Origin of the sequence: Kitasatospora sp. NPDC057738 (genome assembly GCF_042798815.1) — a bacterium.
GTDB classification, from domain to species: domain Bacteria; phylum Actinomycetota; class Actinomycetes; order Streptomycetales; family Streptomycetaceae; genus Kitasatospora; species Kitasatospora lactacystinica.
In genome coordinates this window covers 1-55417 of the sequence record NZ_JBHVJT010000025.1, presented here as the reverse complement: position 1 = coordinate 55417, position 55417 = coordinate 1, and the positions used below count along the sequence as shown (strand labels likewise).

Annotated in this window: 49 protein-coding genes and 1 riboswitch; of the genes, 27 read left to right on the top strand and 22 right to left on the bottom strand. The window is 72.4% G+C overall.

The features are described from left to right. Positions 1 to 111 precede the first annotated feature (111 nt). On the bottom strand, positions 112 to 384 hold the full coding sequence (locus ACFVGO_RS16270) for a DUF6343 family protein (protein ID WP_359901593.1): 273 nt from the start codon (positions 382 to 384) through the stop codon (positions 112 to 114). A gap of 75 nt (positions 385 to 459) precedes the next feature. Here ACFVGO_RS16270 and ACFVGO_RS16265 point away from each other — a divergent pair, with 75 nt between their 5' ends. Beyond that, on the top strand, positions 460 to 711 hold the full coding sequence (locus tag ACFVGO_RS16265) for an I78 family peptidase inhibitor (RefSeq protein WP_359901590.1): 252 nt from the start codon (positions 460 to 462) through the stop codon (positions 709 to 711). 135 nt (positions 712 to 846) lie between these two features. On the opposite strand, the gene ACFVGO_RS16260 is transcribed toward ACFVGO_RS16265, so the two are convergent. Further along, positions 847 to 1509, bottom strand: a complete 663-nt coding sequence (locus tag ACFVGO_RS16260) for a phosphatase PAP2 family protein (RefSeq protein WP_359901587.1) — start codon at positions 1507 to 1509, stop codon at positions 847 to 849. 378 nt (positions 1510 to 1887) lie between these two features. Beyond that, positions 1888 to 2655: a 3-oxoacyl-ACP reductase FabG gene (gene fabG / locus ACFVGO_RS16255; protein WP_359901584.1), complete on the bottom strand. Its 768-nt coding sequence runs from the start codon at positions 2653 to 2655 to the stop codon at positions 1888 to 1890. Between the two features lie 469 nt (positions 2656 to 3124). Here fabG and ACFVGO_RS16250 point away from each other — a divergent pair, with 469 nt between their 5' ends. Then, positions 3125 to 3925, top strand: coding sequence for a MarR family winged helix-turn-helix transcriptional regulator (locus tag ACFVGO_RS16250; RefSeq protein WP_380348804.1), 801 nt, complete (start codon positions 3125 to 3127; stop codon positions 3923 to 3925). Positions 3926 to 4106: 181 nt separating this feature from the next. On the opposite strand, the gene ACFVGO_RS16245 is transcribed toward ACFVGO_RS16250, so the two are convergent. Continuing rightward, on the bottom strand, positions 4107 to 4973 hold the full coding sequence (locus tag ACFVGO_RS16245) for an aldo/keto reductase (RefSeq protein WP_359901578.1): 867 nt from the start codon (positions 4971 to 4973) through the stop codon (positions 4107 to 4109). A 557-nt stretch (positions 4974 to 5530) separates the two neighbouring features. On the opposite strand from ACFVGO_RS16245, the gene ACFVGO_RS16240 reads away from it, so the two are divergent. The 11 genes from ACFVGO_RS16240 to ACFVGO_RS16190 all read left to right on the top strand — a co-directional run bounded on the left by ACFVGO_RS16240 (position 5531) and on the right by ACFVGO_RS16190 (position 16644). Continuing rightward, a complete protein-coding gene (locus ACFVGO_RS16240; protein WP_380632294.1) occupies positions 5531 to 7306 on the top strand; it encodes an ABC transporter transmembrane domain-containing protein in 1776 nt (591 codons plus the stop codon). Between the two features lie 43 nt (positions 7307 to 7349). Beyond that, positions 7350 to 9122, top strand: a complete 1773-nt coding sequence (locus ACFVGO_RS16235) for an ABC transporter ATP-binding protein (RefSeq protein WP_359901573.1) — start codon at positions 7350 to 7352, stop codon at positions 9120 to 9122. Between the two features lie 160 nt (positions 9123 to 9282). Then, positions 9283 to 9528, top strand: a complete 246-nt coding sequence (locus ACFVGO_RS16230) for a LapA family protein (RefSeq protein ID WP_359911650.1) — start codon at positions 9283 to 9285, stop codon at positions 9526 to 9528. A gap of 47 nt (positions 9529 to 9575) precedes the next feature. Continuing rightward, positions 9576 to 10304: an amino acid ABC transporter ATP-binding protein gene (locus tag ACFVGO_RS16225; RefSeq protein ID WP_359911719.1), complete on the top strand. Its 729-nt coding sequence runs from the start codon at positions 9576 to 9578 to the stop codon at positions 10302 to 10304. Between the two features lie 99 nt (positions 10305 to 10403). Continuing rightward, positions 10404 to 11285, top strand: coding sequence for a glutamate ABC transporter substrate-binding protein (locus ACFVGO_RS16220; RefSeq protein ID WP_359911653.1), 882 nt, complete (start codon positions 10404 to 10406; stop codon positions 11283 to 11285). Between the two features lie 12 nt (positions 11286 to 11297). Then, positions 11298 to 11942 carry an amino acid ABC transporter permease gene (locus ACFVGO_RS16215; RefSeq protein ID WP_359911656.1) on the top strand — a complete coding sequence of 215 codons (645 nt, stop codon included), beginning with the start codon at positions 11298 to 11300 and terminating at the stop codon, positions 11940 to 11942. Beyond that, positions 11939 to 12808, top strand: a complete 870-nt coding sequence (locus tag ACFVGO_RS16210) for an amino acid ABC transporter permease (protein WP_359911659.1) — start codon at positions 11939 to 11941, stop codon at positions 12806 to 12808. The genes ACFVGO_RS16215 and ACFVGO_RS16210 overlap by 4 nt, the downstream gene beginning before the upstream one ends. Before the next feature lie 174 nt (positions 12809 to 12982). After that, a complete protein-coding gene (locus tag ACFVGO_RS16205; protein ID WP_359911662.1) occupies positions 12983 to 13888 on the top strand; it encodes a LysR family transcriptional regulator in 906 nt (301 codons plus the stop codon). 158 nt (positions 13889 to 14046) lie between these two features. Beyond that, positions 14047 to 14628, top strand: coding sequence for a cysteine dioxygenase family protein (locus ACFVGO_RS16200; RefSeq protein WP_359911665.1), 582 nt, complete (start codon positions 14047 to 14049; stop codon positions 14626 to 14628). Between the two features lie 58 nt (positions 14629 to 14686). Beyond that, positions 14687 to 15814 carry a putative sulfate exporter family transporter gene (locus ACFVGO_RS16195; RefSeq protein WP_359911722.1) on the top strand — a complete coding sequence of 376 codons (1128 nt, stop codon included), beginning with the start codon at positions 14687 to 14689 and terminating at the stop codon, positions 15812 to 15814. Positions 15815 to 15930: 116 nt separating this feature from the next. Further along, complete coding sequence (locus tag ACFVGO_RS16190) at positions 15931 to 16644, top strand: spermidine synthase (RefSeq protein ID WP_359911668.1); 714 nt, start codon at positions 15931 to 15933, stop codon at positions 16642 to 16644. A 289-nt stretch (positions 16645 to 16933) separates the two neighbouring features. On the opposite strand, the gene ACFVGO_RS16185 is transcribed toward ACFVGO_RS16190, so the two are convergent. The 3 genes from ACFVGO_RS16185 to ACFVGO_RS16175 all read right to left on the bottom strand — a co-directional run bounded on the left by ACFVGO_RS16185 (position 16934) and on the right by ACFVGO_RS16175 (position 20452). After that, complete coding sequence (locus tag ACFVGO_RS16185) at positions 16934 to 18862, bottom strand: hypothetical protein (protein ID WP_380632289.1); 1929 nt, start codon at positions 18860 to 18862, stop codon at positions 16934 to 16936. 139 nt (positions 18863 to 19001) lie between these two features. Next, positions 19002 to 19844, bottom strand: coding sequence for a TetR/AcrR family transcriptional regulator (locus ACFVGO_RS16180; protein WP_380632287.1), 843 nt, complete (start codon positions 19842 to 19844; stop codon positions 19002 to 19004). A gap of 98 nt (positions 19845 to 19942) precedes the next feature. Next, entirely contained in the window at positions 19943 to 20452 is a 510-nt protein-coding gene (locus ACFVGO_RS16175) for an NUDIX domain-containing protein (RefSeq protein WP_359911677.1), read from the bottom strand. A gap of 111 nt (positions 20453 to 20563) precedes the next feature. Here ACFVGO_RS16175 and ACFVGO_RS16170 point away from each other — a divergent pair, with 111 nt between their 5' ends. Then, positions 20564 to 21787 (top strand): serine hydrolase domain-containing protein, encoded by a 1224-nt coding sequence (locus ACFVGO_RS16170; RefSeq protein WP_380632285.1) that lies wholly within the window; start codon positions 20564 to 20566, stop codon positions 21785 to 21787. A gap of 2 nt (positions 21788 to 21789) precedes the next feature. Here the strand turns inward: ACFVGO_RS16170 and ACFVGO_RS16165 are convergent, their stop codons facing one another. The 3 genes from ACFVGO_RS16165 to ACFVGO_RS16155 form a co-directional block, all read right to left on the bottom strand. After that, on the bottom strand, positions 21790 to 22113 hold the full coding sequence (locus ACFVGO_RS16165) for a nuclear transport factor 2 family protein (RefSeq protein ID WP_359911682.1): 324 nt from the start codon (positions 22111 to 22113) through the stop codon (positions 21790 to 21792). Between the two features lie 223 nt (positions 22114 to 22336). Further along, on the bottom strand, positions 22337 to 23860 hold the full coding sequence (locus ACFVGO_RS16160) for an aldehyde dehydrogenase family protein (protein ID WP_380348819.1): 1524 nt from the start codon (positions 23858 to 23860) through the stop codon (positions 22337 to 22339). A 528-nt stretch (positions 23861 to 24388) separates the two neighbouring features. Then, positions 24389 to 25336, bottom strand: coding sequence for a terpene cyclase (locus tag ACFVGO_RS16155; protein ID WP_359911688.1), 948 nt, complete (start codon positions 25334 to 25336; stop codon positions 24389 to 24391). A gap of 309 nt (positions 25337 to 25645) precedes the next feature. Here ACFVGO_RS16155 and ACFVGO_RS16150 point away from each other — a divergent pair, with 309 nt between their 5' ends. Together ACFVGO_RS16150 and ACFVGO_RS16145 are read left to right on the top strand one after the other, a co-directional pair. Further along, the gene (locus ACFVGO_RS16150; protein ID WP_380632282.1) at positions 25646 to 28660 is read left to right on the top strand and encodes an ATP-binding protein; all 3015 of its coding nucleotides are present in this window, start codon (positions 25646 to 25648) and stop codon (positions 28658 to 28660) included. A 255-nt stretch (positions 28661 to 28915) separates the two neighbouring features. Continuing rightward, on the top strand, positions 28916 to 29980 hold the full coding sequence (locus ACFVGO_RS16145; RefSeq protein ID WP_359911694.1) for an aldose epimerase family protein: 1065 nt from the start codon (positions 28916 to 28918) through the stop codon (positions 29978 to 29980). 33 nt (positions 29981 to 30013) lie between these two features. On the opposite strand, the gene ACFVGO_RS16140 is transcribed toward ACFVGO_RS16145, so the two are convergent. Continuing rightward, positions 30014 to 30520, bottom strand: coding sequence for a GNAT family N-acetyltransferase (locus tag ACFVGO_RS16140; RefSeq protein ID WP_359911697.1), 507 nt, complete (start codon positions 30518 to 30520; stop codon positions 30014 to 30016). Between the two features lie 310 nt (positions 30521 to 30830). Between ACFVGO_RS16140 and ACFVGO_RS16135 the strand changes: the two genes are divergently transcribed. The 5 genes from ACFVGO_RS16135 to ACFVGO_RS16115 all read left to right on the top strand — a co-directional run bounded on the left by ACFVGO_RS16135 (position 30831) and on the right by ACFVGO_RS16115 (position 37159). After that, the gene (locus ACFVGO_RS16135) at positions 30831 to 32108 is read left to right on the top strand and encodes an extracellular solute-binding protein (protein WP_380348824.1); all 1278 of its coding nucleotides are present in this window, start codon (positions 30831 to 30833) and stop codon (positions 32106 to 32108) included. Between the two features lie 215 nt (positions 32109 to 32323). Next, positions 32324 to 33325 (top strand): sugar ABC transporter permease, encoded by a 1002-nt coding sequence (locus ACFVGO_RS16130; RefSeq protein WP_359911703.1) that lies wholly within the window; start codon positions 32324 to 32326, stop codon positions 33323 to 33325. Positions 33326 to 33365: 40 nt separating this feature from the next. After that, a complete protein-coding gene (locus ACFVGO_RS16125) occupies positions 33366 to 34271 on the top strand; it encodes a carbohydrate ABC transporter permease (protein ID WP_359911706.1) in 906 nt (301 codons plus the stop codon). A gap of 145 nt (positions 34272 to 34416) precedes the next feature. Then, complete coding sequence (locus tag ACFVGO_RS16120) at positions 34417 to 36114, top strand: glycoside hydrolase family 13 protein (RefSeq protein WP_359911709.1); 1698 nt, start codon at positions 34417 to 34419, stop codon at positions 36112 to 36114. Between the two features lie 25 nt (positions 36115 to 36139). Further along, a complete protein-coding gene (locus ACFVGO_RS16115; RefSeq protein ID WP_359911712.1) occupies positions 36140 to 37159 on the top strand; it encodes a LacI family DNA-binding transcriptional regulator in 1020 nt (339 codons plus the stop codon). Between the two features lie 100 nt (positions 37160 to 37259). Here ACFVGO_RS16115 and ACFVGO_RS16110 read toward each other — a convergent pair whose 3' ends face one another. The 3 genes from ACFVGO_RS16110 to ACFVGO_RS16100 all read right to left on the bottom strand — a co-directional run bounded on the left by ACFVGO_RS16110 (position 37260) and on the right by ACFVGO_RS16100 (position 40732). After that, positions 37260 to 37460: a hypothetical protein gene (locus tag ACFVGO_RS16110; protein ID WP_359911715.1), complete on the bottom strand. Its 201-nt coding sequence runs from the start codon at positions 37458 to 37460 to the stop codon at positions 37260 to 37262. A 307-nt stretch (positions 37461 to 37767) separates the two neighbouring features. Further along, positions 37768 to 39162 (bottom strand): transglycosylase family protein, encoded by a 1395-nt coding sequence (locus ACFVGO_RS16105; RefSeq protein WP_380632278.1) that lies wholly within the window; start codon positions 39160 to 39162, stop codon positions 37768 to 37770. After that, positions 39149 to 39319: riboswitch (cyclic di-AMP (ydaO/yuaA leader) on the bottom strand. It overlaps the preceding gene by 14 nt. A 453-nt stretch (positions 39320 to 39772) precedes the next feature. After that, complete coding sequence (locus ACFVGO_RS16100; RefSeq protein ID WP_380632276.1) at positions 39773 to 40732, bottom strand: hypothetical protein; 960 nt, start codon at positions 40730 to 40732, stop codon at positions 39773 to 39775. Between the two features lie 560 nt (positions 40733 to 41292). Between ACFVGO_RS16100 and ACFVGO_RS16095 the strand changes: the two genes are divergently transcribed. Further along, complete coding sequence (locus ACFVGO_RS16095; RefSeq protein WP_097235176.1) at positions 41293 to 41556, top strand: DUF397 domain-containing protein; 264 nt, start codon at positions 41293 to 41295, stop codon at positions 41554 to 41556. A gap of 306 nt (positions 41557 to 41862) precedes the next feature. On the opposite strand, the gene ACFVGO_RS16090 is transcribed toward ACFVGO_RS16095, so the two are convergent. Continuing rightward, entirely contained in the window at positions 41863 to 42438 is a 576-nt protein-coding gene (locus ACFVGO_RS16090; RefSeq protein ID WP_359914639.1) for an ATP-binding protein, read from the bottom strand. Positions 42439 to 42856: 418 nt separating this feature from the next. On the opposite strand from ACFVGO_RS16090, the gene ACFVGO_RS16085 reads away from it, so the two are divergent. Continuing rightward, positions 42857 to 43723 (top strand): helix-turn-helix transcriptional regulator, encoded by an 867-nt coding sequence (locus ACFVGO_RS16085; RefSeq protein ID WP_188297256.1) that lies wholly within the window; start codon positions 42857 to 42859, stop codon positions 43721 to 43723. A gap of 79 nt (positions 43724 to 43802) precedes the next feature. Here the strand turns inward: ACFVGO_RS16085 and ACFVGO_RS16080 are convergent, their stop codons facing one another. Together ACFVGO_RS16080 and ACFVGO_RS16075 are read right to left on the bottom strand one after the other, a co-directional pair. Next, a complete protein-coding gene (locus tag ACFVGO_RS16080; RefSeq protein WP_359914643.1) occupies positions 43803 to 44408 on the bottom strand; it encodes a TetR/AcrR family transcriptional regulator in 606 nt (201 codons plus the stop codon). A gap of 229 nt (positions 44409 to 44637) precedes the next feature. Then, positions 44638 to 46152: an MFS transporter gene (locus tag ACFVGO_RS16075; protein WP_380632273.1), complete on the bottom strand. Its 1515-nt coding sequence runs from the start codon at positions 46150 to 46152 to the stop codon at positions 44638 to 44640. A gap of 87 nt (positions 46153 to 46239) precedes the next feature. Between ACFVGO_RS16075 and ACFVGO_RS16070 the strand changes: the two genes are divergently transcribed. Continuing rightward, the gene (locus tag ACFVGO_RS16070) at positions 46240 to 46677 is read left to right on the top strand and encodes a MarR family winged helix-turn-helix transcriptional regulator (RefSeq protein ID WP_380632271.1); all 438 of its coding nucleotides are present in this window, start codon (positions 46240 to 46242) and stop codon (positions 46675 to 46677) included. 38 nt (positions 46678 to 46715) lie between these two features. Here the strand turns inward: ACFVGO_RS16070 and ACFVGO_RS16065 are convergent, their stop codons facing one another. From ACFVGO_RS16065 to ACFVGO_RS16045, 5 genes are all read right to left on the bottom strand, one after another. Continuing rightward, positions 46716 to 47663, bottom strand: a complete 948-nt coding sequence (locus ACFVGO_RS16065; protein ID WP_359914652.1) for a M56 family metallopeptidase — start codon at positions 47661 to 47663, stop codon at positions 46716 to 46718. Positions 47664 to 47868: 205 nt separating this feature from the next. Next, positions 47869 to 48423, bottom strand: a complete 555-nt coding sequence (locus ACFVGO_RS16060) for a DUF5134 domain-containing protein (RefSeq protein ID WP_359914655.1) — start codon at positions 48421 to 48423, stop codon at positions 47869 to 47871. Positions 48424 to 48770: 347 nt separating this feature from the next. Then, a complete protein-coding gene (locus ACFVGO_RS16055; RefSeq protein WP_359914658.1) occupies positions 48771 to 49529 on the bottom strand; it encodes an amino acid ABC transporter ATP-binding protein in 759 nt (252 codons plus the stop codon). Then, a complete protein-coding gene (locus ACFVGO_RS16050; protein WP_359914669.1) occupies positions 49526 to 50347 on the bottom strand; it encodes an amino acid ABC transporter permease in 822 nt (273 codons plus the stop codon). Before ACFVGO_RS16050 ends, ACFVGO_RS16055 begins: the two co-directional genes overlap by 4 nt. 173 nt (positions 50348 to 50520) lie before the next feature. Further along, entirely contained in the window at positions 50521 to 51399 is an 879-nt protein-coding gene (locus ACFVGO_RS16045) for an ABC transporter substrate-binding protein (RefSeq protein WP_359914660.1), read from the bottom strand. Between the two features lie 530 nt (positions 51400 to 51929). Here ACFVGO_RS16045 and ACFVGO_RS16040 point away from each other — a divergent pair. The 3 genes from ACFVGO_RS16040 to ACFVGO_RS16030 are packed head-to-tail and all read left to right on the top strand — an operon-like array spanning position 51930 to position 55158. After that, a complete protein-coding gene (locus tag ACFVGO_RS16040; protein ID WP_359914663.1) occupies positions 51930 to 53330 on the top strand; it encodes a DUF6421 family protein in 1401 nt (466 codons plus the stop codon). Then, positions 53327 to 54085, top strand: a complete 759-nt coding sequence (locus tag ACFVGO_RS16035; protein ID WP_359914666.1) for an SDR family NAD(P)-dependent oxidoreductase — start codon at positions 53327 to 53329, stop codon at positions 54083 to 54085. The genes ACFVGO_RS16040 and ACFVGO_RS16035 overlap by 4 nt, the downstream gene beginning before the upstream one ends. After that, complete coding sequence (locus ACFVGO_RS16030; protein WP_359914671.1) at positions 54082 to 55158, top strand: low specificity L-threonine aldolase; 1077 nt, start codon at positions 54082 to 54084, stop codon at positions 55156 to 55158. Before ACFVGO_RS16035 ends, ACFVGO_RS16030 begins: the two co-directional genes overlap by 4 nt. The last annotated feature ends 259 nt before the right edge of the window (positions 55159 to 55417 follow it).

The window sequence follows — 55417 nt, the reverse complement described above, 5'->3', positions numbered from 1 at the left end:
GGCGAGCGTGGGAAACGAGGGGGTGTGAGGGGGGCGTCGGGGTGTGGAAGGTCGGCGGCGGGGGGGGGGAGGTGGGCGGGGTCGCCTCCCCACTCCATGGGAGACACCACGTCAGAGCTCGGTCCGGCGACGCCGGATCACCACCACGAGATCGACGGCGGCGAACAGGGTGAGCAGGCCGCAGGCCACGGCGAAGCCGGTGAGGGTGCCACGGCTGGGCGCGCCGTCGGCGGGGGAGGCGGCCGCCCAGAGCGCGAAACCCACCGTCGCCAGTGCGAACAGCGGAGTGAAGGTGAGCGAGAGCAGGTAGCGGAGCTTGAGATCGCTGCGGGCGGTGGCCGGCTCGGTGCCGCTGCGCCACCGTCGCGGAGTGGTGGTGCGCATGCCGTTCACCTCTTGACCACGCCGGTCGGGCTACGATTCCAGCGTACGTCCGAGGAGACGAGCCGGGGAGGCGCGATGTCGGGTTCGGGCGCGGTGGGGGCGGGGTCCGGCGCGGCGGGTCCGGGCGCCGGTTCGGGTGCGGGGGGTCAGGACGGCGAGGGATACGCGGGGCTGCGGATCGAGCGGGCCCGGGAGCTGGCCCGGAGGCACGGCTGGGCGTCGGTCCGGGTGCTGGAGCCGGGTGACCTGATGACCATGGAGTACCGCCAGGGGCGGCTCAACCTCGCGGTGCGCAACGGTGTGGTCGAGCGCAGCTGGGAGGGGTAGGTCCGGCCCGTTCCGTCGGCTCGGGGGCCGGGTCCGGCTTCGGCATTCGGGGTTCGGCTTCGGCTTCGGTGCGGACCTGGTGCGGGTCGGGTTCGCCGTGGCTCGGGTGCGGTTCGGGTCGGGCGTGGCTCGGGTTCAGCAGGGCAGGTGCCGGCGGGCGAAGCGCCGGCGGAGCCGCTGTTCGGCGGTGGCGACCAGGGGCTCCAGCAGTGGCAGCGAGAGCAGGACGAGCAGTCCGGCGGCCCAGCCGGCCAGGACGTCGGTGACCCAGTGGGTGCCCAGGTAGACCGTGGTCAGGCCGATCGAGCAGGCGGTGGCGGCGGCGATCAGCGCGCCGGTGCGCCGCCAGCGGACGGCGAGGTAGGCGAGCACCCCCCACGTGACCACCGCGTTGGCGGTGTGGCCGGAGGGGAAGATGGTGCCGCCGGAGAAGAGCTCGGGCGAGCCGACGTACTGGGCGTAGTGCGGGCCGAGCCGGCCGGTGACGATCTTGACCGCGCCGACGGTGACGTTGAGCAACAGCAGCGCGATGCCCATGACCAGCAGCGGGCGCAGCCGGCCGAGGCGGTGGGCCCGCCAGCCGAGCCAGCAGAAGGCGGCGATCGCCGAGGGCCCGCGTTGCCCGGCGACCACCCAGGTGTCGAGCAGCGGCTCCAGCCGGGGCCACCGCTCGTAGGGGCGCAGCAGTCGGACCGACCAGTCGAGGTCGACCAGCTCGGTGTTGAGCAGGACCCCGGCCAGTACCAGCAGGTAGCCGGCGAGGGTGACGGCGAGCAGGGCGGCCTGCCGTCGGCTCATCGGGGGCCAGCCGGGTTCACCGGGGCCGGGGCCGGCCGGGGGGAGGGGGTGTCCCGGGGTGGTGGGGCGTTCCCGGCGGTCGGGTTCGGCGGTGCGGCGCTCCGGCCTCTGGCGCGGAATGGGAGCGGGGGTACTTCTGGATTGCACGGGGTGACCTTACCCAGCCGGACAGGGCTATTCCGGTGGTAATTGTCATTTTCCCGGGAAATCGACAATTGGGTCGATCGGGGCTGGCTCGGGGGGTGATTTCCACTATTCCAGGATCGAAAGTCCGTGTGGTCGTCGAATGATTCTGCAAAAGCCCCGGTAAAGCAGGAGGAGTGGGAGGCCGGTGCGACCGGCTTCCCACTCCGTGGTAACCCTGTGTAGGTTCCGTGCTCAGTCGAGGGGGCCGCCCGCGACGTAGATCACCTGGCCGGAGACGAAGCCGGCGCCCTCGCTCGCGAGGAAGGAGATGGTGTGGGCGACGTCCTCAGGCTCGCCGACCCGCTGGACCGGGATCTGCGAGGCCGCGGCCCGCTTGAAGTCTTCGAAGTCCATGCCGACCCGGGCGGCGGTGGCTGCTGTCATGTCCGTGGCGATAAAGCCGGGGGCGACCGCGTTGGCCGTGATGCCGAACTTGCCCAGCTCAATGGCCAAAGTCTTGGTGAAGCCCTGGAGCCCCGCCTTGGCGGCCGAGTAGTTGGCCTGGCCGCGGTTGCCCTGGGCCGAGGAGGAGGACAGGTTGACGATGCGGCCGAAACCGGCGTCGACCATGTGCTTCTGCACGGCGCGGGTCATCAGGAAGGCGCCGCGGAGGTGAACGTTGATGACCGTGTCCCAGTCGGACTCGGACATCTTGAAGAGCAGGTTGTCGCGGAGTACGCCCGCGTTGTTCACCAGGACGACCGGGGTGCCGAGCTCGGCGGCCACCCGGTCGACGGCGGCCTGGACCTGCTCGGCGTCCGAGACGTCGGCGCCGACGGCCAGCGCCCTGCCGCCGGCGGCGGTGATCCGGTCGACGGTCTCCTTGCCGGCCGCCTCGTCGAGGTCCAGGACGGCGACCGCGTAGCCGTCGGCGGCCAGCCGGACGGCGGTGGCGGCGCCCAGGCCGCGGGCGGCGCCGGTGACGACGGCGACCCGGGGGGCGGTGCTCTGCTCGGTCATGCTCGGTCTCGTCTCTCTCGGGGTTGCCTCCCGGGGAGAGCCCCCGGAGAGGGTGGCCACACCCTACCGGCGGGTAGGGAGGGCGGCCAGGGTGGAGAGACGCAGGTGACGGTGGGTAAGGACCGACCGGTCGGCTTTCTGCTGAGAACGAGTTACTGCAAGCCGTTCGCAGTCCGTAAATATGCCAATGTTGCCGAACCTGCGTCTACTATCCGCCCCTGCCTGCCAGCAAGGGCCCGCCGTTTGTATAGTGTCCGCCAGCAGCCACCGGCTGCACGGCTGGAGCGCCCTCCCTCATAGCTGGACGCCCACTCGCCGTTACTGCCCCACCCGGGTGTCCCACACACACCGGGTGTGACATCGGGACGGATACATGGTGCTGGGGGAGATCCCGACAACCCGCGTGTCTGCGCGACTGCAGCAGTCGCCCGGACACCTCATTCGCGTTGCACAGCAGGTCCACACCCGTTTGTGGTCCGAACACGTCGGAGCCGATCTCACGGCTCCGCAGTTCGCCGTGCTGCTGGTCCTGGCCCTGGAACCGGGTGCGGACCAGCGGACGGTCGGCGAGCGGGCCTCGCTCGACAAGGCCACGATGGCGGAGATGGTCGCGCGGCTGGTCCGCCGCGGCCTGGTGCTGCGCAGGCGCGACCCGGCCGACGGCCGGCGCAAACTGTTGGCGCTCTCGCAGAGCGGTGCCCAGGCGGTGCGCGAGGCCACCGGTGGTGTGGTCCGCGTTCAGCGCGTCCTGTTCGAGCCGCTCTCTGCGGAGGAACAGGTCGAGATCGTCCGGGTGATGGCCAAGATAGCCAGGCTGGAGCCCGCGGCGGTCGCCGTCATCACCGACGCGCGGCCGATACTGGACGCCCAGCGGGCGATCGGCTACCTGATCAGGGTGAGCCAGCAGGTGCACACCAAGCTCTGGTCGGAGCACGTGGGCGCCGAGCTGACGGCTCCGCAGTACGCGGTGCTGGACGCGCTGGAACTGGAACCGGGCGCCGACCAGCGCACGGTCGGCGAGCTGGCCTCGCTGGACAAGGCCACGATGGCCGAGATGGTCAGCCGACTGGTGCGCCGCGGCCTGGTGCAGCGCCGGCGCGACCCCTCGGACGGGCGGCGCAACCTGCTCTCGCTCTCACCGGCGGGACAGGACCTGCTGCACCGCTCGGCCGCCGGGGTGGCCGAGGTCCAGCGGCTGCTGCTGGCCCCGCTGGAGGAGAGCGAGCACGAGGCCGCGCTCGCGCTCATCGCGAAGGCGGGCAGGCTCTAGGTCAAGACTTCGCCGCAGTAGCCAAAACGATTCGCCAAAACGCTGAGGGTCCATGGCCATGGACTTTGACGGATCGGGGTACACCTGAGGCCGCCCGCTCCCCCCACGGGAGCGGGCGGTCTTCGGCATGACGGCCGTCAGGCGATCCGGGTGTCCGGGGGCCGGACCCCCGGGCCGGGCGTCAGTTCCAGTCGAACTCCTGCGGGTCCGGGCCGATCCGCTTGCCGGTGGCCACGGCGGCGATCGCCGCGAGGTCCTCGGCGTCCAGCTCGAAGCCGGCGACGTCCAGGTTCTCGCGGATCCGGGACGGGGTGACCGACTTCGGGATGGCGATCACGCCGCTCTGGAGGTGCCAGCGCAGCACCACCTGGGCGACCGTGCGGCCGTGCTTCTCGGCGGTCTTCACCAGGGCGGGCTCGGCGAGCAGGTCCTTGCCCTGGCCCAGCGGGCTCCAGGCCTCGGTGGCGATGCCGTGCTCGGCGTGGAACGCGCGCAGCTCCGCCTGGGGGAAGTACGGGTGCAGCTCGACCTGGTTCAGGGCCGGGGCGACGGAGGCCTCGCCCAGCAGGCGGCTCAGCTGCTCGGTGCCGAAGTTGGAGACGCCGATCGACCTGACCCGGCCGTCCGCCTTCAGCTGCTCGAAGGCCTTCCAGATGTTCAGGTAGCTGTCGCCGTGCATCGGGCGCGGCCAGTGGATCAGGTAGAGGTCGAGGTATTCGAGGCCGAGCTTGGCCAGCGAGGCGTCGAACTCGCGCAGCACCGCGTCGCGGCCCTGCTCGCCGGACCAGTCGCGGGTGCCCGAGTTCCACAGCTTGGTGGTGACGTAGAGGTCCTCGCGGGCGACGCCGCCCGCCAGGGCCTCGGCGATCGCCGCGCCGGTGCCGGCCTCGTTCTCGTAGATGGCCGCGGTGTCGATGGAGCGGTAGCCCGCCTCGATCGCGGTGCGGACGGCCGGGGTGGCCTCGGCGTCCGGGACCTGCCACACGCCGAAGCCGAGCTGCGGGATCTGCGCGCCGTCGTTGAGGGTGACGGTGGGGATGGTGCTCACGGGAAGGGGTGCCCTCCTGATTGTCCTGTGGTTCCAGTGGGGGCAACTGGCGTCCCGGTGTGATTGTTCCCGCCGAACGGGCGAATCTTGGGTGAAGCTTTGCGGGGGTTTGGCCGAGGGGCCGGCCGACCCGGGGCGGGGTCGGGACCGCCCCGGCGGGGCGTGCGGGGGGCGTGTGGGTCCGGCTCGCGGGGGCCGGGGTGCGGAGCGCGCGGGCCGGGGCGAAAAGCCGTGGTGAAAAACACGTTGCGCAGATCGCGCGGAGGTTGGCAGGCTCCCGATCATGACGTCCTGACTCTCGGGCCCTTCGTGCCCATCCCACCCCGTCCGGCTCCGCTCCGGGCGCATCGTCGACGTCGCGCCGCAGCCGTGCTGCCGTGCCGCGCGTCATCCGCCTGCCGGTTCGGGCCGCTCCTCGTCGGGCCGCCCGCCGTAGGGCCGCCGTCCGCACTGCGCGCACGTCACCCCGGTGCTCCGTGCGCGCCGCTCCTCGAACTCCTGTAGCTCTCCCGAACCCCTGTGCGCTCGTGGCCGCGCACCGCTCGTATCGGAGTGTCATGCTGCTCACCCCCCTGCCGCTGGCCGATCCCGGCAGTCCCGACCTCTCCTCACCCCCGGCCTTCCTGCGCTGGCTGCAGCGCCGCCAGCGGCGCGGGCAGGTGCTCGCCACCCTCTGGTCGCTGATCGAGCTGGGGTGCCGGGCCGCCCTGCCGATACCGCTCGGGTTCGGCGTGCAGGCCGCCGTGGACGGCGACGCCGGCGGGATCTGGCGGGCCGGCGGGATCCTGCTGCTGCTCGGTGCGGGTGCCGCGCTCGGCGCCGTGCTGGTGCACCGCCAGGCGGTCTGGAACTGGATCCACGCGGCCACCCACGTACGGCAGTTGGTGTCCCGGCAGGCCTCGCGCCTCGGGGCCGGGCTGTCCCGCCGGATCGCCACCGGAGAGGTCGTCGCGGTCGGCAGCGGGGACGTCGAGCGGATCGGCTGGTACGTCGAACTGGTCGCCCGGGTCCGGTCGGCGGTGATCGTCTGGTTGGCCGTCAGCGTGGCGGTGCTGCTGGTCGATCCGGTGCTCGGGGCCGGGGTGCTGCTCGGCGTCCCGGTGCTGGCGGCCTCCGTCTGGCCGCTGATCGGGCCGTTCGAGCGGCGCTACGAGCAGCAGCGCACCCTCGGCGGCAAGGCCACCGAGCTGGCGGCCGACACCGTCGCCGGGCTGCGGGTGCTGCGCGGCATCGGCGGCGAGGAGCTGTTCCTGGAGCGGTACCGGGCCGCCTCCCAGAAGGTCCGGGCCGCGGCCGTCCGCTCGGCCCGGATCCAGTCGCTGATGCAGGCTCAACAGGTCTTGCTGCCAGGCCTGTTCGTGGTCGGCGTCACCTGGTACGGCGCCCGGCTGGTGGCCTCCGGCGAGCTCGCCGTCGGCACCCTGATCGCGGTCTACGGCGCCACGGCCTTCCTGGCCGCCCCGCTGCGCATCCTGGGCGAGGCGGCGCACGCGTGGAGCGTGGCCCGGGTCTCCGCCGCGCGCACCGTCCGGGTGCTCTCGCTCGGCCGGACGACCGGCACGGCCGATGCCTCACTGGTCCGGCCGGACAAGGCCGACCTGCACGACCCGACGAGCGGGCTGACGGCGCGGGCCGGCGAGCTGACCGCGGTGGTCTGCGGGGACCCGGACTTCGCGGGGGCGCTGGCCGAGCGGCTCGGCGGCCACGTCCCGCCGGCCGAGGGCGAGCGGGCGCAGGCCCCGGTGCGGCTCGGCGGCACGGAGCTGGACGCGGTGCCGCTGGCCGAGGCCAGGGCGGCGGTGCTGGTCCACGACAAGGAGCCGGTACTGCTCTCCGGCACGCTGGCCGAGCTCTTCGACATCCCCTCCTCGGGGCGGGTCACGGCCGCCGCGGCCCTGGCGGCGGCCCGGTCGGAGGACGTGCTGACGGCCCTGGCGGAGGGTTCGCCGGAGTGCGGGGGAGACCCGATGCGCGCCCGGATCACCGAGCGCGGACGCTCGCTCTCCGGCGGGCAGCGCCAACGGCTCGCCCTGGCCCGCGCCCTGCTGGCGGACCCGCCGGTGCTGGTGCTGGACGAGCCCACCAGCGCGGTGGACGCCCACACCGAATCGAGGATCGCCTCCGGGCTGCGGGACACCCGGGCGGGCCGCACCACCGTGGTGTTCGCGACCAGCCCGCTGCTGCTCGACCGGGCGGACCGGGTGGTGCTGCTGCAGGAGGGCCGGGTCGTCGCGGCCGGGCCGCACCGCGAGCTGATGCGCACCGAGTCGGCCTACCGGGCCGTGGTCACCCGCGGCGAGGAGGCGGCCGCTCCGGTGGGTGAGGCCGTATGAGGAACATCGTCAACTTCCCTGCTACGCACGCGAGGAGCACGTCATGAAGCCTCCGTTCCAGGAGGAACAGGAGCCGGCCGCCACCCTGCCGGTCGGCTCCCCGGCCGCGGTGCGCGGGTACCTGCTGCTGCTCGCGCGGCGGCACCGCGCCGGGTTCTCCGCGGTGGTGTCGCTGCACTCCGTGGCCACCGTGGCCGGGCTGGTCGGGCCCTGGGTGCTCGGGCGCCTGGTCGAGTCGCTGGCCACCGGGACCGTCGGGTCCACCATCGCGGTGGCGGTCGCCTGGTACCTGCTGGCACTCGTGGTGCAGGCGGCGTTCACCGGCTGGTCGAGGATGCGCGGCGCGGTGCTCGGCGAGCGGGTGCTGGCCGACCTGCGCGAGGACTTCCTGGTCCGCTCGGTGGCCCTGCCGACCGGCGTGCTGGAGCGGGCCGGTACCGGGGACCTGGTCTCCCGGGGCACCACCGACATCGACCGGCTGGACAAGTCGGTGCGCGAGGCGGTGCCCGAACTCGCCGTCGCCGTGGTGTCGTTGCTGCTGGTGCTCGGCGCGCTGCTGGTCACCTCGCCACTGCTCGCGCTGACCTCGCTGATCGGGCTTCCGCTGCTGCTGGTCAGCTCCCGCTGGTACTTCCGGCGCGCGCCGCAGTCCTACCGCAGCGAGTCGGCCGGGTACGCGGCGGTGAGCAACGTGCTGGCCGAGACGGTGGACGCCGGGCGGACGGTGGAGGCGCTGCGGCTGGGGGACCAGCGGGTCCGGCTGACCGACCGCAAGCTGCGCGAGTGGTTGGCCTGGGAGCGGTACACCCTGTGGCTGCGCTCGGTCTGGTTCCCGACCATCGACGCGGTCTACACCTTGGCGGTGCTCGCCACCATGCTGTTCGGCGGGCTGTTCACCGTCCAGGGCTGGATCACCGTGGGCCAGTTGACCACCGGCGTGCTCTACGCGCAGATGCTGACCGGCCCGGTGGACATGATCCTGCGCTGGTACGACGAGCTCCAGATCGGCCAGGCCTCGCTGGCCCGGCTGGTCGGCGTGCGCGAGGTGCCCGAGCACGAGGGGGACGAGTCCGTCCTGCCGGACGGCCGTCGGGTCGAGGCGAAGGACGTCCGGTTCGGGTACCGCGAGGGCGCCGACGTCCTGCACGGGATCAGCCTGGACGTCCCCCCGGGCAGCCGGGTCGCGCTGGTCGGGCCGTCCGGCGCGGGCAAGTCCACCCTCGGCCGGCTGCTGGCCGGGATCTACGCCCCCGGCCGCGGCAGCGTGACCCTCGGCGGGGCGGCGCTGGCGCGGATGCCGGCCGAGCGGGTGCGCGCGGAGGTCGCCCTGGTGAACCAGGAGCACCACGTCTTCGTCGGCACCCTGCGGGACAACCTGCGGCTGGCCGCGCCCGGGGCGGACGACACCGAGCTGCGGGCGGCGCTGGACGCCGTGGACGCCGGGGCCTGGGTGGACGCCCTGCCGGACGCCCTGGACACCGAGGTCGGCTCCGGCGGCACCTCACTGACCCCGCCGCAGGCCCAGCAGCTGGCACTGGCCCGGCTGGTGCTGGCCGATCCGCACACCCTGGTGCTGGACGAGGCCACCTCCCTGCTGGACCCGCGGGCCGCCCGCCATCTGGAGCGCTCGCTGTCCCGGGTGCTGGAGGGGCGGACGGTCATCGCCATCGCCCACCGGCTGCACACCGCGCACGACGCGGACGTGATCGCGGTGGTCGAGGGCGGGCGGATCAGCGAGTACGGCAGCCACCCGGAGCTGGTCGCGGCGGGCGGTCCGTACGCGGCGCTCTGGCGGTCCTGGCGGGACGAGCGGTAGCGGGCTCCGGTCCGGCCGGGCGGCCGGACCGGAACGGGCCGGAGTCGGGCCGGAGCGGACTCAAACCCGTACGGGGCCTGATTGCCCCGTACGGGTTACTCCCTGGCCCGGAAGAGCGCGTAACCGGGCAAATCGGCCGCCCGGCCCGCAGACTGCTCCGGTGACCAAGATTTCAGACGGACCATCCCGTTCCCCGCGCGGTGAGATCGGCGGCATCCCCACGCGCTACATCGGGATCGGCGTCATCGTCGTCCTCGCCGTGTGGTTCCTGTTCGCCAACCTCGACAGGGTCCAGATCCAGTTCTGGGTCTTCACCGTCACCGCGCCGCTCTGGATCGCGCTGCTGGCCACGCTGATCGCGGGCGTCGCGCTGGGCTGGCTGCTGAAGGGACGGCGCAACAGGTGACCGCGGCCCCCGGGCCGGCGCCGGCCGGCGCCTCGGCCTTCACCCCGCTGATCGAGATGCGCGGGGTCAACAAGCACTTCGGGGACCTGCACGTCCTGCAGGACATCGAGCTGACGGTCGGGCGCGGCGAGGTGGTCGTGGTCATCGGCCCGTCCGGCTCCGGCAAGTCGACCCTCTGCCGGGCGATCAACCGGCTGGAGCCGATCGAGGTCGGCACCATCCTGATCGACGGCCACCCGCTGCCCGAGGAGGGCAAGGGCCTGGCCAGGCTGCGCGCCGAGGTCGGCATGGTGTTCCAGTCCTTCAACCTCTTCGCGCACAAGACCGTGCTGCAGAACGTCTCGCTCGCGCAGATCAAGGTCCGCGGCCGGCCCAGGGCCGAGGCGGACGCCAAGTCCCACGCGCTGCTGGAGCGGGTGGGCCTCGCCGACCAGGCCGCCAAGTACCCGGCGCAGCTCTCCGGAGGGCAGCAGCAGCGGGTCGCGATCGCCCGCGCGCTGGCCATGGACCCGAAGGCCCTGCTGTTCGACGAGCCCACCTCGGCGCTCGACCCCGAGATGATCAACGAGGTGCTGGACGTCATGCGCCAGCTCGCGAGCGAGGGCATGACGATGATCGTGGTCACCCACGAGATGGGCTTCGCCCGGGCCTCCGCGAACCGGGTGGTGTTCATGGCCGACGGCCGGATCGTCGAGGACCGCGCCCCGGAGGACTTCTTCAGCGCCCCTGAGAGCGATCGCGCCCGGGACTTCCTGTCCAAGATCCTGAAGCACTGAGGCGGCGCCGTGAACCGTGAGACGACGCCCGGGGCTCGGCCCGCGGAGAGGCCGGTCGCGCGGCCCGGGGTGCGGCCCGCCGCACGGGCGGGCAGGCGCGTGCTCGCCGTCGCCCTGCTGCTCGCCGCGCTGGCGGCCGGCTGCGGAAAGCCCGGGACCCCGCCGCCCAAGGGCCCGCAGCCCAGCGCCCTGCCCAGCTACCAGGTCCAGGACGCCTCCGCGATCACCGGCTCGCCGACCCTGGACGCCGCCCGCAGCCGGGGCCACCTGGTGGTCGGCGCCAAGGAGGACCAGCCGTACCTGGGCCAGAAGAACCCGGCCACCGGCGAGTACTCCGGCTTCGACATCGAGATCGCCAAGATGGTCGGCGCCTCGCTGGGCTTCCCGCCGGACCGGATCCAGTTCAAGACCATCGCCTCGGCCAACCGCGAGACCGCCCTGCAGAACGGCCAGGTGGACTACTACGTCGGCACCTACACCATCAACGACAACCGGAAGAAGCTGGTCGGCTTCGCCGGCCCGTACTTCATCGCCGGGCAGTCGCTGCTGGTGCGCAAGAACAACGACACCATCCACGGCCCGGAGGACCTGGACGGCAAGAAGGTCTGCTCGGCGGCCGGATCGACGCCGTACCAGCGGATCCAGTCGAAGTACCCGAAGGCCGAGCTGATCGGCTACGACACCTATTCGGCCTGCGTGGACAACCTGATCACCAACCAGGTCGACGCGGTGACCACGGACAACGCGATCCTGCTCGGGTACGCGGCCAAGGTGCCGGACGAGCTCAAGGTGGTCGGCCCGCTGTTCTCGACCGAGCCGTACGGGATCGGGGTGCCGAAGGAGGACACCGTGCTGCGCGGCGCGATCAACGACGCGCTGGAGCACCACATCCAGAACGGCGACTGGCAGAGGGCCTTCGAGGCGACCCTCGGCCTCTCCGGGGAGCCGGCGCCCACCCCGCCGCAGATCGACCGGTACTGAGAGGGCCGCGCCGTGAAAACGCTGATCGACAACTGGTCGACCTACTGGGAGGGGTTCCTCGGCACGCTCTCGCTGTTCGCGGTGAGCGCCGTGCTGTCGCTGGTGCTGGGCGTGCTGATCGCGGGCTTCCGGGTCTCGCCGGTCAAGCCGCTGCGGGTGTTCGGGACGGTGTGGGTGACCTTGCTGCGCAACACGCCGCTGACGCTGCTGTTCTTCATCGTGGTGCTGGGCCTGCCCCGGTTCAACATCACCCTGCCCTTCTACACCTTCGCGGTGCTCGCGCTGGGCTGCTACACCTCGGCCTTCGTCTGCGAGTCGATGCGGTCGGGCATCAACACGGTGCCGACCGGGCAGGGCGAGGCGGCCCGCAGCCTGGGCATGAGCTTCGGGCAGACGATGAGCCTGGTGGTGCTGCCGCAGGCGTACCGCTCGGTGGTGGCGCCGCTCGGCAGTGTGATGATCGCGCTGGCCAAGAACACGGCGATCGCCGGCTCGTTCAGCGTCACCGAACTGCTGGGCACCTACCGGACCATCAACGAGCTGGGCTACAGCATCGTCTGGACCTTCGTCTGGATCGCCGTCGGATACCTGATCATCACTCTGGCCATCAGCGCCGTCTTCAACCTGCTGGAACGACGAGTGGCGGTGTCCCGATGACCGTTGAATCCTCGGCGCTGTACGACATCCCCGGCCCGAAGGCGCTCGCCCGGCACCGGCTGTACGGCGGGATCGCGCTGCTGCTGATCGCGGCGCTGATCGGCTGGGTGATCTACATGCTGTTCCACACCAACCAGTTCACGTACGCCAAGTGGCAGCCGTTCGAGTACCGGGGCGTGCAGGAACTGCTGCTGCGCGGGCTCGGCAACACCCTCAAGGCCTTCGGCTGGACGGTGCTGTTCGCGCTGCCCTTCGGCGCGCTGTTCGCGGCCGGGCGGCTCTCCGACCACCGGGTGGTGCGCTGGCTCTCCACGCTGGTGGTGGAGTTCTTCCGGGCCATGCCGGTGCTGGTGATGATCTTCTTCGTCTTCGTCGCGCTCAAGGTGCAGCCGCTCTGGGCGCTGGTGACCGGGCTGGTGCTCTACAACGGCTCGGTGCTGGCCGAGGTGTTCCGGGCCGGCGTGCTCGCCGTGCCCAAGGGCCAGCGGGAGGCGGCGTACGCACTGGGCATGCGCAAGACCCAGGTGATGTCGTACGTCCTGGTGCCGCAGGCCAACCGGGCGATGCTGCCGGCCATCATCAGCCAGCTGGTGGTCGCCCTCAAGGACACCTCGCTGGGCTTCCTGATCACCTACGAGGAGTTCCTGCACGCGGGCAAGCTGATCGCCACCAACCTGGACTACGACCTGCCGTTCATCCCGGTGGTGATGGTGATCGCACCGATCTACATCGGCATGTGTCTGCTGCTCTCCTGGCTCGCCCGCTTCGTGGAACGGCGCAGCCGGCGCAGCCCGGGCGTGCGCGGCGGGGCACCGGTGGTCAAGGCCGAGGTGGCGATGGGGCTGCCGCCGTCGGCGCAGCAGTGAGGAGCTTGGTTCGGGGCTGAACCATAGGTACGGGTGGGGTTGGGGTCGATACCTCCAAATTCCTCTTATGATTCTCGGGCGTCCGGGCGAGGCCCGGGCGCGGTCCGAGCACGGTCCGGGCGGGGCCGGAGCGGGGCTGTCGAGAACGGGTGGGCGGGAGGGATCATGGAGCCGGTGTTCGATTCGCGGCACATCAGGACGTTCCACGAGGTCGTCCGGGCCGGTTCCTACTCGGCGGCCGCCCGCGAGCTCGGCTACACCCAGCCCGCCATCACCCAGCAGATGAAGGCGCTCGAACGCACCGTCGGCGTTCCGCTCTTCACCCGGGCCGGGCGCGGACTGCGGCTCACCGAGGCCGGCGAGGCACTCTCCCGGCACGCCGAGCTGATCCTCGACAGCATGTCCGCCGCCCAGCAGCAGCTCGCCGCCCTCGCCCGGCTGCGCGCCGGACGGGTGCGGGTCTGCGCCTTCCCCAGCGCCAACGCCACCCTGATACCCGAGGCGATGGCCCGGCTGCTGGCCGAGCACCCCGGCGTGCGGGTCGAACTGCTGGAGGCCGAGCCGCCGGACTCCGTCCAGCGGCTGCTGCGCGGGGAGTGCGACATCGCGCTGGCCTTCCGTTACCCCGGCGTGGCCACCGAGGTGCCGGAGGGCGTGGACGAGATCCCGCTGATGGAGGACCTGCTCACGGTGCTGCTGCCGGTCGGGCACCCGCTCGGCCGCCGGCACGCCGTACGGCTGGCCGACCTCGGCGGCGAACGCTGGATCGCCGGCTGTCCGCGCTGCCGGGCCAACCTGCTGCACGTCTGCGCGGAGGAGGGGTTCGCGCCGGACATCGTGTTCTCCACCGACGACAACCTCGCGGTGCAGTCGCTCGTCGCCGCCGGGGTCGGGATCGCGCTGATGCCGGCACTGGTGCTCTCCTTCATGTGCCACCGCAAGGTCACCGGGCGGGCCGTCGAACCGCACCTGCGGCGGCAGGTGAGCGCGTACGTGCTGCGCGAGCACCGCCGGATCCCGGCCACCGGGCTGGTGCTGGACCACCTGCGGCAGGCGGCGGCGAGTCGGGTCGGGTGCTGAGCGCCGAACCGGGTGACGACTCCCGGCGGCGACCGGAAGCAGGTAGCCGGCAGTAGGTAACCGGTGAGCTGCTGCCCGCTGACATATAAGCGTTAGTGGGGAGGTTCCTTACGAACCCTCCTTGGACGTGATAGGTCGGCAGGGCCGAACCTGCTGGGATGACTCCCTCAGCCACGGTCGGCAGCGACCGACTCACCGAGCGGATGACCGCGCTGATCAGTGAGATCCGCGCCGTCGTGGACCGCGGACTCCCGCCGGAGCTCACCGCCTACCTGGTCGGCGAGCGACTCGCCCCGCACCTGCACGCCGACCCGGACGGCCCCGACGCGCTGCTCGCCCCCGCCCACCGCGAGGGCGACCCGCAGCGCTACCGCCAGCACGTCCTGCACGCCGAGGAGGACGGCAGCTTCTCCGTCGTCGCCCTGGTCTGGCTGCCCGGTCAGCAGACCCCGATCCACGACCACGTCTCCTGGTGCGTGGCCGGCGTCCACCAGGGCCAGGAGAGCGAGACCCGCTACCGGCTGGTCTCCGGCGGCCCCACCGCCCGGCTGGTCGAGACCGAGCACGTGGCCGGCCCGGCCGGTACCGTCGCCGCCTTCGCCCCGCCCGGCGACATCCACCTGGTGCGCAACTCCTGTAGCAGCACGGCGATCTCCATCCACGTCTACGGTGCGGACGTCTCCCGGCTCGGCACCAGCATCCGGCGGGTCTACCGGATGCCCGCCGACGGGCAGCAGTGATCCCGGCGTGGCACTGACCCTCCGGCACCGCGCCGCCCGCACCCGCTCGTTGCCCCCGATGCGCGGGGACGCCCCCGGGCTGCTGCTCGCCGCCCTCGGGGTGGCCGCCGCGCTGGGCGTCCACGCGCTGGTGCCGGCCGTGCCCAAGCTCACCGCCGCCGTCGTGCTCGGCATGGCGGCGGCCCACCTGCCCGGGGTGCGCCCGGTGGTCCGCGGGATAGCCCGGCCGGGGCTGTCCACGGCCGGGAAGCGGCTGATGCGGCTCGGGATCGTGCTGCTCGGGCTCAAGCTCAGCCTGGACGACGTGCTCGGCCTCGGCTGGGCCACGGTGGCCATGGTGCTGGCCGTGGTCGCGGCCACCTTCGCGGGCACGCTCTGGCTGGGCCGGCGGCTCGGCCTGCCCGGTGACCAGCCGCTGCTGGTCGCCACCGGGTACTCGATCTGCGGGGCCTCGGCGATCGGCGCGGTCAGCCAGGCGGCGGGCAGCGAGGAGGAGGACGTCGCGGCCTCGGTGGCGCTGGTCACCCTGTGCGGGACGCTGGCGATCGTCGTGCTCCCGCTGCTCCAGCATCCGCTCGGGCTCGACGAGCTGGAGTTCGGGCGCTGGGTCGGGGCGAGCGTGCACGACGTCGGGCAGGTGGTCGCCACCGCGCAGACCAGTGGGGCCGGGGCGCTGCGGGAGGCGGTGCTGGTCAAGCTGATGCGCGTGGTGCTGCTGGCGCCGCTGGTCGCGGGGGTGGCCGTCATGGTGCGGCGGAACCTGCGGGCGGCGCGGATGGCGCGGGTGGCTTCGGTGAAGGTCGCGGCGGGGGTTTCGGCCGGGGCTTCGGCGGCGGTGACGTCGGCGGCGGGGGCTCCGGCGGAGGGCGAGGTGGGCGGGAAGCCGGGTGAGAAGTCGGGTGAGAAGTCGGTGAAGGCCGGCAACCGCCCGCCGATCGTGCCGCTGTTCGTGGCGGGGTTCCTCGCGATGATCGTCCTGCGGACCACCGGGGTGCTGCCCGAGCGGGCGCTCGGCCTGGCCTCGGACGCCCAGGAACTGCTGCTGGCCGCCGCGTTGTTCGGTCTCGGCAGTGCGGTGCACCTGCCGACCATGGCCCGCACCGGCGGGCGGATCGCACTGCTCGGGCTCGGATCCTGGGTGGTCGTCGCGGGAGTCTCGTACGCGGGGGTGCTGGTCACGACCTGACGGACCCGGGTGCGGACTCGGCTATTGTCGGGCGCAAGCCCACCCGGCCCGCCGGTACCAGGGCGGTGGTGCGGCCGAGTTCACCCGAGTTCACCCGAGTCCGCCAAGGAGGACGGATGACCACAGCACTGCCCGAACGCGACGGCCGCGAGGCCGTCGTCACGCTCGACCGGCGGGAGGGCCCGTACGGTGAGGTGGTGCTCCGGCAACGCGGTCGGGACTTCGAGATCATCGCCAACGGCTGCTTCCTGATGGACACCGCCGACGGGCGCTCGGAGCGGCTGCTGATCCAGACGGCCCTGGACGAGCTGGACCGTACGGGCGGCGGCCCGGTCGAGCGGCCGTCGGTGCTGATCGGGGGCCTCGGGGTCGGATTCTCGCTGGCGTACGCGGCGGCCGAGCCGCGCTGGGGGCGGATCGCCATCGTCGAGCGGGAGTCCGCGATCATCGACTGGCACCGGACCGGCCCGCTCGGCGCCTTCTCGGGCGGAGCACTGGACGACGAGCGGGTCGAGGTTCTCCACACCGACCTGCTGGAGTACCTCGCGGCGGCGGACGGCGAGCGCTACGACGCGCTGTGCCTCGACATCGACAACGGGCCGGACTGGACCGTCACCGAGTCCAACGACGGGCTGTACGGCGCGGACGGGCTGACGGTGCTGTGGCACCGGTTGCGGCCCGGCGGGGTGCTGGCCGTGTGGAGTGCGCAGCCTTCGCAAGCCTTCGAGGACGCGCTGCGGGCGGTGGGCTTCTCGGACGTGGTGTCGCACGAGGTCCCGGTCGCCCGGGGGGTGCCGGACGTGGTGCACCTGGCCCGGCGGGCGGGCTGAGCGCCGAAGCCGGTCCGGCCGGGGCGGAGCAGATGCGCCCGGAGCGTGGGTGAACCCGTCGGCGGTGTGCGGCGGTTGATGGCGGAGCGGATCGCGGCCGACCTCCGACGGCGCTCGCGGCAGGGGAGTTGGCGCCGGGGGGAGAGGGGCCGGGAGCGGGTAACGGATGACAGCTGACAGGTAACAGATTTCAGATTTCGTTCGCTGAAATCTGAAATCTGTCGACTGTCGAGTGTCGGCCGTCATCCGTTCGCCGTGTCACCGCGCGGCGGCTCGCCGCGCCTCCGGCTCAGCCGAACGGGCGGTTCTCCGGCTCGGCGCCGACCGCGGCTACCGGCTCCGGTTCGTCCGTCGGCAGGGCCGGGATGCCCTCCATGGAGAAGGGGTTGAAGTCCGGCGGCGGGACCATCACCGGTGTGCCCTTGCGCGGACCCGCCTCCTCCTCGTCCCCGGGCTGCTCCGATTCCTGTGCCGCCGCTTCCACTGCGACGGGCGGGGCCTGGGCCGGGACGACGGGCGGGGTCGAGGGCGGCGGCGGGACGGCAGGGCCCTGCGAGGGGAGGGTGGTGCCGAACGGATCGGCCTTCTGCTCGGTCGTGACCGTGGTCCCGAACGGGTCGGCGACCGGAGCGGCGCCCGCGGGCCGGGCCGCGGGCACGTCGCCCGGCGCGTCCGGGATGCCCTCCATGGAGAAGGGGTTGAAGTCGGCCGGCGGGACCATCACCGGCGTGCCCTTCGGGCGGTCCTCGGCATCCGGCGCCGTGTCCTCCGCACCGGAGGAGGGGACCTCCGCGACGGGCGCGAAGGGGTTGAAGTCCGCGGGAGGTACCCGTACCGGTGTGCCGCGCAGGTGCACCGGCTTCTCCTCCGCCTCCTTCTCGACGGCGGCAGCGACGGCAGCGGCAGCGGGGGCTTGATCCGGAACCTGAGCCGGAGCAGGGGCCTGCGCCGGGGCGGGTGTCCGGACCGGAGCGGGAGCCTGGACCGGAACGCCGTTCATCGCGGCCGGAACGCCGTCCCAGCCGAACTGGACGCTCTTCAGCAGCTCCGCGAACGCCTCCGTGTACAGCTCCCAGTCCTCCGGCCGCGCCGTGGACAGCTGGGCGCACAGCACCGTCCCGCCGTCCGGCAGCGGAACGAAGGCCTGGACGGCCGAGGTGACCACCCAGCGCCGCTGCCCGTCGGCGGCCAGCGGGCCGGGCACCGGGGCGGTCCGGCCCTCGACCAGGACGGCGGCCGGTCCGGCCGGCAGCAGGACGGTCCACACCTCGGCGTGCCGCCGGACGGTGGCCAGTTCGGTGGCGAGCGCGGTGATCGGCAGCGGGTGCCGGGCGAGCGAGACGACGAGGGCGGCGTCCGAGGTGCGGTCGTCCAGTTCCAGGGCGCAGACGCCGGCGTAGACGACGCCGGCGTCGCGGATCAGGTCGGCCAGAGTGGCGGAGATCACCGCGAAGTCGCGCCGCGGCTCCGGGCCGGTGGCGCTGAACAGTTCCTCGGCGACCTCCGCCAGGTGCCGGGCCAGTTCGTCGGCGGCCGCCACGGTGGCCGGGTCCGTACCGCCCGTCCGGTCCGTACCGCCCGTCCGGTCCGTGTCGCCGGGCCGGTGCGTGCCGTCGGGCAGTGCCGGCAGCGGGGGCACCGCACGGGCGGAGACGCCGGGCGGGCCGCCCGGGGAGGTCAGCGCGTGGAAGCCGGGCGGCACGACCAGCCGGACCTCGGCGCCCGCGCCGGTGGGCAGTTCGACCGGTTGCCGGGTCTGCTGCCCGGCCGCCAGCGCGGCCAGCGCGGGGGCGAACGGCGGGCGCAGCTTGGCGTCGGCGAACTCGCCGGTGACCGGGAGCTGGAACAGCGCGGCCGAGGTGGTGCCCCGGTCGGCGATGGCACCGCGCACCGCGCCGCCGCCGTACCGGGCCTGGAGCGCGGTGACCACCCGGTCGGTGAGCCGTGCACCGGTGCCCGGCCGGGCGGTGCCGGCGGTGGTCACCGTGCCGAGCCGGTCGAGGGCGGTGTGCACCGGGCCGTTGGGGGCCAGGGGCAGGCCGAACAGCGTTTCGGCGGCGGGGTGTTCGGCCGCCCGCGGGGCGCTCAGCGAGGCCGCCGGGTGGCGCGAGGTGCGCTCGTCGAAGAGGGCGTCGGTGAGGGTGCCGAGGGTCGCGCAGACCTGCTCCGCCGCCGCGAAGGGATTGGCCTCCACGCTGAACTGCACGTCCTGGGTCACCTGGTGAGCCCCCCGCTCTGCTCCGTCTGCCGTCGGTGTTTCGGGTGGGACCGGGCCCGCCGCGGCGGCGGGTCGTCAGATCCCGGCTCATTCCTATCAGAGCCCGCCGTCCGGACCGAACCGCAGGATGACCCGATGATCACTCGGTGGTGGTGCCGGTGGCCTGCGCGGACCCGTCCTCGGGGGTGCCGGCGGCGAGTGCGGTGACCGCCTCGACGATCCCCGGCACGGCGAACAGCCCCGCGAGGTCCCGCACCAGGCGCCCGGTCGGGCCGTCCGGGCGTTCGTCGGCGAAGAAGGAGGCCAGTTCGGCGGCGAGGGCCGGTTCGCGGGCGGCGGTGAGGGTGAGCGAGGCGACGAACTCCTGCACCAGGTGCAGCTGGAGCTCCTCCAGCGGCACCGAGCGCTCGACCAGCCACTCCAGCGAGGTGATCTCGGCGTTGGCGATCCAGGCCCGGACGGTCAGCCGCAGTCCGGCGCTCGGCTCGGGGAGCGCCAGGTGGGCCAGGATCTGCTCCTGTGCGGCCCTGCGCACGTCGTCGATCACCGCCGAGGTGCCCGCGCTGGCCGCAACCGAGCCGCCGCGCAGCAGCGCGGCGAAGCCCGGCCCGTGGCTCTGCACGAAGTCCAGGTAGCGGCCCATCACCCGGTGGAGCCGCTCCGACAGCGGCCCGTCCACGGGCTCCTCGAACCGGGCCGACAGCTCCTGCCCGGCCCGCCGCAGCGACTCCTCGTACAGCGCCTGCTTGCCGGGGAAGTAGTGGTACACCAGGGGCCGGGAGGCCCCCGCGGCGGCGGCGATGTCGTCGATCGACACTTCCTCCGGCGGCCGCCGGCTGAACAGTTCCAGCGCCACGGCGATCAGCTGCTCCCGCCGCTCGTCCACGCTCAGCCGCCGACGCGGCCGCTCGCCCGCCGCCCGGGCGGAGGCGGAGGTCCGTGCTGCGCGATCGGCCGTCGGTGACGGCGTACGGGAGGCCATGCGCGCCACCCTAGTTCGTCGAGGGCCCTGTGGTGGAGACAGGGGCCCACTGCTCTCCGGCCCGCGCACCGGGCCCGAACGCCGAGGTCGTGGCGGCGCTACGCGGACCGGAGGTCCAGGTAGCGGCGGTAGGCCTCGCGCCCGTCGGGGACGAAGGAGTCGCGGGTGAGGCGGTCGGCGAGTTCGGCGGGGGTGAGCCAGGTGTGCCAGGCGACCTCGGACTCCTGGGGGGAGACCGGGCCGTCCCACTCGGCCTCGTACATGTCGCACCACCAGGAGAGCCGGTCCTGCTCGAAGAGGAACTTGAACAGGGGGCGCGGGGCGATGCCGTGCACGCCGAGCTCCTCCTCGGCCTCGCGGACGGCGGCCTCGGCGTAGGTCTCGCCGGAGCCGACCACGCCGCCGACGAACATGTCGTACGCGCCGGGGGCGAAGAGCTTGGTGTCGGTGCGGCGGTGGACGAAGATCCGCCCGGCCGGGTCGCGGACCAGGATGAAGACGCAGCGGTGGGTGAGCCCGCGCCGGTACACCTCGCCGCGCAGGGCGGTCCCGATCACGCGGTCGTGCTCGTCGACGATGTCCAGCAGTTCCTCGGCAGGGTTGGTCATGAGGGACAGGTTAGGGTTTCGGGGCTCGGATCGAACGGATTCGATCGAAGGAGATCGAGAACGAACCCGAGTGGCACGAGAAGCAACGGAACTGGTCGAGGGCGGCACGCGGTGGTGGAGATCTGGGGCGAGACGGCCGAGGGGTTCGAGCCCGTACGGGCGGCCTTCGCGCGGAACTTCGCCGACTACGGCGAGCTCGGTGCGGCCTTCGCGCTGTACGTGCGCGGCCGCAAGGTGGTCGACCTGTGGGGCGGTGACGCCCGGCCCGAGGTCGGCGGCCGGCCGGCGCCCGCGGTGCCGTGGACGGCGGACACCGCGCAGGTGCTGCGCTCGGTCACCAAGGGCCTGACCGCGACCACCGCGCTGCTCCTGGCCGAACGCGGCCTGCTCGACCTGGACGCCCCGGCGGCCTCGTACTGGCCGGAGTTCGCGGCGGCCGGCAAGGGCCGTATACCGGTGGCCTGGCTGCTCTCGCACCAGGCCGGAGTGCCCGCGCTGGACGTGCCGCTGCGGCTGGAGGACGTGCTCACCTGGGAGCGCGCGGCCGCCGCAGTCGCCGCGCAGGCGCCCGCCTGGGAACCCGGCACCGCGCACGGCTACCACCCGTACACCTTCGGCTGGCTGGTCGGCGAGGTGGTGCGCCGGGTCAGCGGCCGGACGGTGGGCCAGTACTTCGCCGAGGAGGTCGCCCGGCCGCTCGGGCTGGACCTGTGGATCGGGCTGCCGGCCGGCGCCGCGCCCAGGGTCGGCAGGCTCGTCGACCTCCCGGCGCCGGACGCGGCCCGGACCGGTCCGAGCGGGCTGCGGCTGCGACCCAAGCAGTCCGTCCGGGACGCCTACCAGGACCCGGCCTCGCTGACCGCCCGCTCCTTCGCCTCGGTGCGCCCCGGCGTGGACCTCAACGACCCGGCGGTGCAGGCCGCCGAGATCCCCGGCGCCGGCGGCATCGGCACAGCCCGGTCACTCGCCCGGTTCTACGCGGCACTGATCGGCGCGGCCGACCGCCCGGACGGCTCCGGCGCGCTGCTGCCGCCGCTGCTCGGCCCCGAGGTGCTGGCACGCGCGGTCGAGCCGGCGGTGAGCGGGCCGGACCGGGTGCTGATCGTCAACTCCACCTTCGGCCTGGGCTTCTGGCGGCACGGCCCGACCGCGCCGATGGCCTCCCCGGCGAGCTTCGGCCACCCGGGTCGGGGCGGTTCGCTCGGCTTCGCCGACCCCGACCTGGGGCTGGGCTTCGGCTACGTCACCAACGGCATGCAGCCGGGCGTCACCGGGGACATCCGCTCGCGGAACCTGATCCGCGCGGTGCGGAGGTGCCTGGGGCTGGACCGGTAGCCTCAGGCCTGGCCGGTCTCGAAGCGGTGGATCTTCCCGCCGTCGACGGTGAAGCGCCAGGCGGTGCGCATGGTGCCCCAGGTCTCGTTGGTGAACTCGGCGACCAGCGCGTGGCCTCCGCTCGACTCGGTCTGGACGGCCATCCGGCCGTTCGGGCCGAAGATCTCCCGGTCGACCCAGTCCGCCAGGTCGCGCTCGGAGCCGTCGTCGGCCATGGTCGCGTCCGGGGCCAGCAGCGCGAAGAAGGCCTCGCGGTCGCCCGCGTTGACCGCGGTGACGAAGGCGCGGACGGCGGGGTCGCTGAGTTTCGTGGGGGCGATGGTCACGCGGGACTCCCTGATGGGGGTGAGGGGCGGGGAGTCCTGTCTACGGCTTTCGCGCGGGCCGTCCGGGCATGTCGGCGGCGCGTCGGTGAATTGACCGCATTCATGTGCTTTGATCCCCGGAACGGGCGATTCGCCCCGGAGCCCGCCACGGGGAGTGGCGAGGGAGCGGGAGGCCCCGATGGGCCTCCCGCTCCGCTTTCCCGGCCTCCCTGGCTCGTCGGGTCTAGAAGAAGCCGACCGCGTCGGGGGAGTAGCTGACCAGCAGGTTCTTGGTCTGCTGGTAGTGCTCCAGCAGCGCCTTGTGGGTCTCCCGCCCGATGCCGGAGTTCTTGTAGCCGCCGAAGGCCGCGTGGGCCGGGTAGGCGTGGTAGCAGTTCGTCCAGACCCGGCCCGCCTGGATGGCGCGCCCGGCCCGGTGGGCGGTGTTGATGCTGCGGGTCCACACGCCCGCGCCGAGCCCGTACTGGGTGTCGTTGGCGAGCGCGACGGCCTGGTCGAAGCCGTCGAAGCGGGTGACCGAGACGACCGGTCCGAAGATCTCCTCCTGGAAGACCCGCATCGAGTTGTCGCCCTCGAAGACCGTCGGCGTGACGTAGTACCCGCCGGCCAGCGTGCCGCCGAGGTCGGCCCGCTCGCCGCCCACCAGGATCCTGGCGCCCTCGTCCTGGCCGATCTCGAAGTAGGAGAGGATCTTCTTCAGCTGCTCGACGCTGACCTGCGCGCCGACCTGGGTCTCGGTGTCCAGCGGGTTGCCCTGGCGCATCGCCCGCACCCGCGCCAGGCCGTCGCCGAGCAGCCGCTCGTAGACCGGGGTCTCGATCAGGGCGCGGCTGGGGCAGGTGCAGACCTCGCCCTGGTTGAGGGCGAACATCGCGAAGCCCTCGACGGCCTTGTCGTAGAAGGCGTCGTCCTCGGCGGCGACGTCCGCGAAGAACACGTTGGGGCTCTTGCCGCCGAGTTCCAGCGTGGCCGGGATCAGGTTCTCGGCGGCCGAACGGGCGATCAGCCGGCCGGTGCCGGTCTCGCCGGTGAAGGCGATCTTGCGGATCCGGGGGCTGGCGGCCAGCGGGGCGCCGGCCTCCTCGCCGAAGCCGGTGACGATGTTGACCACGCCGGGCGGCACCAGGTCGGCGGTCAGCTCGGCGAGCAGCAGCACCGAGGCCGGGGTCTGCTCGGCGGGCTTGAGCACCACCGCGTTGCCGGCGGCGAGCGCCGGGGCGAGCTTCCAGACCGCCATCAGGATCGGGAAGTTCCACGGGATGATCTGGCCGACCACGCCCAGCGGCTCGTGGAAGTGGTACGCCACGGTGTCCTCGTCCAGCTGGGAGAGGCTGCCCTCCTGGGCCCGCAGCGCACCGGCGAAGTAGCGCAGGTGGTCGACCGCGAGCGGGAGGTCGGCGGCCAGCGTCTCGCGCACCGGCTTGCCGTTCTCCCAGCTCTCCGCGACGGCCAGCTGCTCCAGGTTGGTCTCCATCCGGTCCGCGATCCGCAGCAGGACCTGCGCGCGCTCGGCGGCGGAGGTGCGGCCCCAGGCCGGGGCCGCGGCGTGGGCCGCGTCCAGCGCGGCCTCGATGTCCTCGGCGGTGCCCCGGGCGACCTCGGTGAACACCTCGCCGGTGACCGGGGTCGGGTTGCCGAAGTACTCGCCGCGCACCGGAGGCGTCCATTCGCCGCCGATCCAGTGCTCGTACCGGGAGCGGTAGGCGACGATGCTGCCGGGCGTGCCGGGGGGCTGGTAGACCGTCATGTTCGCTGTCTCCTCGCTGCGTCGGGCGCCGCCGGGCACGGCTCGGGCCACGGGCGGCACGCCGGACCGCCCGTTCGGGGGCGGTCCGGCGGGAGGGGTCGGACACGCAATCGGACCGGCGCCCCGCCGGGGCGCCCGCCGCCGAGCACGATAACCGCCGGGCGCCCGGCGCGGCTACGGTCCGTACGCGTGTCCGGTACGGAGGGTGTGTCTTCCGGTCGCTCGCGGGGGCCTGGGCCGCCGGACGTTCCCGGACCGGATCTCCGCGGGACCCCGGGGCCCGATCCCGATCTCCGCGGGCGTCCCGAAACGGATCACTGCGGGGGCGCGCGTTTCGGACGCACCCCCGCGACCCGTGGCCGCGCGCCGTCGCGCGTCGGTGGGGCTGTTCCCGGCGTGCCTCCGTGAGCCGCCGTGCGTCGGCCGGACCGTCCCCGCGGCGTGCCGCCGTACGCCGCCGTACGGCCGGGGCGGCGCTCTCGGGTCGCGCCACCGCACGCCCGTCGGGCGGTCCGGGGCGCACGCCGGTCAGACCGCGTGGTACCGGCCGGTGCGGGCCTCCCAGCTGAGGTAGCCGGCCAGCCAGGTGAGCAGCCCGTCCGCGTACCGCTGGGCGATCGTGCGTTCGATCCGGGAGAGGCCCAACTCGCGGTGGACGTCGGGCAGCCGGGCGTGCAGTTCGGCGCAGCGGTCGACCATCAGCTGGGCCTCGGCGATGACCGCCGCGCAGGCCTCCTCGGCCGAGCAGCGCCGTTCCCGCTGGACGATCATGACCAGGTTGTTCACGTCCCCGCGCGGCGCCTCCAGCGGGTAGGAGTGCACGTCGTTGCTGAGCGACGGTATGTCGGCGGCCAGCTGGCGGAGCTGACGCAGCACGGGGTGGTGCAGGACGGCGGCCGGGACCTCGAACTGGCCCAGGCGTTCGACCATGTCGAAGATGGTCTCCATCGCCGCGGTGCCCCGGCGGAGCTCCAGGTAGCCGGCGCGGTCCGGCGGCCGGGTGGAGATCCGGCCGGCCGCCTCGGCCGGGTGGCTGGCCAGGTAGTACTCCCAGTTGTAGGCGGCGCGGGCCTGCCAGCGGGCCGGCATGCCCCGCATGCTGCGGTTCCACAGATCGGCGAAGGCGGTCTCGACCGCGGAACCCTGGTCGGGGCGGGCGCCGTGCAGGACGGCGATCAGCCGCTCGCAGATCGGGGCCACCTCGGCGGGACGGCGGCCGAGCGGGCCGTCGAACTGGTCGTCGAAGAGGAAGTAGAAGCCCATCAGGTCGGCGGCCAGGGCGAGTTCGTCCGGGCCGGCGTCCGGATAGCCGAGTGCGGCGAGGTCCACCACCTCCCAGTGCGCGTAGCCGGGATGGTCGGCGTCGGGCAGCAGCGGGTGGCGGATCAGCCAGTCCCTGTGCAGTGCGGTGGCGTGGACGCCGTGCGGACTGCGGCGGTGCGGGAACGGAATCTGAAGTGAGGTGTCGTCAGACATCGGACTCCCGGTGCAGCGGAGGGTGGGGGCGCTTGTTGTTGGAGCGGTGATGGTGGGGGGAGTTGGCGCGACGGGGCGCGGACGGTGAGGGTGGGCTTCGCAAGATCATCCGCGCCTCGAAGGCCGTAGGGTATCTGATGCAATGATGGGATGTTAGGGATGTAGGGCAATTGCCCTTGACAGTGCCCCCAAACCCTCACCGTCCGCCCCAGCCTGCACGAATGCCCCACGGGGAGGTCCGCACGGCGCTAACCTCGGCTCCACGCAGTGATGGAGCTGTGACGCAGCGGGCGAGGCGGAGGCACGACGGTGACCGAGCAGGAGAACGCACTTCGGGCGGGCGGTGGTTCCGCCCACGACGGCGACGGCATCGCGCCCCGGGTCCGGTTGCGCGACCGCGACGCCGAACTGCGCTCGGTGGAGGCCGCTGTCGACCGGCTCTGCCGCGGCTTCGCCGCCGGCGGCACCGAGATCGGCGACCTGCTCACCTTCTCGGGTCGCCCCGGCATCGGCAAGACCAGTCTGCTGCACGAGGTCAGGCGGCTCGCCAAGCTCCGCGACGGCGCCACCGTGCTGTTCGCCCGAGGCGGTGAACGGCAGTTCAAGGAGCCGTACCACGTCCTGCGCCAGCTGCTCCAGCCCGTGCTCACCGACCTGAAGCCCGAGGTCTTCAGCCAGGTCATGGGCACCTGGGAGGAGGTCGTGGGACCGGCCATGGGCCTCAAGCAGCCCAAGGCCGGCGCCCGCCGCCTCGACCCGCAGGGCGTGCGCGACGGCCTCGACTACGTCCTCACCCAGCTCGCGCCGCGCCGCGCGCCGATGGTGATGATCGTCGACGACCTGCACTGGGCGGACGGCGAGTCACTCTCCTGGCTGACCAAGTTCGCCATCCGATCGAGTGAACTTCCCGTACTGCTCGTCTTCGCCTTCCGGGAGGACGAGAACGACTGGCCCATCGAGACCCAGGACTTCCGGCGGGACGTCCTCCTCCTCAAGGGTCGCAAGCACGAGCTCAACCGGCTCACCCTCAGCTCCGTCACCGACATGATCCGCGCCGAGCTCGGCGACAGGGCCGAGGACGCCTTCTGCTACGAGTTCTGGAACGTCGTCAACGGCAACCCGTTCGAGGCCAACGCCCTGCTCGACCAGGTGCGCGAGCAGGAACTCGAACCGGTCGAGGAGAACTCCCGGCAGCTGCGCGAACTCGCCGTCGACGCCGCCGGGATGACTCTCAAGAGCTGGCTGGACCGGCTCGGCGCCAGCACCCTGCGCTTCGCCTGGGCCTGCGCGATGCTGGGCACCGACATCCGGGTCGACCTCGCCACCCGGATCTCCACCCAGAGCACCGAGGGCGCCCGCGACTCCATCAAGCGGCTGCGCAAGCAGCGCGTGCTGACCCAGACCCCCAACGGGAACCTGGAGTTCGTCCACCCGCTGATCGCCAGCTCCATCTACAACACCATGCCGGACGCCACCCGCCTCGGCATGCACGGCATCGCCGCCGCCGAGATCGAGAACGCCGGACTCGGCCTGCTCGCCGCCTCCCGCCACCTGGTCGAGACCCACTCCGGCGAGGGCGACGACCGGATCGTCAAGAAGCTGCGCCGCGCCGCCGTCGAACACCAGCTGATCGGCGCCCCCGAGGCGGCCCAGCGTTGTCTGCACCGCGCGCTCAACGAGCCGCCCGCCGACGAGATCAAGGCCGAGGTGCTCTACGAACTCGGGTGCTCCGCGCTGCTCACCGACCCCGTCGCCACCGTCAACCAGCTCAAACTGGCCCTCGACCCCGACGAGGTGCCGCTGCGCCCCGCCCTGCGCGTGGACGCCACCTTCCGGCTCTCCGAGGTGCTCGCCCACGCCGGTGAACTGGGCCAGGCGGCCCTGGTCTGCCAGGAAGAAGCCCTGAGGACCACCGAACCGGCCGGGCGCCAGCGGCTCCAGGCCGCCTCGTTCATGTGGCACGCCTTCCGCAAGTCCGAGGAGGACGGCCCGGGCCGCTCCGCCCGGCTCGGCGAGATGTGCCGGGGCCTGAGCGGGCGGGAGGCGGCCGACCGGGCCGTGCTCGCCATGCGCGCCTGGGACCTCACCCTGCGCGGCGCCGCCTCCGCCGATGCGCTCGCGCTCGCCGACGAGGTCCTCGACGGCGGCCGGCTGCCCAAGGGCCTCGGCTGGACCGACACCACCTGGGGCTTCGAACTGCCCTCGATGCTCGGCCTGACGTACATCTACAACGACCGCATCGCCCAGGCCGAACGGCTGGCCGCGGACGCCATCATCCAGTCCGAGATCGCCGGGTGGAGCGGTGCCCACCGGGGCTTCGCCTACTTCCTGATGGGCCTGGCCCGGTTCCGCCGCGGCCTGCTCGCCGAGGCCGAGGACTTCCTGCGCCGGGCGTACCGCATCTCCGAGCGGATCGGGGAGAAGCTGCCGCTGGCGTGGGACGCGATCGGCGTGCTCGTCGACACCCTGATCGCCCGCGGCCGGGTCGACGAGGCCTGGAAGCTGGCCAACGAGTTCGGCTTCCACCCGCCGTACCACGCGACGGCCATGGTGCTGCCGGACGCGGCCTCGCTGTACGGCAAGCTGCTGGTCGCCAAGGAGAAGTACGCGGGCGCGGCCGCCGCGCTCACCGAGGCGGGCGCCCAACTGGAGGTCCGCGGCTGGCACAACACCGTCTGGGCGCCCTGGGCCGGCCACCTCGCCATCGCGATCGCGGACGACGAGCCCGAGCGTGCCCGCGACTACGCCCAGCGGGCGGTCCGGGACGCACGCAACTTCGGCACCGCCTCGGCGATCGGAAGCGCGCTGCGCCTGCAGGCCCGGATCGAGGACGGCCAGGCGGCGGTCGAACTGCTGGAGGACGCCGTGGCGTACCTCGGGCAGTCCCCGGCCGGTTACGAGCACGCCGTCGCCCTGGTCGACCTCGGCGCCGCGCTGCGCCGGGTCGGGCGGCTGGAGGACGCCCAGGAGTACCTGTACCAGGGCATCGAACTGGCTCAGCACTGTTCCGCGGAGGGGCTGGTCGACCGGGCCCGGCGGGAGCTGGCCAACTACGGCCTGCGGCCCAACCGGCTGGGGCTGCGCGACTTCCGGGACACCCTGGAGACGCTCAGCAGCGCGGAGTGGGAGGTCGCCAAGCGGGCCGTGCAGGGCGTGCCGCCGCAGCGGATCGCCGACGAGCTCGGGGTGCCGCTCGGGCTGGTCAACCGTCGGCTGGCGGCGGTCTACCGCAAGGCGGGCAGCGGGCCGGACGGCCTGGCCTCGGCGCTCGGTCTGCCGCAGCAGCAGCGGGACGCGGGCCGGCTGGAGGAGCTGGACGGCTAGGAGCGGCCCCCGGGGTCGGTCGTGGCGCCCCGGTGGTCGTGGCCGGTGCCCCGTGCGCGGTGGGGTGCCCGGCGGTCGTAGGGGGCGCCAGATGGTGGACGGCGGCGCGGGAGGCGGCGCGTGGGTTCGCGGAAGCGCCCCCTCGGCCGCCGCCGTCGCTAGGCTGACGGGACACGGGGCTGCCGCGGCGACCCCTCGACGGACCCGGAACCGGGCGGCCGCGGTGCGACCCGGCCGCGAGTGAGGAGCAGGCCCATGGCGAGCGAGGCCACCAGCGTGCGGCAGGAACCCCTGGAGCCCTCGGGCGCGGGCGCCGCGATCGAGCGCTGGACGCTCACGGCGGGCCCGTACGAGGCGAGCGTGCTCACCCTCGGCGCGACCCTGCACACCCTGAGCGCACCGGACCGCTCCGGCCGCTCCGCCCAACTGCTGCTGGCCACCGACCGGTTGTCCGAGATCCTCGGCCCGGCCCGGCACTACGGCACGGTGGTGGGCCGGTACGCCAACCGGATCGACGGCTCGTCGGTCACCATCGACGGCGAGGAGCACCAGCTCGCCCCCACGGGGGGCGGCATGACCCTCCACGGCGGGCCGGACGGCTTCGCGCACCGGATGTGGGAGGCCGAGCCGGTCGACGGCGGCGTGCGGCTGGCGCTGCACAGCCCGGACGGCGACCAGGGCTTCCCGGGCGCGCTGGACGTCACCGTCACCTACACCCTGGACGCCTCCGGCGAGCTGGTGATCGCCTACCGCGCCGTCACCAGCAAGCCGACCGTCGTCAACCTCACCAACCACGCGTACTTCAACCTCTCGGGTGAAGGCAGCGGCGACGTCCTCGGTCACCTGCTCACCCTGGACGCCGACGCGTACACCCCCGCCGACGAGCGGCAGATCCCGTACGGCCGGACCGAGCCGGTGGCCGGCACGCCCTTCGACTTCACGGTGGCCACGCCGATCGGCAAGTCGGTGCACGACGAGCACCCCCAGCTGACCGGGCCCGGCGGCTACGACCACAACTGGGTGCTGCGCGCCCGGCCGGGGGACGGCAGCCCGGCGCGGGCCGCGCTGCTGGAGGACCCGGTCAGCGGCCGCACCCTGGAGGTGCTGACCACCGAGCCGGGCGTCCAGGTCTACACGGCGAACAAGTTCCAGGGCGCGGTCACCGGCGCGCGCGGCGTCCCGTACGGGCCGTTCGCCGGGATCGCGCTGGAGACCCAGCACTTCCCGGACTCCCCGCACCACCCGGCGTTCCCCAGCACGGAGCTGCGGCCGGGGGAGGAGTTCCGCTCGACGACCGTGCTCCGGCTGGGGACCAACTAGCGGGCGGTGCCCGGCCGGCGGCGCCCCGGCGCGCTACGGCTTCGCGAGGTCCCGGCGCATGCAGAGCCGGGGCCAGCGGTCCAGACCGTGTTCGGCCTCCTTGCGGCGGATCTCGCGCAGGCCGGGGGTGACTTCCTCCCCGGCCAGCGGACGGAAACCGCAGCGGGCGTAGTAGGGGGCGTTCCAGGGGACCTCGGCGAAGGTGGTGAGGGTGAGCGCGGGGGCGTCGGTGGTCTCGGCGAGGTGCTCGATCAGTGCCCGGCCGATGCCGCGTCGGGCGTGGTCGGGGTGCACGGAGACCTGTTCGATGTGCAGCGCGCCGTCCACCGGCTCGGCGAGCAGGTAGCCGGCGACGGTCCCGTCGGGGGCCTCGGCGACCAGGGCGGTGCCCTGCTCCAGGTAGTGCGCCAGCTCCTCCGGCGCCGGGGGTTCGTCCTCGGCGATCTCCGGCATGCCGATCGCGGCGAACGGTGCGCCGGCGGCCCGCTCCAGTTCGGCGAGCAGTGGAAGTTCGTCCCTGGTGACGGCTCTGATTCGCATGCGTCCAGTCTGCTGCAGGCCGCTTTCGGCCACGCACGGTGGTGCCGTCGGCCAGTCAGCAGAGGGGGGAATCGGGCAAACTCGGGCAATCGGTGCGGCCGTCAACTACCGAGCGGCAACGTCCAGGACACGCGGGCGTAACGATCGCGGTTTCTTGCAGAAACTTGCTGCAAGGACTTTCCGTCGATCTTGCACCGCTGTTAACTTCCTTCCCGAGCCCGACGGCAGCAACGGTGCGGTCGGTACGAGGCAGCCATTATGCGCCTGTCTCCGAACATCTCGGGCACCCCCACCCTCCCAAGGAGTTCTCATGCGGCGTGGCATCGCGGCCTCTGCCCTCGTTGTGGCCCTCGCGGTCTCGATGGCTGCCTGTAGCAGCAGCGGCTCCAGCTCCGACGGCAAGGCCGACGGGCCGGTCACCCTCACGTACTGGGACACCTCGAACGCCACCAACGAGGCGCCGAACTACCAGGAGCTCGTCAAGAAGTTCGAGGCTGCGAACCCGAACGTCAAGGTCGACTTCGTCAACGTGCCGTTCGACCAGGCGCAGAACAAGCTCCAGACCGCGATGGGTGCCAAGGGTGCTCCGGACGTGTTCCGCTCCGAGGTCGGCTGGACCGCCGCCTTCGCCAAGGCCGGCTACCTGGAGCCGCTGGACGGCACCCCGGCCGCCGCGGACACCTCCGCCTTCCAGCCGAGCCTGATCCAGCAGGCCAAGTACGAGGGCAAGCTGTACGGCGTGCCGCTGGTGACCGACACCCTCGGCCTGCTCTACAACAAGGAGCTGTTCACCAAGGCCGGCATTACCGAGGCGCCGAAGACCTGGGACGACCTGAAGACCGACGCCGCCGCCGTCAAGGAGAAGGCCGGGGTGGACGGCTTCTGGCTGAAGGCCGCCGACGGCTACTACGCGATGCCGTTCCTGTTCGGCGAGGGCACCGACACCGTCGACGCCGCGGGCAAGAAGATCACCGTCGCCTCGCCGGAGGCCGTCAAGGCCGTCGAGACCTACAAGTCGATGTTCACCGCGCCGGGCACCGTCAAGGCCGACGTCACCACCGACGCCTACGCACACATGATGGACGCCTTCAACAGCGGCAAGGTCGCGGCGATCGTCCAGGGCCCGTGGGAGATCACCAACATCTACAAGGGTTCGGCCTTCGCCGACAAGAACAACCTCGGCATCGCCGCCGTCCCCGGTGGCTCCGGCGGCAAGGGTGGCGCTCCCACCGGCGGCCACAACATCTCGGTCTACGCGGGCGCCGACAAGGCCCACAAGGCCGCCGCGGAGAAGTTCGCCGCCTTCATGACCTCGGCCGAGAGCCAGGCGTTCATCGCGCAGAAGAACTCCACCCTGCCCACCCGCTCCGACGCCTTCACCGCGGACGTCAAGGCCGACCCGGGCATCGCCGGCTTCCAGGCCGTGCTGAGCAGCGCCAAGCCGCGCCCCGAGCTGCCCGAGTACAGCTCGCTGTTCGCCTCGCTGGGCACCAACCTGGGCAAGGCCGTCCAGGGCACCAGCACCCAGGACGCGCTGAACACCGTCTCCACCGACTACGCCAAGCTCCTGCCGGGCTTCGCCAAGTAGTCCCTGTGCCCGGCCCGCCGGTCGACGGATGGCAGCGGGCGGGTGGCGGTGACCGCGCGACGGCGAACGAATGACGGATAACAGATTTCATCATCTGTCAGCTGTCATCCGTTCGCTGTCCGCGGCCCGTCGCCACCCGCCCCGCGACGCCCGTCGCCCACTGCGGACCGGGCCGTCGGCTCCCCCCGAGAATTCCCCCCGAGAAGGTGCAAACGATGTCAGTCGCCGTGCAGGGCGCCACCGGCAAGGGCAACCGGGAACGCGAGCAGCGTCCGGGCCTGCTGGAACGCGTCAAGCGCTCCTACGCCAAGCACTGGTACGCCTACGCGATGATCGCCCCGGTCGTACTGGTGCTCGGTGCGCTGGTGCTCTACCCGCTCGCCGAGGGCATCTGGCTCACCCTCACCGACGCCAACAGCCTCAACGTCGCCCGCAAGATCGGCGTCAACGAGATCCCGGCGAGCTACGAGTTCGTCGGCTTCCACAACTACGCCGACATCCTGTGGGGCCCCGGCTCGTACGACCGCTTCTGGTCGCACTTCGTCTGGACCATCGCCTGGACGGCCGTCTGCGTCTGCCTGCACTACACCCTCGGCCTCGGCCTGGCCCTGCTGCTCAACCAGAAGCTGCGCGGCCGCGCCGCCTACCGGATGCTGCTCATCCTGCCCTGGGCCGTACCGACCTTCGTCACCGTCTTCTCCTGGCGCCTGATGCTCGCCGACGGCGGCGTCGTCAACAACATCCTCTCCTTCCTGCACCTGCCCGAGCCCGGCTGGCTCACCGACCCGTGGGCGCAGAAGGCGGCCGCGATCATGGTGAACACCTGGGCCGGTGTGCCGTTCATGATGATCTCGCTGCTCGGCGGCCTCCAGTCGATCCCGGCCGAGCTGTACGAGGCCGCGGAGATGGACGGCGCCACCGCCTGGCAGCGCTTCCGGTACGTCACCCTGCCGGGGCTGCGCTCCGTCTCCTCCACGGTCGTGCTGCTCGGCGTGATCTGGACGTTCAACCAGTTCAACGTGATCTTCCTGCTGTTCGGCACCGGCGCCCCCGACGCCCAGCTGCTGGTCACCTGGGCGTACCGGCTCGGCTTCGGCCAGATCCCCCGGGACTACGCGCAGTCCGCCGCCTACGGCGTGATCCTGCTGTCCATCCTGATCGTCTTCACCGCCTTCTACCGGCGCTGGCTCGCCCGCAACGAGCAGGCCAACGGCTGAGGCCCCGGACCCAGTTGACCCACGAAGGCAGGTAACCCCGATGAGCACCACCACCGAACTCCCGGCCCGCCCGGCGGCCGCGGCCCCGGCCGCCCGGCCCGCCAAGGTCCGCCGCCGCGGCGAGCGCAGCCCGATGGCCCGGGCGCTGTCCCACGGCACCCTGATCCTGGCCGGCCTGATCGCGCTCTTCCCGGTCGCGTGGATCCTGTTCGTCTCGCTCGGCCCGGACAAGACCGACTACCTCCACCCCGGCCAGATCCTCGATAAGCTGACGCTGTCGAACTACCAGCACGTGCTGTCCGACACCGACTTCTTCACCTGGTTCGGCAACGCCCTGCTGGTCTCCGGCGTCACCACCGTGTTCGGCGTGATGCTCGCCGCCACCACCGGCTACGCCGTCTCCCGGATGAAGTTCCCCGGGCACAAGCCGCTGATGTGGTCGCTGCTGGTCACCCAGATGTTCCCGATCGCGGTGCTGATCGTGCCGATGTACACGATGCTCTCCGAACTCGGCCTGCTGGACAGCTACACCGGCCTGATCCTGGTCTACTCGACCACCACCGTGCCGTACTGCGCCTGGCTGCTGAAGGGCTACTTCGACACCATCCCGGTGGAGATCGACGAGGCCGGCCGGGTCGACGGGCTCAGCCCGTTCGGCACCTTCTGGCGGCTGGTGCTGCCGCTCGCCCGCCCGGGCCTGGCGGTGGCGGCCTTCTACTCCTTCCTCACCTACTGGGCCGAGGTGCCGTTCGCCTCCACGTTCATGCTCAGCTCCGACAAGTACACGTTGGCCGTGGGCCTCCAGACCTTCGTCAGCGAGCACGACGCCCAGTGGAACCTGATGGCCGCGACCGCCGTGCTGATCGCGATCCCGTCCGCGGCCTTCTTCTACCTGGTGCAGCGCCACCTGGTCACCGGCCTGACCGCCGGTGCCTCCAAGTCGTAACGGGCCGCCACGTCGTCGCGCGCCACCACGTCGTCACAGGACCGCACGCCGTCGCAAGACCGCACGCCGTCACAGGACCGCAGCTCGTCGCGCGCCTCCACGTCCCAGCGCCTTCCGCTCCTCTAGTCCCCAAGGGATACCGTCCATGACCCAGAACCTGGCCGACACCTCCCGGCCTGCCGCCGACACCGCTCACGAGGCGAACGTCAGCGCGTCCAGAGGCTGGTGGCGGGACGCGGTCATCTACCAGGTGTACCCGCGCAGCTTCGCCGACTCCAACGGCGACGGCATGGGTGACCTGCCCGGAATCCGCAGCCGCCTGCCCTACCTGCGCGACCTCGGCGTGGACGCGGTCTGGCTCTCGCCGTTCTACGCCTCGCCGCAGGCGGACGCCGGCTACGACGTGGCCGACTACCGCGCGGTGGACCCGATGTTCGGCACCCTGCTGGACGCCGACGCCCTGATCCGGGACGCCCACGACCTGGGTCTGCGGATCATCGTCGACCTCGTCCCCAACCACTCCTCGGACCAGCACGAGTGGTTCCAGCGCGCCCTGCGCGAGGGCCCCGGCTCCCCGCTGCGCGAGCGCTACCACTTCCGCCCCGGCAAGGGCGAGCAGGGCGAACTGCCGCCCAACGACTGGGAGTCCATCTTCGGCGGCCCGGCCTGGACCCGCAGCGAGAACCCGGACGGCACCCCCGGCGACTGGTACCTGCACCTGTTCGCCCCGGAGCAGCCCGACTTCAACTGGGAGAACCCGGCCGTCGCCGACGAGTTCCGCTCGATCCTGCGGTTCTGGCTCGACATGGGCGTGGACGGCTTCCGCATCGACGTCGCCCACGGCCTGGTCAAGGCCCCCGGCCTGCCCGACCTCGGCGGCGCCGACCAGCTCAAGCTGCTCGGCAACGACGTCATGCCGTTCTTCGACCAGGACGGCGTGCACGAGATCTACCGCAGCTGGCGCAAGATCCTCGACGAGTACCCGGGGCAGCGGATCGGCGTCGCCGAGGCGTGGACCCCGACCGTCCAGCGCACCGCCAACTACGTCCGCCCCGACGAGCTGCACCAGGCCTTCAACTTCCAGTACCTGGGCACCGGTTGGGACGCCACCGCGCTGCGCGAGGTGATCGACCTCTCGCTCGACTCGATGCGCCCGGTCGACGCCCCCACCACGTGGGTGCTCTCCAACCACGACGTCACCCGGCACGCCACCCGGTTCGCCAACGAGCCCGGCCTCGGCACCCAGATCCGCACCCCCGGCGACCGCGAGCTCGGCCTGCGCCGCGCCCGCGCCGCCACCCTGCTGATGCTCGCGCTGCCCGGCTCGGCCTACGTCTACCAGGGCGAGGAGCTCGGCCTGCCGGACGTCACCGACCTGCCCGACGAGGTCCGCCAGGACCCGTCCTTCTTCCGTCAGGCCGGCCAGGACGGCTACCGCGACGGCTGCCGCGTCCCGATCCCGTGGTCCGGCACCGAGGCCCCGTACGGCTTCGGGCCGGTGGCCGGCGGGCCGTCCTGGCTGCCCCAGCCGGCCGAGTGGGCCGGGCTGAGCGTCGAGGCGCAGACCGGCGACCCGACCTCCACCCTGGAGCTCTACCGCAGCGCGCTGGCCGTCCGCCGGGCGCAGCCCGACCTCGGCGCCGGCACCGGCGTCGAGTGGCTGGAGAGCCCCGAGGGCACCCTGGCGTTCCGTCGCGGCGCCTTCGTCTGCACCGTGAACACCACCGGCGAACCGGTGCGGATCGCCGCCCCGGGCACGCTGCTGCTGGGCTCGGCCGACCTCGTGGTGGACGGCGGCGAGACGGTGCTCGCTCCGGACAGCACCGGCTGGTGGGCGGTCTGACGTGGTTGGAATAGGCTCTGGGACCGTGACTACGGCGCGACTCTCAGACATCGCGGCGCAGGCGGGGGTCAGCGAAGCCACCGTCTCCCGCGTGCTCAACGGCAAGGCGAACGTTTCCGCCGCCACCCGGCAGACCGTGCTGGCGGCGCTCGACGTGCTCGGGTACGAGCGGCCGACCCGTCTTCGCCAGCGCAGCGCCGGGCTGATCGGTCTGATCACGCCCGAGCTGAGCAACCCGATCTTCCCCGCGCTGGCCCAGGTGATCGAGCAGGTGCTCAGCCGGCACGGCTACACGCCGGTGCTGTGCACCCAGACTCCGGGCGGGTCCACCGAGGACGAACTGGTGGAGATGCTGGTGGACCGGGGCGTGGCGGGCATCGTCTTCGTCTCCGGGCTGCACGCCGACACCACCGCCGACCACGACCGCTACGCCCGGCTGGCCGGGCGCGGGGTGCCGTTCGTGCTGATCAACGGCTACAGCGAGAAGATCGACGCGCCGTTCATCTCGCCGGACGACCGGGCCGCGATGTGGATGGCCGTCCAGCACCTGGCCGAACTCGGGCACGAGCGGATCGGGCTGGCCGTCGGTCAGCGCCGGTACGTGCCGGTGCTGCGCAAGATCGAGGGCTTCACGGCCGCGCTGCGCGAGGTGCTCGGACTCTCCCGGGAGGAGGCCGACGACCTCGTCCACCACACGCTGTTCAGCGTGGAGGGCGGGCACGCGGCGGCCGGCGCGCTGCTCGACAAGGGCTGCACGGCGATCGTCTGCGGGAGCGACATGATGGCGCTCGGGGCGATCCGGGCGGTGCGGCAGCGCGGGCTGTCGGTGCCGCAGGACGTGTCGGTGGTCGGCTTCGACGACTCGCCGCTGATCGCCTTCACCGAGCCGCCGTTGACCACGATCCGCCAGCCGGTCGAGGCGATGGCCACGGCGGCGGTCGACGCGCTGCTGGAGGAGGTCGGCGGAAACGCGGCCCAGCGCGGCGAGTTCATGTTCCAGCCGGAGCTGGTGATGCGCGGGTCCACCGGGGCCTGCGCGCGCTGAACCCGGCCGTCACGGCCGACGGAAGGGCCCCGGAGGGCGGTTGCTCCCCGGGGCCCTTCGGCGTGCGTGCGTGCGGTCGGCCGCCCGGCCCGTCGGGCGGTCAGCCCTCCTGGGCGGTGGGGCGGTCGACGGTCGGTCGGTGCCCGTCGGCCGCCTCGCCGGTACGGGTCTCGGTACGGCGGCCGCGGGCCAGGTAGTCGCGCAGGACCAGTTCGACGGCGTCCTGCGGGTTCTTGGTGCCGGAGAGCAACATCGCGTCGATCGCGAGGTTCGCGTCGAGGGTGACGGTGACCTGGGCCATGTGACTCCTCCTCGGGTGCAGAGCAGCAGCATGCCCGTTGGGGCGGGGATTCACCACGGGGATTCGTCGTGGGGATTCAGCAGGGGCTTCGCCATGGGGATTCGCCGTGGGGATTCAGCACGGAGCTTCACCGCGGGGATTTGCCACGAGGTACGGCCGGAGGCATGCCGGAACCCCCGGGGAGGAGCGACCAGACTCTCCCCGGGGGCGTGGGCGGTCAACGTTCGGACGACAGCTGACAGATGATGAAATCTGTTATCTGTCAGCTGTTATCCGTCGTCCGCCGTCCGTCGGCTGTTCGCCGTTCTCAGACCCGGCCGGCGAAGTCCGGGGCCCAGTTGGCGATGCTCTGCTCGCGGACGCCCGAGCTCGGATTGGCGGCCTCGACGTACTTGCCGTTGCCGACGTAGATCGCGACGTGGTAGACGCCGGAGTCCTTGCCGTTGTTGGACCAGAACAGCAGGTCGCCCGGCTGGAGGCTGTCCAGCGAGACGTGGGTGCTGGCGGCGGCCTGGTCGGCGGCGACGCGCGGGACGGAGACGCCCGCGGCGCGCAGCGCGGCCTGGGTCAGGCCGGAGCAGTCCCAGCCACCGTTGCCGGTGCCGCCGTAGACGTACGCCTGACCGACCTTCGACTCGGCGAAGGAGACCGCGGCGGCCATGCTGCCGGTGGCGGCCGGAGTCTGGGTCTGGGTCTGGGTCTGGGTCTGGGCCGGAGCCTGGGTCTGCGGAGCGGGCTTGGCGGCCGGCTTGGTGGACGGCTTGGCGGCCGGGGTCTGGGCCTGCGCGGTCGGCTGGGCGTTCACGGCACCGCCGTTCGCGGACTGGCCGGACTTCTGCGAGCGGTCGAACCAGGTGAAGTCCGAGCCGGACTTGCCGGTGGCGGACTGGCCGGCCTGGGCCTGGCCGTTGCCGCCGAAGGACAGCTGCTGGCCCGGGTAGATGCTGTCCGGACCCTCGGTCAGGGTGCCGCGGTTGAGCTCGTACAGCCGCTGCCAGCCGCCCTGCACCTTGTGCTGGTCGGCGATCGCGGACAGCCAGTCGCCCTCGACCACGGTGTAGTCGCCGTTCTGGGCCTGCTGCTGGCGCTTCTGGACCCAGTCGCTCCGGTTTCCGGAGGCGGTGGAGTCGGTGCTGGCCTGCGTGCCGTCCTGGGCGGGCGCGGCGGGCTTGGCGGCCGGGGCCTGGGTCTGCGGAGCGGGCTTGGCGGCCGGGGCGGCCGGCTTGGCGCTCTGCGCGGGCTGCGCGGGCTTGGCGGTGGTCGAGCCGGCGGTGGAGCCCGCCGAGGTGTCGACGGCGGCCGCGGCGCCGCCCTTGGTGAGGCCGGCCTGGACCGAGCACACCGGCCAGGCGCCGGGGCCCTGCGAGGCGAGGACCTTCTCGGCGACGGCGATCTGCTGGTCCTTGGTGGCCAGGTCGGCGCGCGCCGCGAAGGCGGTGCCGCCGAAGGCGGACCAGGTGCTGGAGGTGAACTGGAGGCCGCCGTAGAAGCCGTTGCCGGTGTTGATGCTCCAGTTGCCGCCGCTCTCGCACTGGGCGACCTTGTCCCAGGTGGCGACGGTGGCGGCGGAGGCGGTGCCGGAGGCGATGCAGGGGACGGTGAGGCCGACGCCCGCGACGCCGAGGGCGGCGATCACGCGACGGGTGCGGCTGGACAGACGAGTGCCGTTGGTGGGCAGCATGAAGACGCGGTCCTCTCCCACGCCTGCGAGGTGAGCTGTCGGATTCGGGCTGGAGTTGCCCGGCCGCGCTGTGGGCGCGGCTTCACCCCTAGCCCTGGACCGTTCCGGAGATCGGTCCGGGGCGACTTACCTGTGGGTCCCCCGCTCCTGCCGTGGTGCGATTTCGCGCTGCCAGGACATCCGACGGCAGGACTCGGCGTCGCGGATGAACCGGGTTCGTGTGGTCACGAACGGGGAGCACGTTAATCAGACTTAAGTTCAAACTGCAAATGGCTGTGATGCGCATCACGGTTTAGTGGGAACTGCCAAAATTGCCGCTCTCCATGATCGTAAATGATCGTTTTCAAGCAACCCTGTTGTGGAAGCCCACAACTGGCAGCACTTCAGAAGTGGTGTGACGGCGCGTCGAATCGCGGGCCGGAGCGCCCCGGCGGATGATGCGGCGGCTGTGGTGCGAGCGCCCGCGACCGCGTTTCCTATTTCCTTTCAAAAAGGCCAGAACGGACATTCCACTTCGCCGCCGTCCGACTTCCGCGCGGGACGGCCACGGGCGGGCGGAGCAAAACCGAAGGGCCCGGAACGCATGCCGTTCCGGGCCCTTCGGAGCGCGCGAACCGGCGCGCGACGTCGACTACCGCCCTGCGGGCCCCTGGGAGGCCGCGTGGGCGCCGCGGACGCCCTCCAGGGCCCCCTCGGCCTCGGCGGCGGCCGCCGCCTCCGCCTCGGCCCGTGCCAGGTCCTCCGGGGACGGCGCGGGCAGCGCCGCCAGGTAGGTGGAGGCGATCAGCTGGCCGACCGACGGGTACGAGCCCAGCGGCGCGGCCGACGGGCAGCCGGTCTCCTCGGCGGCGGTGGCGAGCAGCTCGGAGTCCGCCTCCGGGCCGATCACCAGCGGGGCCAGCGCCGGGCGCTGCGAGCCGGTGTCCCTGAGGTGGTTGACGGCCGCGGCCACCGAGCCGGGCACGTCGAGCGCGGCGGCGACGACCGGCACGGCCAGTCGGGCGGCCAGCAGCACGCCGGTGATGCCGGCCGCCGCGGCCGCGTCCTCGCCGCCGACGGTGGTCAGCACCACGCCGTCCGCGGCGGTCGCGATGGCGAACAGCCGGGCGCGGTCGGCCCGGGCCAGCCCGGCCTCGGACAGCCGGACGTGCACGGCCTCGGCCAGCAGCGGGTGCGGGCCCAGCGGGTCGGTGACGGGCGCGCCGTACTCGGCGGCGAGCGCGTGAAGCTCGGTCAGGAAGGTGTGCGGGCCGGGCACCAGCGGGACCAGGACGGGCGTCGGCAGCCCGGCCTCGGCCGCCATGGCCAGCAGCTCGGCCACGGTGCGGTCCTCGCCGCCCGCGCCCTCGCCGCCGTTGCCCGGCAGGTAGCCGACCGCGGTCCGGACGCCGTTCTGCTCGGTGCGGACGATCGAGAGCAACTCCTCGACGACCGAGCGGGACTCGGGCCCGGCGGTCGCGGGCACGGCGAGCACCAGGGCCGGGGCGCCGGCCGGGATCTCGGGGCGCTCGGGACGACGGTGGCGCCCCCGCGCACGGGAGCCTGGAGTACGGACGGGCAGTGGCGCGCCCGGGATGGCTGCGGTGCTCATGCCGGAGATCGTAGGACATCTGCCCGTCCGGCTTGCAGTCGGCTGCCGAGTGGGTTTCACGCGGTCGCGGTCCGGAGCCCGGTGCGTCTCCGGCGCCGGTCCGGGCACTTTGCCTACAATCCGGACATTCCGCTCCCAATCCCCGCGCGACCGCCGGTGGTTGCCTCGACGCGACCCGAGGGGGCCGGCGTTGCACCTGGGGCGCGTGAGATGTCTCACAGCATGAGGATGGTTTGACGGAGGGTCACGGGGGTGCGACTCCCGGCATTCGAAGATCAACATTCAGCGGGGAGGCGCTCACGGCCGGTTATCGCGCGCCCGACGATTCATCGGCTATGTCCGTTTACGTACCGTCAGGAGAAGGGTCCGTGAAGAGTTCGCGGCTGCGGACAAAAGGCCACGTGCACCTGCAACGTCCCGTGCTGATGCACGTGCACTGCAGCTATCATCGCGTCAAGTGAGGCGTTGTGCCGGACCGGTACGGGGCCGGTCCGTTCGTTTCGACGGTGCCGGGGGCGCCGCGCTGGACGACAACTCCGGAAGCTCTTCGGGAGATTTCTATGCACGACTCGCAGGACACGCACGGCTCGTACGACACCTACAACGGGATGGCCGCCGCCGATCTCCAGGGGGTGGTCTGGCAGAAGAGCCGGCACAGCAACTCCCAGGGCAACTGCGTCGAGTTCGCGGCCCTGCCCGGCGGCGATGTGGCGATGCGCAACTCGCGGTTCCCGGACGGCCCGGCCCTCATCTACACCCGGGCCGAGATCGCCGCCCTGCTGCTGGGGGCCAAGGACGGGGAGTTCGACCACCTGGCGGTCTGACCGACCGCCGTGCTCCATCATCGGGGGGCCGTCGTGGGTGCCGACACCACGACGGCCTTTGTCTTTGTCTCTTCCGGGGGCCTCTTCACCGGCGGTCTCCGCTTCGGGCGCGTCCGCTCCGGAGGTGTCCGCACTGGACCGGAAGTCCTCGGCGGGGCCGGGTGGAAGGGCCCGGGGTGCGGTCCTCCCGGGGCTTCCGTCGACCGGCCGTGCGCCGCCCGGCGCATGGTCCGTCCTGGGCGCGCGGCCCGCTCGGGTCGGGGGATCCGTTCGAGTCGGGGGCCCGGCCGGGGCGCACGGCCCGTCCTAGGCCGAGCGCCGATGCCGTCCGCCGATCTCGACGGGGCCGTCGAGCGGTGAGCGGCCGCCGAGTCCGGGGCGCCCGTCCAGCGGGGAGCCGACGATCGTCTCCGCCTCGAACATCGCCCAGACCACCTTGCCGCTGCCCAGCGGGTGCCAGCCCCAGGAGCGGCTGAACGACTCCACCAGGTGCAGCCCGCGGCCGGATTCGGCGACGAAGTCGGCCTCCCGGGCGATCGGGCCGATGCTGCTCGGATCGCTCACCGCGCAGACCACCTGGGGTGCGCGGTGCACCAGGCTTATTCGGATCGGGAGCCGGCCGTCCGGGGTCGGCTGTATGGGAAAGTCGTACTCGCCCTGGGTGCCGCCCGACGGGTCGGGCCGTGCGCCGATCGCATGCCGGAGCGCGTTGGTCACGAGTTCCGAGGCCACCAGCGCGACGTCGTCGAACAGCTCCGTCAGGCCCCAGTGCTGGAGCGTGCTCCGAGCGAAGTCGCGCGCGGTTCTGACGGCTTCGAAGCGAGGAGCGAGCGTACAGGTGACCACAAGGGGGTCAACCGCCAAAGCCGTACCGGTGCTCATGAAGAGCTCCTCCCATAAGGGGGCGGACACGGCTGGACCCGCCGGGGTCATGCCGGTCACCTCCGACTCGCTCGGCCGCTCGGCCGCCCCCTCGACCAGGCGCGCGCGCACTCGAACGCCCGATGACGCGGGGGACGTCGTCGGGTCGGTGCACGGAGTCGCGCGTGGGGTCGACACGGAGCCCGCGGGATTGCCAGGGATGTGCAGGTGCACGTGCACCATGGTGGTGTGCGCTCACTGCAGATGCAAGAGTCGATTCACGTGCAGTCGCACTATTGGCATATGCAAGCGCCGGATGCACGTGCATCCTGGTGCGTGGAGTGCGGAACTGATAGGAACATCCGTCAGTATCGGCACCGTGAGCGCTCAACTGATGGCAGACTGTGCGCTGTTTGCCCTAGGTGGAGGTTTCGACCGCATGACCACAGTTCAGCCGGGCGGCGGCTCGATGGTCCGCCGGATCCTCCTCGGCTCGCAGCTGCGCCGCCTGCGTGAGGCGCGCGGCATCACCCGCGAGGACGCGGGCTACGCGATCCGGGCCTCCGAGTCCAAGATCAGCCGCATGGAACTCGGCCGCGTCAGCTTCAAGGAGCGCGACGTCGCCGACCTGCTCAGTCTGTACGGCGTGGACGACGGCATCGAGCGGGAAGCCCTGCTCGGCCTCGTCCGCGAGGCCAACAAGTCCGGCTGGTGGCACAGCTTCAACGACGTGCTGCCGGGCTGGTTCCAGACCTACGTCGGCCTGGAGGAGGCCGCCCAGCTGATCCGCACCTACGAGGTGCAGTTCATCCCCGGGCTGCTCCAGTCCGAGGAGTACGCACGGGCGGTTTTCGGACAGAGTCGGCCGGTCATCAGCGAGGAGGAGGTCGAGCGACGGGTCAGCCTGCGGCTGCGCCGTCAGAAGCTGCTGGCCGAGGGCGCCAGCCCGCGCCTGTGGGCCGTCATCGACGAGGCGGCGCTGCGCCGGCCGGTCGGCGGGCCCAAGGTGATGCGCGGTCAGGTGCAGTACCTGATCGACGTCGCCGAGCAGGCCAACGTGGTGATCCAGGTCATGCCGTTCCGGTTCGGCGCGCACGCGGGCGAGTCCGGGGCGTTCACGATCCTGCGCTTCCCGGAGCAGGACCTCGCGGACGTGGTCTACCTGGAGCAGCTCACCAGCGCGCTCTACCTGGACAAGCGCGACGACGTCGACGCCTACATCCAGGTCATGGAGCGGCTCTGCGTGGACAGCCTCACGCCGGAACGCACGATTGACCTGCTCGCCTCGATCCTGAAGGAACGCTGAGCCGCTGCCGTCCGGGGCCTGTGAGCTCCCTCCCTCGCGAGGCCCCCCGGCAGCCGGTCACCAGGCCGCCCGCCCGCCGTCAGCCGCGGGCCGGCGGCCGTTCGCGTTCCGGCGGGGACTGCTGCGGCGGGCGGCCCAGTTCCCAGGCCAGGTCGTAGCGGCCGAAGAGGTCGGCGCGGATCAGGGCCAGCGGGCTCTCGGCGCCCGGCAGCAGCACCCCGATGCAGCCGCCCATCAGCGCACTGCGCAGCACCGCGTGCTCGGCGACCGGGTCGGGCGCGCCCCAGTCCCGCAGCAGTCCCTGGAGGATGGCGCCGAGCTGCTGCTGCTCCGGGTCCTGGACGAAGGCGCCGTTGTCCGGGTCGAGGATCAGCGCCAGGTGCGAGCGCATCACCCGGGGGTGGTCCATCGCCAGGCCGAGCACGGTGTCGATCGCCCCGGCCAGCCGTGCGTCGGGGGAGGCCCCGGGAGCCAGTTCCGCCAGCGTGGCGGCCAGTGACTGGTGCATCATCCGGTGCGTCGCGGACTGCATGAGCAGCCGTTTGCCGTCGAAGTAGTACGAGAGCAGGCCGCGGGCGAGGCCGGCCCGCTCGGCGATGTCCGTGAGCGTGGTGCCCGCGTAACCGCACTGGTCAACCAGCTCGACGGTGGCCCGCATGATCCGCCGGCGGGAGCGTTGCCGCATCTCCTCATTGACCGAATCCCCGCGAGGTGCCATCGTGTCTGCTCCGAACGTTCGTTGGCTCCGGGCCAATATACTTGTGGAGCCGACAGCCGCACCGGGATACCGTGCCCCGGCGGGCACTGCCCGGGCGGCCGCCACGAAGACGGCCGGCTCCACCGACACGGGGGTTTGGTGGAGCCGGCGCCATGGCCCGACGGCGCGGAGGCCGGTCACGGGCGGGGTCCGGGGGTCAGCGCCCGGCCAGGACGTCGGCCCGGGCCGCGGTCGACCCGACCGTCGGCTCGTCACGATCCGGCACGGGTGCGGGAACCGCCTTGCGACGCCGGTCCACCAGGGCGCCCGCCGTCGCGACCACCAGGCCGACCACCGCGACCACCGTGACGAACAGCAGCGCCGGCCGGTAGCCGTCCAGCTGGGCCTGCGGGCTGTCGCCGCCCGCGCTGCCGGCCGTGATCATCGCGGTCGCCCCGGCGAGGACCACCGCGGTGCCGACCTGGATCGCGGTGTTCACCAGACCCGAGGCCAGCCCCTGCTCCTCGTCGCCCACGCCGTCGGTGGCGGCGATGTTCACCGAGGGGAAGGCGAACGCGAATCCCACACCGAGCAGCAGCATCGAGGGCAGCACCAGGCCCGGGTACGAGCTGTGCTCGTCCAGCCGCAGGAACAGGGCGAAGGCGGCGACCAGTGAGGCCAGGCCGATCGGCAGCAGCCGCCCGGTGCCGAAACGGTCCACGATCGGGCCCATGAACGGTGCCGAGAGCGCGATGAGGGCCGCGGCGGGCAGCAGCCCGAGCGCCATCTCCAGGGCCGACCAGCCGAGCAGGTGCTGGAGGTAGAGGGTGACCACGAACTGGAACCCGCCGTACGCGCCGGTCATCGCGAAGGCGACCACGTTGGCCCGGGCGACCGAGCCGTTGCGGAAGATGCCGAGCCGCACCAGCGGGTGCGCGGCGCGGCTCTCCACCCGCAGGAAGGCGGCGGCCAGCACGGCGACGACCAGCAGTGAGCCGAGGGTGCGCGGGCTCAGCCAGCCGGCGCCCTGGGCCTCGGTCACGGTGAAGACCAGCAGCAGGACGGTCGCCGTGCCGGTGATCGCGCCGAGGACGTCGTAGCCGCCCTGGGCGCGCTCCTCGACCGGGCGGGGGAGCAGCCGGACGGCGAAGAGCAGGGCGAGCAGCGCGACCGGGACGGGCATCAGGAAGGTCCAGCGCCAGCCGACCGAGGTGAGCAGGCCGCTGAGCACCAGGCCGAGCGAGAAGCCGCTGGCGCCGCAGGTGGTGTAGATCGACAGCGCGCGGTTGCGGGCGGGACCCTCCGCGAAGGTCGTGGTGATGATCGACAGGCCGGCCGGGGCGGTGAAGGCGGCGCTGACGCCCTTGAGGAAGCGGGCCGCGATCAGCAGGCCGCCGTCGTCGACCAGGCCGCCGACCAGCGATGCGGCGGCGAAGACGCCCAGGGCGACCAGGAACACCCGGCGGCGGCCGAGCAGGTCGGCGGCGCGCCCGCCGAGCAGCAGCAGGCCGCCGTAGCCGAGGACGTAGCCGGAGACCACCCACTGCAGGGTGGAGGTGGACAGGTGCAGGTCGGAGCCGATGGACGGAAGGGCGACGCCCACCATGGAGACGTCCAGGGCGTCCAGGAACATGGCGGCGCAGAGCACGATCAGGGTGCCCCAGAGGCGGGGAGTCCAGTGCGGCCCGCTGGTTGACGGGGCGTCGGGTGACGTGACGGTCGCGGTGGTCATGGGGAGGACAGTACATGCACATGCATTCAATGCAAATGAATTAAATGTGAACGCATTAATTGTCGATGCACGTGCTAGGGTGGCGGCGTGGCTGAACTCGACTCCCCGGCGGAGGCCGGTCTCGTCGCGCAGTGGCGCGAACTGCTGGCCCGGCATGCCGCCGCGGCCTGTGCCCTCGACCGCGAGCTGGGCGACCGGTACGGGCTGGGCATGAGCGAGTTCGAGGTGCTGGAGCGTCTCGTCGAGAACTGCGGGGGCGGTGGGGGCCAGGCGGTGCGGGTGAGCGAGCTGGCCCACACCGTCCATCTGAGCCAGAGCGCGCTCTCGCGGTTGATCGCCCGCCTGGAGAAGGCCGGACTGGTCACCCGGGCGATGTGCGAGAGCGACCGCCGGGGCGTCCAGCTCACCCTCACCGAGGCCGGTCGGGAGCGCTACGAGCAGGCCAGGCCGCTCCACCGCCGGGTGCTGGAGCAGGCCCTCGGCGACGGTCCCGACGACCCGGCCGGTGGGTCAGCCTCCGGCTGACGCCCCGTCAGAAGTGCCGACCCGGTGCGGTGTCGACCTCACAGCAGGGAGTGCAGCCCCGGTGCCGCGGCCAGCAGCACGACCACGGCGGGCGCGGCGAGCGCCGCGACGGTGAGCCGCAGCCGGTGCGGGACGGAGAGCCGCGGACGGCCCGCGAGCAGTCGGTCCACCCGCTTCGGGGACTGCGCCAGGCCGGGCGGGCAGGAGCCGAACACCCCGCGGTCCAGGTTGAGTTCGGCCAGCGCGAGGGCGGTGGTGTGCCGGCCGTGCCGACGGGCGGCCCGGTCGTCGGCGGCCAGTTCGACCAGCTCCGCCACCTGGTTCCGGAAGGCGCTGAACACGCCGACCCCGGGGAAGCCCGAGGCGAGCGCCTGGGCGAACTGCTGGAGCCAGTGGTGCCGGGCCCGGACGTGACCGCGCTCATGGCTCAGCACGGCGGCCAGCTCCCGGTCGGTCAGCTGCTGGAGGGCGCCGGTGGTGACCACCAGCCGGGAGTCCGGGCCGGGCAGCGACCAGGCCTCCGGACGGACGTTCTCCAGGACCACCAGCCGTTCCCGGCGGCTCCGGGCGGTCTCGATGGTGTCGGGCAACTCCGGTGCCCGGTTTGCCAGTTGGGCGTGCCGGCGATTGCGCACCGCCTTCGCCGTACGAACCTCCCGGGTCAGCGCCAGCACCGTCTGCACCCCGCCCGCGGCCAGCACCGCGGCGCACAGCCGGCCCCAGCCCTCGGCCTCCTGGAGGCCGTACGCCGCCTCCACGCCGTGCGGCGCGCCCGCGAACACCAGCGAGCGCAGCTCCGGCAGGGCGGCGGAGGCCGCCAGGAGGAGGCCCAGTGCGCAGCAGAGCAGAACGGCCACCACCAGGCACTGCCACACCAGCAGCGCCAGCACCGGTTCGCGCTCCGCCCAGCGGGCCCGGGCCAGCAGCCGGGGCACGAGGGTCGAGAGCAGCAGGCCGAGCAGCAGCAGGCCGATCAGGGCAGGCATCGATGGGCTCCCCGAGTACGCACGGAACGCGACAACGCGCTCCCTGCCAACCTATGCGCTGGCGACGCCCGGTGGAACGGCTTTCGACCGGCCAGTGACCAACGCCACGCTCGGACGGGGGCTTTGGCGTGGAGGGGGCAGGGGCAGGGGGCTTCGGCGTGGCGGGCGGCGGCTCCGGGGTGCCGGGAGGGTGTCCCGCGGGTCGTCACATGGTCAGGAGCATGGCGAACATGCCGATGCCCATGGTCAGTCGGCAGGCCTGCGGCAGCCCGGCGGTGCCGACCGCGAGGGTGCCCGCCGGAGTGCGCAGCAGCCGGCTGCCGGTCCAGACGGTGTACGCGGCGAAGTAGAGGAGGAGCACCCCGGTCAGCAGTGGAAGGCCCAGGGCGGCGGCCCGGTGGTGGCCGTGACCGGAGGTGGACGCCATCGCGAGGGCCATGTACGTCATGGCGAGCGCGCCGATCGCGTGGTGCAGCCGGTGCGCCCGGCCGGCCGGGGCGTGGGCGGCGGCGAGCAGGAAGGCGGTGGCGGGGAGGCCGAAGAGCCCGGCCCAGACGGCGGGCGGGACGGTGGCGCCGGTGACGGCCATCGCGGCCATGCCCAACCCCATCAGGGCCTCGGCGGCGTCGGACTCGCGGGCGAGCGGCCGGTGCGCACCGCCCGGGGTGCAGGGGGAGCGGCGCAGCCGGACCAGACAGGACGTGCCGGCGCCGGTGGCGAGGAGGGCGAGGAGCCAGTTGACCAGGGTGGGTCCGTGCAACGGCGGCCTCCCGGGGCGGTGGGCGCCGGGGGCGGCGAACAGGGGACAGCGAACAGCGGTCGGCGGACAGATGACAGCGAACAGATGATGAAATCTGTCGGCTGTCATCTGTCATCCGTGAGCTGTCATCTGTTCGCCGCCCCCGTGCGCGGCGACGGACGTCCGGTCCACGATCACCGCACCCGGCCGGGCGCGGCCAGGGCGCGTACAGGGGCGCACAGTGGTGCCCGTCGTTGCGAGAGCCCTGGTCGCGCACCCGTCGCATACTCGTCGCGCACCCGTCGCACGCCTGGTCGCACTCCCCGGCCGAGTGGACCGCCCACCCGGCCGCCATCAGGCGGGGGCGCTCAGCCCTGGAGCCGACCCGAGGCGACCACCCGGCTGAGGAACTGCCGCGTCCGCTCCTCCTGCGGATCGCCGAACACCTGCTCCGGCGGCCCCTGTTCGAGCACCACCCCGCCGTCCAGGAAGCAGACCTGGTCGGCGACCTCACGGGCGAAGCCCATCTCGTGGGTGGAGAGGACCATCGTCATCCCCTGTTCCTTGAGGTCCCGCACCACCGACAGCACCTCGCCGACCAGCACCGGGTCGAGCGCCGCGGTGATCTCGTCGAGGAGCAGCAGCCGCGGCCCGGTGGCCAGCGCGCGCACGATGGCGACCCGCTGCTGCTGCCCGCCGGAGAGCCGGTCCGGGTACTCCTCGGCCTTGGCCGCCAGCCCGAGCCGGTCGAGCAGTTCCAGCGCCCGGGCCCGTGCCTCGGCCCTGGCGACGCGGTGCACCCGGCGCGGGGCGAGCGTGATGTTCTCCAGCACCGTCAGATGCGGGAACAGGTTGTACGACTGGAACACCACGCCGATCCGTCGCCGCACGGCGTCCTCGTCCGCGCGCGGATCGGTGATCTCCTCGCCGTCCAGGAAGATCGCCCCGTCGTCGATCCCCTCCAGCAGGTTGACGCAGCGCATCAGCGTGGACTTGCCGGAGCCGGAGGCCCCGATCAGCGCCGTCACCGAGTGCTCGGCCACGGCGAGGTCCACGTCGCGCAGCACCACCTGGCCGCCGAAGGTCTTGCGCACCGACTCCAACCGGAGCACGTCGCTCGACGTCACACCGCACCTCCCTGGAGCTGGCGGCGGTTCATCCGGGCGGTCAGCCAGTCGGCGAACCGGGTCAGCGGAATGGTCAGCACGATGAACACCAGCCCCGCCACCAGGTACGGCGTGAAGTTGAAGGAGCGAGCCGCGATGATCTTCGCCGCGTACACCGCGTCGATCGCGCCGCCGATCGAGACCAGCCCGGTGTCCTTCTGGAGGCTCACCAGGTTGTTGAGCAGCGGCGGCACGACCCGGCGGACGGCCTGCGGCAGCACCACGTACCGCATCGTCTGCGCGTTGGTCAGCCCCAGCGACCGCGCCGCGGCCCGCTGGCTCGGGTGCACCGACTCGATGCCGGAGCGGAACACCTCCGACACGTACGCCGAGTAGGTCAGCACCAGGGCGGCCCCGCCCAGCAGCAGCGGATCGGTGGTCACCCCGGTCAGCCGCAGCGCCGGCACTCCGGTGATCATCACCAGCAGGCAGATGATCATCGGCAGTCCGAGGAAGAAGTCCACGTACGCGGTGGCCAACAGCCGTACCGGCAGGAAGACCGGACCGCGCAGCGTCCGCAGCACCGCCAGCAGCAGCCCGAACAGCAGGATCAGCGCCCCGCAGCCGAGCATCAGCTCCAGGTTCAGCCGCAGTCCCTTCAGTACCTCGGGCAGCGCCTGACGGGCGTAGTCGAGGTTGAAGAAGGTCCGCCGAGTCACCTCCCACCCGGGGGAGTTGACGATCAGGAGGTAGAGCACGACGGCCGTGGCCAGGGTCGAGCCGGTGGCGATCAGCGCCGAGCGGCGGGCCCGGGACCTCCGGTACGCCTCGTGCGCCAGCCGCCGCTCGGACGGACGGTAGTCGCCCTCCGTCGCCGGCGCCCCGGTCGGCCGTGCGGTGCGCGGCGCCGGCGCCTTGGTGAGCTCCGCCGGTCCGGCGGCGCCCGGCGCCTTCCCGCCCGGTGCCTCCAGGCCCGGCGCCTCCCCGCCCGGCCCGGGGCTCAGGTCAGCGCTCACTTCAGCACCGGTGCCGAGACGGCGTCGGACAGCCACTGCTTCTCCAGCTTCGCCAGTGTGCCGTCGGCGCGCAGCGCGTCCACGGCCTGGGAGACGCAGCCGGTCAGCTTGGAGCCCTTGTCCAGTACCAGACCGAACTGCTCGGCCTGCGCGGCGGCCTCGAACTGGCCGACCACCTGGGCCTCCGGGACCTCGGCGCCGGTGATGTAGAAGGCGGTCGGCAGGTCCACCACCAGGGCGTCGATCTGGCCGTTCTTCAGCGCGGCCTTGGCCAGGTCGTTGGAGTCGAAGACGGCCGGCTGGGTGCTCGGCTTGATGGTGTTGGTGATGGTGTCCAGGCTCGTGGTGCCGACCTGCGCGCCGAGCTTGGCGCCCTTGAGGTCGGCGATGCTCCTGGCGCCCGCCGCCTTGGAGTTCTTCAGCGCGATGACGGTCTGGCGCACGTCGTAGTAGCCGGATGAGAAGTCCACGGCCTGCTTGCGCTCGTCGCTGACGGACACCTGGTTGATGTCGAAGTCGAAGTCCTTGGCGCCGGGGGAGGTCGCCTTGTTGAACGGCGCGACCACCCAGCCGACCTTCTCCTTCGGGTAGCCGAGCTTCTCGGCGACCGCGTAGGCCACGGCGGACTCGAAGCCCTTGCCGTTCTCCGGCTTGTCGTCGGAGAACCACGGGTCGTACGCGGGCTTGTCGGTGCCGACGGTCAGCGTTCCGGCGGTGCGCGTGGCAAGCGCCCCCGGCGCGCAGCCCGCCGCCGTCCCGGCCGCGCCCGAGGCGGTGTCGGACTTCGAGTCCTGCGGCGCGCAGGCGGTCAGCACGGCCGCGGCGGCGACCAGCGCGGCGATGGGCAGTACGGCGGAGGGCTTGCGGAGGGTCATGACGGGGCTCCAGGGAAGGACCGGCGGGACGGGGGGAACGAGGAGGGGCGCGGGAGGGCGCGACGGGCGGCCCGCGTCCCGGCGGGTCACTTCCCCCCGGTGGCGGCGCCGGAACACACGCGGCATGGTCGGCGTACGGGCCCGCGTCCGCGGCGCCCCCCGAGCCGGATCGGCAGCAGCCGGGGCGGCGGCAGGCCGGTCAACAGCAGCGGCGACAGCGGCAGCTCAGGCCGCGCGCGCGACAGCGACGGCAGACGTGCCGACGGGAGGGCGCCCGGAAGGGGCTGTCGTGGCGTTCGGCCACCGTGATCACCGCCGGGAGCATGCGGGGAGGTTCGCATCAGAACAGCGCATCTGTCCAGAACATCCAGATCACTGTCCACATGCCGGACAATCCGCCTCCCGTCGAAGGTTTGGGCGCCGGAGGGGCGGTGCACCGGAGCTTTGCCGGTCCTGGCCCTCTTGAACAGGAGAACCTTTCGTACTTATGGTGTCCCCGTTGAAATAACTCCTGTCGAAGTGAGTCCACGATGCAGAATCTTTCGCCAAGGCTCGCTGTGGCGGCCGACGCCCCGGTCTCGACCCTCGCCGGCCACCCGGCCTGGCTGCGCCTGAAGGAGGCCGTCGAGACGCTGCGCCCGCTCCAGTCGAAGGACGGCTCGATCGACCTGGCCGCCGTCCAGCGGCACACGGTCGACCCGCTGGTCGCCACCGTCCGCGCCGCCGTCCAGGAGCTCGCTCCGCACTTCCCGCACGACGCCGCCTACCTGGCCACCGTCGACGCGGACCTCGCCAAGTGGGCCGACACCGGCTACCGCGAGCCCGACTTCCTGGACTCGCTGCTCGCCTTCCACCCCGCCGACCAGCGCGAGGACGGGCTGGAGCACCTGGTCGTCTTCCCGATGTACACCCAGAACGGCAACCCGGACCGCAACCTGGAAGCCGTCCTGCTGAGCGTCGTGTGGCCCGACTGGCTGGCAGAGCTGGAGCGCACCCGCTTCGACAACCCGATGTTCGTGCCGATCACCTTCACGGACTTCACCGCCGGCTACGACACCAACTCCGCCGTGCTCTTCCCCGAGACGGTCTCCGTGCGCAAGGCGCCGGAGCGTTTCACCTGGGGCGGCATCTTCTGCGACCGCGAGGCCGCCCGCTTCCGCGCCGTCTCCAGCAGCGCCGTCCAGCAGCTCGGCCTGGAGATCCCGGCCGACGCCGAGGGCCTGCTCCAGGACCAGCAGCGCGCGCAGGAGACCTTCGTCCTGTGGGACCTGGTCCACGACCGCACCCACAGCCACGGCGACCTGCCGTTCGACCCCTTCATGATCAAGCAGCGCAGCCCGTTCTGGATGTACGGCCTGGAGGAGCTCCGCTGCGACCTCACCACCTTCAAGGAGGCGGTGAAGCTGGAGACCGAGGGCAACCGGCACGCCCGCGACGTCCAGTACGCGATCCTCTTCGACCGCCTGTTCCGCTTCCCGGTCTCCGGCGACCGGGTGCGCAACTACGACGGCATGGGCGGCCAGCTGCTCTTCGCCTACCTGCACAAGCACGACGCGCTGCGCTGGCGCGACAACCGCCTCAGCATCGACTGGGAGCGCGCCCCGCAGGTCACCAACGCGCTCTGCGCCGAGATCGAGACCCTCTACCGCGACGGCATCGACCGGCCGAAGCCGGCCCACTGGATCGCCGCCTACGAGCTGGTCTCCCGCTACCTCACCCCGCACCCGGCCTCCACCTGGGCGAAGGGCTCCGAGGCGCTGCCGCTCGACATCACCGACGGCAAGGCCCTCAACAAGGCCCTGTGCGACGCCGTGCTCCCGGACGAGTTCCCGCTGAGCATGTTCTACGAAGCCCTCAACAAGAAGCTGAGCGGCGTCATCGCCGCCACCGCCGGCATCACCGGCGCCGGGATCCAGGGAGCCGCCGCGTGACCACCTCCACCAACGCCCCGCTGGCCGGCAAGGTCATCGCCGTCGCCGGAGCCAGCGGCCCGGCCGGCCGCGCCGTGCTGCGCCGCCTCACCGCCGACGGTGCCACCGTGATCGGCGCCGACATCGACGCCCAGCGCCTGGAGTCCGCCCTGGACGCCACCCGGGTGGCCGTCCGCGGCGCCAAGGTCAGCGGCCAGGTGATCGACCTGCTCGACCCGCAGGAGGTCCACGACTGGGCCGACCACCTGGAGTCGGAGCACGGCCACGTCGACGGCCTGTTCCACCTGGTCGGCGGCTGGCGCGGCAGCAAGACCTTCTTCGACACCCGGCTGGACGACTGGGACTTCCTGCACGACACCGTCGTGCGGACCCTCCAGCACACCTCGCTGGCCTTCCAGCCCGCGCTGGTCCGCAGCACCGCCGGCCGCTACGCGATGATCTCCGCCGCGGCCGCGCACAAGCCCACCGCCGGCGGCGCCGCCTACGCGGCCGCCAAGGCCGCCACCGAGGCGTGGACCCTCGCCATGGCGGACTCCTTCAAGAAGGAGACCACCGACCCCGACGGCGAGCCCACCGCCGCGGCTGCGATCCTGGTCATCAAGGCGCTGGTCAGCCCCGAAATGCGGGCCGAGAAGCCGGAGGCGAAGTTCGCCGGCTTCACGGACACCACCGACCTCGCCGGCCACCTGGCGGGCCTCTGGGACCGCCCCGCAGCAGAACTGAACGGACAGCACCTGTGGCTGACAGCCCGATGACCGACCTCACCCGTACGGACGCGGTACGGCGGCACGACCCCGCCGTCCGCGGCTTCGCCAGCGACAACTACGCCGGCGTGCACCCGGAGGTCCTCGCCGCGATAGCCCTCGCCAACGGCGGTCACCAGATCGCCTACGGCGAGGACGACTACACGGCCCACCTCCAGGACGTCTTCCGCCGCCACTTCGGCGAGAAGGCGGAGGCCTACCCCGTCTTCAACGGCACCGGCGCCAATGTGGTCGCCCTCCAGTCGCTGCTCCCGCGCTGGGGCGCGGTGGTCTGCGCGGAGTCGGCCCACATCCACGTCGACGAGGGCGGCGCCCCGGAGAAGATGGGCGGCATCAAGCTGCTCACCGTCCCCACTCCGGACGGCAAGCTCACCCCCGAGCTGCTCGACCAGCAGGCCTGGGGCTTCGGCGACGAGCACCGCGCGCAGCCGCTCGCGGTCTCCATCACCCAGAGCACCGAGCTCGGCACCCTCTACACCCCCGACGAGATCCGCGCGATCACCGAGCACGCCCACCAGCTGGGCATGCTCGTCCACGTGGACGGCTCCCGACTGGCCAACGCCGCCGCCTCGCTCGGCCTGCCGCTGCGCGACTTCACCACCGACGTCGGTGTCGACGTGCTCTCCTTCGGCGGGACGAAGAACGGCCTGCTGTTCGGCGAGGTCGTGGTGGTGCTCAACCCGGAGCGGGTGCGCAACATCAAGTACCTGCGCAAGACCTCGATGCAGCTCGCGTCGAAGATGCGCTTCGTCTCGGTCCAGTTCGAGGCGCTGCTCTCCGGCGACCTCTACCTCCGCAACGCCGGCCACGCCAACGCGATGGCCAGCCGCCTGGAGGCAGCGGTCCGGAAGATCGACGGCGTCGAGGTGGTCCGCCCGGTCCAGGCGAACGCGGTGTTCGCGATCCTCCCGCGCGAGGTGAGCGAGCGGCTCCAGAAGCGCTACCGTTTCTACTTCTGGAACGAGCACACCGGCGAGGTCCGCTGGATGTGCGCCTTCGACACCACGGAGGCCGACATCGACGCCTTCGCGGCGGCCATCGCCGAGGAGATGGGCCGCGCCTGACGGTGCCCGAACCACGGATCGTCCCGTCCCGCGTCAGCGGGGCGGGACGATTTGCATGTGGCGGGCCGGCCCCCGTACAGTTCCGGAGTCGCCGCGGGAGACCGGGGCGGCAAGGCGGAAAGCGAATCCGATGAATGAAACTCCGGAAAACGGAGCGGAAAGCGTCTGATAAGCTGGAAACACGAAAGAACGAAGCCCGGAGGGTCCGCTGGAAGGCGGTCCGAAGGAAGCGTCCGTTCCTTGAGAACTCAACAGCGTG

Bases quoted from the DNA above. Each gene is read 5' to 3' on its own strand.
- ACFVGO_RS16140 (WP_359911697.1), bottom strand. From the start codon at position 30,520: ATGCGAATCAGAGCCGTCACCAGGGACGAACTTCCACTGCTCGCCGAA.
- ACFVGO_RS16100 (WP_380632276.1), bottom strand. From the start codon at position 40,732: ATGAGCACCGCAGCCATCCCGGGCGCGCCACTGCCCGTCCGTACTCCA.
- ACFVGO_RS16175 (WP_359911677.1), bottom strand. From the start codon at position 20,452: ATGACCAACCCTGCCGAGGAACTGCTGGACATCGTCGACGAGCACGAC.
- ACFVGO_RS16075 (WP_380632273.1), bottom strand. From the start codon at position 46,152: ATGACCACCGCGACCGTCACGTCACCCGACGCCCCGTCAACCAGCGGG.
- ACFVGO_RS16135 (WP_380348824.1), top strand. From the start codon at position 30,831: ATGCGGCGTGGCATCGCGGCCTCTGCCCTCGTTGTGGCCCTCGCGGTC.
- ACFVGO_RS16235 (WP_359901573.1), top strand. From the start codon at position 7,350: ATGAAGCCTCCGTTCCAGGAGGAACAGGAGCCGGCCGCCACCCTGCCG.
- ACFVGO_RS16095 (WP_097235176.1), top strand. From the start codon at position 41,293: ATGCACGACTCGCAGGACACGCACGGCTCGTACGACACCTACAACGGG.
- ACFVGO_RS16270 (WP_359901593.1), bottom strand. From the start codon at position 384: ATGCGCACCACCACTCCGCGACGGTGGCGCAGCGGCACCGAGCCGGCC.
- ACFVGO_RS16030 (WP_359914671.1), top strand. From the start codon at position 54,082: ATGACCGACCTCACCCGTACGGACGCGGTACGGCGGCACGACCCCGCC.
- ACFVGO_RS16240 (WP_380632294.1), top strand. From the start codon at position 5,531: ATGCTGCTCACCCCCCTGCCGCTGGCCGATCCCGGCAGTCCCGACCTC.
- ACFVGO_RS16120 (WP_359911709.1), top strand. From the start codon at position 34,417: ATGACCCAGAACCTGGCCGACACCTCCCGGCCTGCCGCCGACACCGCT.
- ACFVGO_RS16160 (WP_380348819.1), bottom strand. From the start codon at position 23,860: ATGACGGTCTACCAGCCCCCCGGCACGCCCGGCAGCATCGTCGCCTAC.
- ACFVGO_RS16040 (WP_359914663.1), top strand. From the start codon at position 51,930: ATGCAGAATCTTTCGCCAAGGCTCGCTGTGGCGGCCGACGCCCCGGTC.
- ACFVGO_RS16155 (WP_359911688.1), bottom strand. From the start codon at position 25,336: ATGTCTGACGACACCTCACTTCAGATTCCGTTCCCGCACCGCCGCAGT.
- ACFVGO_RS16090 (WP_359914639.1), bottom strand. From the start codon at position 42,438: ATGAGCACCGGTACGGCTTTGGCGGTTGACCCCCTTGTGGTCACCTGT.
- ACFVGO_RS16195 (WP_359911722.1), top strand. From the start codon at position 14,687: ATGCGCGGGGACGCCCCCGGGCTGCTGCTCGCCGCCCTCGGGGTGGCC.
- ACFVGO_RS16200 (WP_359911665.1), top strand. From the start codon at position 14,047: ATGACTCCCTCAGCCACGGTCGGCAGCGACCGACTCACCGAGCGGATG.
- ACFVGO_RS16190 (WP_359911668.1), top strand. From the start codon at position 15,931: ATGACCACAGCACTGCCCGAACGCGACGGCCGCGAGGCCGTCGTCACG.
- ACFVGO_RS16085 (WP_188297256.1), top strand. From the start codon at position 42,857: ATGACCACAGTTCAGCCGGGCGGCGGCTCGATGGTCCGCCGGATCCTC.
- ACFVGO_RS16265 (WP_359901590.1), top strand. From the start codon at position 460: ATGTCGGGTTCGGGCGCGGTGGGGGCGGGGTCCGGCGCGGCGGGTCCG.
- ACFVGO_RS16260 (WP_359901587.1), bottom strand. From the start codon at position 1,509: ATGAGCCGACGGCAGGCCGCCCTGCTCGCCGTCACCCTCGCCGGCTAC.
- ACFVGO_RS16110 (WP_359911715.1), bottom strand. From the start codon at position 37,460: ATGGCCCAGGTCACCGTCACCCTCGACGCGAACCTCGCGATCGACGCG.
- ACFVGO_RS16045 (WP_359914660.1), bottom strand. From the start codon at position 51,399: ATGACCCTCCGCAAGCCCTCCGCCGTACTGCCCATCGCCGCGCTGGTC.
- ACFVGO_RS16210 (WP_359911659.1), top strand. From the start codon at position 11,939: ATGACCGTTGAATCCTCGGCGCTGTACGACATCCCCGGCCCGAAGGCG.
- ACFVGO_RS16130 (WP_359911703.1), top strand. From the start codon at position 32,324: ATGTCAGTCGCCGTGCAGGGCGCCACCGGCAAGGGCAACCGGGAACGC.
- ACFVGO_RS16125 (WP_359911706.1), top strand. From the start codon at position 33,366: ATGAGCACCACCACCGAACTCCCGGCCCGCCCGGCGGCCGCGGCCCCG.
- ACFVGO_RS16180 (WP_380632287.1), bottom strand. From the start codon at position 19,844: ATGGCCTCCCGTACGCCGTCACCGACGGCCGATCGCGCAGCACGGACC.
- ACFVGO_RS16145 (WP_359911694.1), top strand. From the start codon at position 28,916: ATGGCGAGCGAGGCCACCAGCGTGCGGCAGGAACCCCTGGAGCCCTCG.
- ACFVGO_RS16080 (WP_359914643.1), bottom strand. From the start codon at position 44,408: ATGCGGCAACGCTCCCGCCGGCGGATCATGCGGGCCACCGTCGAGCTG.
- ACFVGO_RS16065 (WP_359914652.1), bottom strand. From the start codon at position 47,663: ATGCCTGCCCTGATCGGCCTGCTGCTGCTCGGCCTGCTGCTCTCGACC.
- fabG (WP_359901584.1), bottom strand. From the start codon at position 2,655: ATGACCGAGCAGAGCACCGCCCCCCGGGTCGCCGTCGTCACCGGCGCC.